Genomic DNA, 55,317 nt, shown 5'->3' on the forward strand with positions numbered 1-55,317 from the left:
GGACCTGGTCGCGCAGCGGTCCGGGGTCGAGCAGGACCGAACCCAACGGCGTGCCGTGGGCGAAGTCGAGACAGGTGTTGACGTACGCGGAGGCGCTCACGAAGTGGAAGGCACCGCCCCGCCGGACGCCGTCGACGTGGTGGATGTCCCCCTCCACGTACTCCTCGCACTCGTAGTCGCGCGGGTCGACGGACGCCAGGGCCCGCTCCAGCCGAGCGGCGTCGGCCGCGCGGACCACGCCGCTGGACGCGGCGCCGGCCCGCGGCTTCAGGATGACGGGCATGCCCACTTCGGCCTCCACCCGGGAGGCGGTGAACGTGTCGTCCAGCTCGCGGAAGCGCGGCACGCGCACGCCCGCGGCGGCGACAAGCTCCTTCATCCAGACCTTGTCCCTGAAGGTCAGCACGAACTCCGGCGCCCAGCCCGCCACGCCCAGCTCGGCCCGCAGTTCGGACGCGGTGTGCAGGTCGAACTCGGACAGACCCACGATGCCGGCGGGCTTCCCGTGGCGCGCGACCAGTCGCCGGGCCACCGGGAGCACCGTGGCCAGGTCCAGGCTCTCCACCACGACGGTGTCGACCGCGCCCGCGGTGTCGAGCACGTCCAGTCCGGCGGCGAGGGTGATGTAGGCGAGGCGGCAGCTGCCGCGGTCGACGAACCGGTGGTACTCGCCGAACTCGTCGTCGTAGCGGTTCAGGACCAGGTACAGCGGTGACATCTGCTCACTCAAAGCGCACCGCCCCGGCCAGGACCGCGCGGCGCTGCTGCGCCTCGGCGACGGAGTCGGCGGTGAAGACCACGTGGCCGAGGCGGCCGCGGAAGTCCTCCAGCGGCGGCACGGCGTCCCCGGGAGCCAGGTAGAGCTCCGCCTCGAGGACGCCCTCGGAGCGCAGCAGGGAGTCCCAGCCCTCGACCCGGGTCAGCGTCGTCAGCTCCGGAGCGGTGAAGAAGTGGATGGCCGCGCACTTCACGGCGGGCGCCACGGCCGCGGCCACCTGCTCGGGGGGCAGGCTGAGGTAGGACGCCAGCATGATCCTCGGCAGGCTGGTGCCGGTGGCGAGGGCGATGAGGTCGCAGATGTGGTCCCCGGCCAGCCGGGCGGCCATCTCGATCAGGACCGGTCGGCCGTCGGGCAGGCGCAGCTCGCCGTGGAAGGGGCCGAAGGTCACCCCCAGGGCGCGGCAGACGTCGGCGACGTAGCTCTCGATCGCCGCCCGGACCTCCGGGTCGAGCTCGGTCCCTACGGTGTGGCCGACCTCGACGAAGCTGGGCTCGGGACCGAGCTCCTTGGCGGTCACAGAGACGATCACCACCTCGTCGTCGACGACATAGCCCTCGACGCTGACCTCGGGCCCCGCCAGGTACTCCTCCAGCAGCACCCGGCCGTCGAGTCCACGTCCCAGATCGGTGCGCGGGTCCTGCCGCATCCAGGCGTAGGCGGCGTGCAGTTCGGCGAGCGAGTTCACCCGGCTGACGTGGACGCTGCCCGCCGAGCGGGTCGGCTTGAGGACGGCGGGGAAGCCGACCAGGCGGGCGGCTGCCTCCAGTTCGGCGCCGTTCCCGGCGCGGGCGTAGCGGGGCACCCGCAGCCCGGCCGCGTCAAGCGCGTCCCGCATCAGGGACTTGTCGCGAAGCCGGCGGGCCGCGTCGACGGCCAGTCCCCGCACGCCGAGGCGGGCGGCCAGGCGCGCGGCGGTGTCGACGTAGAACTCGAAGCCGGGGACGACCGCGGTGACGGGGTGCTCGGCGTGGAGTTCGAGCACCGCGTCCGTGAGCGCCGCCTCGTCGTTCGTGTCGACGCGCAGGAGGTGGTCGGTCCGGTCGCGCAGGGCGGCGGACAGGGTGCGGTCCCCCTGGTCGAAGGTGGCGACCACGACCTCGACCCCCAGCTCGCGGGCGGCGTCGAGCACGGCGAGGCTCGATCCGACCGGCTCGACCACCAGCAGCCGGGCGTCCCGGCGCGGCTCACGCACGGGAGACCGCCCGGACCGCGGTGGCGGCGTGGAGCTCGGCGAAATAGTCGCCGATCAGGTCCACGTAGGTGGCAAGGTCCGCGTAGGCCTGCTCCGCTGTTCCGAAGCGGGCGACCGCGCGGGAGACCGTACGGAACATCAGCTCGTCGTGGTCGTGCGCCTCGTCGAAGTCCAGGTGGGTCTGGGTGCCCCGGACGAACTCGCGGCCGAACTCCTCGGCCGCCTTGTCGGTGATGACCTGGTTGTACCGGTCCGAGTACCACTCCACGAACCAGTCCCACAGGGTGGTGGGCGCGGGGCCCCGGGTGTCCGCCGCGAGGCGCAGGTATCCCATCAGCTTGGCCGTCGAGGGGAACACCGGGGTCGCGTTGAGCGCGTCGATCCCGACGCCGAACCTGGCCAGGTCCCGGGTGAACATGCCCTCGTGGCCGAACTCCTCGGCGAGGTACTGCGCGAGGCGGGCCGCCAGGGTGTCGTCCTGCGACCCGACCTTGAAGAGGGCGTACGTGTCGACCTCGTTGTTGAGCCGGATCCGCAGCACCGTCTCCGTCATGTGCCGTACGTAGTAGTCCCGTTCGATCCACTCACCGGAGTGCAGCTCCCGCATGCGGGGCACCCGCTCGAACTGGCGCTCCATCAACTCGGCAGCCAAGGACTCGAGCCGCGCCCGATCCAATGCCACACCCGACATCGAAACCTCCCTCGTGAACGGACCTCCAGCCTCCCGCCGGTCCCGATCCGCTCACAGAGCCAAACCCGCACCCATGGCCCTGTCCACCGCGCTGCTCCGCGCGGTGCGAGGGCGCCCAGGCTCCGGGCTCGGGGCTCGGGCTCGGGGCCGGCGCGGCCTGCGGGTCAGCGCGGCCGGGGAGCGACGCCGGGCAGTGTGCGGCCGCCGTTGCGGGCGACGTGGGCACGCAGCACCGGATCCTCGCCGACGGCCACCGGGTGGCCGACCGCGCGCAGCAGCTCCAGATCCGAGGCGTGGTCGCCGTAGGCGAAGCAGTCGGCCGCGTCGACGCCGTGCTTCGCGGCCCAGGACGCGACGAGGCGCCCCTTGGCAGCGCCGATCATCGGCTCCACGATCGCGCCGGTCATCCGCCCGTCCTCGACCACGGGCTCGGTGCCGAAGGCCGCGTCCGCGCCGAGGTGCCTGACCACCGGGTCCAGGCAGGCGAAGAAGGAACCGGACACCACCACGGTCCGGTGTCCCTCGGCCCGGTGCCGGTCCAGGGCGGAGACCCCGGGCTCATGGAAGAAGCCCCCCGCGGCCAGCTGCCGCCGGAACCACTCCTCGCCGCACGCCGCCAGGTCGGCCACCGACTCCCCCGCGAACCGGGCGTAGAAGGCCCGGTTCGCCTCCTCACGTCCGCCGCCCCTGACCCCCACCTGCCGGATGTCCGCGACGACGCGCTCGTACTCCCCGGCGGGCCGCCCGGTGGCCGCCAGGTGATGGCGGAGAAAGCTCAGCAGGGTCGTGTGGGCCACCAGCGTCTCGTCGAGGTCGAAGAACGCCGCCCGTCGGACGGCTTCTGCGGCGGCTGTCACGGAGCGCTCCTCACTGGGACGTTCGGCCGTCGGCCGATTCAGCAGCACACCCTAGCCCGCGGCCGGCGCGGACAGGGGGCGGTGCGTTCGGGCGTGCGCCGCCGCCGGGACCTGTCAGGCCGTCTGTGACAAAGCGCCCGGGACCGGGCGACAATCCAGCCATGGATGACGCGTTCACACTTCTGCTACGGGCGGCCGACCTGCTGCCGGAGGACGCTGCGGCAGAGAACGGCCGGACCGTCGAGAATGTCCGCGAGGAGATCGCGTTCCAGGAGTGGGAATTGGCGCTCGACGGGCTCATCGAGATCGCGGATGTCCCTCCCGTGCCGGTCGCCTTCTGGGAGATGCTCGCCGAGGCCGCCGGGCAGATGATGCTCGACCGCAGCCGCCGTTGGTGCGAGTGGCGGGCATGGGAAGTCAGGCACGGCACGGTCCGCGCGACGCTGGCCCTGGTGGGCGCCGACGAGGGCGGCCGCCGGACCGCCTTCGCGGGAGATGGCCGGCTGAGGCCTCTGTGGGACATCGGCAACCGGACCGCGGACGGACGACAGGATCTGAACATCGCCAGGCTGTGGGTGGAGTTCACGCCGCAACTCGGCCCCGGGGAGACTGCCGACATCCGTCTGGCTCCCCTGCAACCCGAGCGGTGGCGGCACCTGAAGCCCGGTGACATGATCACCATGCACGAGGCCCAGCCGGTCGCCGGCCTCGCCGAGATCATCGAGGTTCTGCCGCCTCGCGTCTGAGCGGGCCGGACGGCACAGGCGAGAGGGCCGGCAGTCGTGCAGCCGTCAGTCGCCACCGAGCCGGTCAGGGACGGCCTGCGGAGGGCGTACCTTTCCGGTTGACCATCTGAACACCGGCCATGTCGTCGAGCGCGAGAGGCAGCCTGCATGAACCGCCACGACATCCTGTCGGCCCCGGACGAGCACGTCCGCTTCGCGGTCTACCTCGACAGGCTGCAGCAGGTCGCCGACGCGGACGAGGTCGAGCTGGTCGGCCGCGTGCTCACCGATCCGCACCGGACGATGGCCCAGTCCGCGGTCCTGCGGCACCTTGACCGTCGAGCCGCCGACCTCCTCTCCGATCCTGCGTACGAGGAGTGGGCGCAGGCGATGACCCGGGCCACGATCGACAACCCCTTCCTGGCCCGGCGCCTGCGGGAGTGGGCGCTCTTCCGCGCCGTCACGCTCGAGCTGCCCTGGCGGCCGGACGACCTGCTCGCGTCGTCCGACTGGCTCCAGCTCAAGACCGCCGCCGGGACGAACACCGAGGCCGTCGAGATCCTCGCCGAAGCCGGCCGCACCAAGCGGATCCGCAGCACCGCCAAGTCCGGCATCGGACACCGGGACGGTCGAAGTCGCCTGTCTCTGGTCCGATGACGTCGTTCCGAACCCGTTCCCGATGGACTTCACCTTCGAGCCGGGGGCATCCGAACCCGCCAGCTCGGTGTGAGTCGAGGCCGCCGAGACTGGCTGCCGCCACGCCGGTACCGCCGCACGGATCCGGGTACGCTCGCAGGCATGTCGACCCCTGCACTGTCCTTCGGTTCAGCTGCGCGCCTGTACGACTCGATCCGGCCCACCTACCCGACGCGAGCGGTCGCCTACGCCGTCGGCGCCGAGCCGTTGCGCGTACTGGATCTGGGGGCGGGCACCGGGCTGCTGACCGGTGTCCTGCGCGCCGTCGGTCATGAGGTGATCGCGGTCGAGCCCGACGAGAAGATGCGCGCCGTGGCCGCCGAACGCAACCCCGGCACGCAGGTGCTCGCCGGAAGCGCGGAGGACATCCCGTTGCCGGACGAGTCCGTCGACGCCGTCGTGGTCGGGCAGGCGTACCACTGGTTCACTCCGCAGGACGCGCTGCCGCAGATTCACCGGGTGCTGCGCAAGGACGGCGTCTTCGCGGCGATGTGGAACGTCCGCGACGATCGGACCCCCTGGGTGGCCGCGTTGTCCGGCATCGTCGGGAAGGAGGGATACGGCCTGGAAAGCGCCTGGCAGTACGGGCCGGTGACGCCGTGGTTCACCGAACCCGAACGCGGCCTGATCGAGCACACCGTGACCCTCCCGACGGACCGGCTGATCGACCTGGTGCGGTCCCGCTCCTCCTACCTGACCGCCGGCCTCGCCGAGCGGGCCCGCCTGGACCGGGAGACGGGCGGGTTGGCCGCCACCGACCCGGCCCTGGCCGGCCGCGACAGCGTCGAGATGCCCTACCGGACCTGCGTCTACCGGATGCGGCGGGTCTGACTCCTGGCCCGTCCGGACACTCGGAAGCCGCCGGTGGATCATGATCCCGTCAGGCGACCCACCGCGGCGGCGGCCACCCGTTCGACCAGCGTCACACCGCTCTCCATGCTCTTGTTGCCGTCCGAGAGCACGGCGACCAGGTACCGGTGGCCGTCGCGGTCCACCCGGCCGATGCTGTTGATCACCCACAGTCCGGTGGCCGTCCGAGGAAGCCAGCCGTTCTTGAGCGCGTAGGGGCCGCCCGGATCGGCCGCCGCGCTCACGCCCCAGTCCTGGTCCGTCTCGACCTGACCCATCAGCGAACGCAGGTAGTTTCGGGAGGCCGCGCTCAGCTTCGATGCGGTCGTGGTGCCGAAGATCTGACGCAGTAGCGTCAGTTGGTCCGCGGCGGTGGTCGTGGTCAGGCCCCAGTAGCCGTCGGCGCCCGCCGTGGTGTGTCGCAGCCCGAGGCGCCGGTTCGCCGTGTCCAGTCCGGAAGCGCCGCCGACCTCGGTGAACAGGGTGGACGCGGCGTCGTTGTCGCTCTGCTCGATCATGCGGACGGCCAGCGCCTTCTGCGCGGCGGTGAGCGAGGTGTCCGCGTCCTGGTGCTGGAGCAGCAGCGCGGCAAGGATGTCGACCTTGACGATGCTGGCCGTCACGAAGGCGTGAGAGGCGTCGCCCTCACTCAGCACCGCGCCCGAGTCGAGATCCGTCACGGCCACGGCTGCGTGCCCGGCGGCGCTGGACAATGCGGCGTCCAAGGCGGTGTCCTCCGAGGCGGAAGGGGAAGCGGATGCGGAAGGAGAGGCGGAGGGAGGGATGGAGGGCGCGGGCGTCGGCGTGGCCGGAGCTGCGGCCGAGGCCGTCGGGGAGACGGTGACAGCCGCAGCATAGGCGTGACCGTGCTCGGTCGTGGCATGCGCGAGGGCCAGGCCGCCGACGGCCACCACCAGGACCGTCGCCGAAGTGAGCAGGGAGAACCGGAGGCTGGACATGCTTCGCGACGCTAGGCGCCGAGCGTAGGTGGAGCCTGGGAGTCACCTGGTCGCAGCCTCACAGACGCGGGCGTCGGCCCACTCCCGTGTGAGCCGTCGGCTCAGCTGCCGCCGCCCAGTCGGCGGGCCAGCACCCGGCCACGCTCCTCCTGCACCGCTCCTGCCTTCCCCGCGGCAAAGCGGAGCAGCCCGAACGGTGCGTGCAGCCTCAAGGTGTCGACCACCAGCGAGCCGCTGTCGCCACGCGCCTGCACGGCGAAGCGGTAGTCCATCCGCACACCGCCCGGACTCGTCACCTCGCCGCTGACCGTGGCCTCGTCCGGCAGCCGGCCCTCGTCCGTGCGGAGGCTGACCTGGATGACGTTGTCGTGCCGCACCAGTCCGAGAAATCGGAAGCGCTCGACGGCGACGTAGCGGGTGACATCGGCCTCGCGCCGGACGTCCCGCACGTCGACGAGCAGCGGCGAGAGCCCGATGTAGTTCTGAGGCTCCGACAGATGCGCCGCCACATCGGCGGGCGCCGCCGCGATCTCGTAGCTCCGGCTCAGTTCGGTGCTCGGCACGTTCCACTCCCCCGTTCGGCGTCGGTCCGGTCGTCATCGCGGACCGTCCTCGATCGGTGGATGATCGCATCCCCCGCGACGGTCCGCCAGGCCGGGGCAGGTCGGGGGGCACCACCGTGCGGTCGGGCGGGCGGGTTCGCCGACTGTGTGAGGCAGCCTTCCCGCGTCGCCGTGGCGCTGGAGGCTCGGGAAGGTCGACCATGGAGTCATGACGTCTTCGCCCCGCCCGCCGCACGCCGGAGGCCGACCGGAGCAGACCGGCGGGACCACCGCGCCAGGCGGGGACTCCGCTCCCGGCCGCGGGTACCTGCTGGACAACGCGCGGGTCGAGGCGGGCGAGCGCTTCGCCCAACTGGCGGAGCTGTTCGACCCTGTGACCCGCGGGCACTTCGATCGGCTGGGCGTCGGGGTCGGCTCACGCTGCTGGGAGGTGGGGGCGGGCGGCCCCGGAATCCCCGAGGCGCTCGCGGCGGCCGTGGGTCCGACCGGGTACGTGCTGGCCACGGACATCGACCCGTCGTGGCTGAAGGAAGGCGCCGGGTACGAGGTGCGCCGGCACGACGTCGCCGCCGATCCGCCCCCGGAGCCGGGGACCTTCGACCTGGTGCACGCCCGGCTGGTGCTGGTCCATGTCCCCGACCGGGCTCGCGCGTTGGCCACGATGGCGGCCGCGCTGCGGCCCGGTGGTCGGCTGCTGGTCGAGGACGCCGACACCGCGCTGCAGCCACTCGCATGCCTGGACGAGAGCGGCCCCGCCCAGCAGCGGGCCAACCGGCTGCGGGACGCGTTCCGGGAGCTGCTGGCGCGCCGCGGCGCGGACCTGCGCTACGGCCGGACGTTGCCGCGGGCCCTGCGCGAGGCCGGCCTGGTGGAGGTCGCGGCGGCGGGTTCCTTCCCGGTCGGCGGCCCGGCCTGCAACCGGCTGGAGGCGGCGACCATCCGGCACGTGCGCGGCGAGCTGCTCTCGGCCGGCCTGGCCGACGACGCCGAGATCGACGCGCACCTGGCGGCGATCGAGGCGGGCGAACTCGACCTGACACTCGCGCCGCTGATCTCCGCCTGGGGACGCCGTCCAAGCGAGACACCTCAGTCACTCGGCCGGCCCGGCTCCGGGTGAGGTTCTAGAGCGACTCCGTGATGACGGCCACGACGACGTGCGCGGCGACGGCGAAGGGGCGCAGCGCGCGCCGCCATCGGGGCGCACGTGAGCGCCACGCCTTCTCCGACTCGACGCTGGTCGTCGTGATCCGCCGCGTGTGGCCCGGCCAAGGGCAGCGGACCAGATGCTGGGTGAGCGCCAGGGCTCGCACCTGGCGAGCGCCGATACCGATCTCGGCGGCGGCCTCGGCGTAGCTCCGGCAGTCGTGGGCGTCGTCGGACATGCCGTCATACTCCCGTGCAGCGCTGTGCTGCGTCTGCCGGTCGGGCATGGGAACGCGGAGATCCGCGACGCCGCCGGTGCTCGGCCGCCCGCGTCGACCTCCGCTGATGCCGTCGCTGCCGTCACCGTCGCAGTCCCAGGCGCGGGCGCGCCGCCTAGACGTCGCGCGAGGGCCCGAGGACGAGGTCCTCCTCGGGGACGAGATGGCCCGCCTCGCAGCGGATCTCCACATGAACCGCCTCTCCGCAGCCCGCGTGGGCCATGGGGCTCGGGCCGTACTGCGCGGGCGCGTAACGCCCGCCCCACTCCAGGAGCCCGGTCAGCACCGGGAGCAGCGCGTGGCCGGCCTCGGTGAGCACGTACTCGTGGCGGGTGCGCTGCCCCGGCTCGCGGTACGGCTGCTTGGTGAACACCCCCGCCGCGACCAGTTCCCGCAGCCGCTGCGCGGCCACCGCCTCGGTGACGCCCACCCGCTTGTACAGCGAGTCGAACCTGGTGGCGCCGTGGAACGCCTCCCGGAGCAGCAGCATGGCCGTCCGGTTGCCGATGAGCTGCATGGTGCGGTCGATGCCGCAGCGGTCGCCGAGCGGCGTGTCGCCCCGGCGCGCGAGCCTGCCTTCGAGCTGAACGGTCATGCCATCCACCATACGACCTGGCTTGCCGAATCCATAGCCAGAGGCCTAACCTCTGGCTATGTCCACGCATAGTCAGCCTCGGCGCACCAGGCTCGCGGTCGCGATCCTGACCGGCTCGGCGTTCCTCGCCAGCCTCGACCTCTTCATCGTGAACGTCGCCTTCGGCGAGATCGGACGCGACTTCGGCACCTCCTCGCTCGGCTCGCTGAGCTGGATCCTCAACGCCTACGCGGTCGTCTACGCGGCGCTGCTGGTGCCCATGGGCCGCCTGACCGACCGCTACGGCCGCAAGGGCGGGTTCGTGGCCGGCATGCTCGTCTTCACGCTGGCCAGCCTGGCCTGCGGCTTCGCCCCGGGCGTCTGGTGGCTGGTCGCCTTCCGCGTGCTGCAGGCGGCGGGAGCCGCGCTCATGACGCCGGCCGCGCTCGGCCTGCTCCTCGCCGCCCTCCCGGCCCAGCGCCGCGCGGCCGGAGCGCGGCTGTGGGCGATGACGGGCGCGGTCGCGGCCGCCTTCGGCCCCGCGGTCGGCGGCGGGCTGGTGCAGATCTCGTGGCAGGCGGCCTTCTGGATCAACGTTCCGATCGGACTGGCACTGACCCTCGCCGCGATCAAGCTGGTCCCCGACGTACGCCACAACGCCGACGCCCCGCGTCCCGACCTGCTCGGCGGCGCGGTCATCGCCGTCGCCACGGGCGCGCTGGTGCTCGGCCTCGTCCAGGGCAACGACTGGGGCTGGTCCTCCGGCCCCGAGCTCGCCGCGTGGGCGGTGGCAGCGGTGGGCCTGGGCGTCCTGATCCGGCTGATCACCCACCACGAGGCCCCGGTGATCGATCCCGCCCTGCTGCGGGTCCCGTCCTTCGCCTGGGCGAACATCGCGCAGTTGCTGTTCAACATCGCCTTCGGCATCGGCCTGCTCTCGCGCGTCCTGTGGCTGCAGGAGCACTGGGGCTACTCGGCGGTGCGCACCGGCCTGGCCGTCGCCGTCGGCCCCGCCCTGGTGCCCGTCACCTCCCTGCTGGTCACCCGTCTCGCGCCGCGTGCGGCGGCCGGGCGCCTGGTGGCGCTGGGCTGCCTGCTGTTCGCCGCCGGCGCGGTGTGGCAGGCCGCCGCGACCGGGGACCAGCCCGCGTACGCGACGCAGATGCTCGGCCCGTGGGTGGTCTCCGGCATCGCCGTCGGCCTCGCCCTCCCCCAGCTCACCGCCGCCGGGACCGCGGCCCTGCCGCCCCACCAGGCGTCGACGGGCTCCGGCGTCGTCAACATGGCCCGCCAGCTCGGCCTCGTCGTCGGCACGTCGATCATGGTCGGGCTGTTGGGAACGGGCGTGGCTTCGCTGAACCGCTTCCAGCACGTCTGGGTCTTCATGGCGGCCGCCTCAGCGGCGGCCGCGATCGCCGCCCTGGTCATGGACGCCGTCCGCGGTCCGGCGGCCGGGCCCGCGGACGCTGCGGCGATCACCCCGCAGCGCGGCGCCGACACGGAGACCTCGGCCACCGACCTCACGAATCCCCGGCCCGGCGCTCACACGGCGCTCTGATCCCCGACGCACACCCCGCAGACCCGCCGCCCCGCGCGGACCGCCCGAAGCGACGGCGGCGGGTCTGCGGGGCGGCGCCGACACGAAGCGGACACCAAACCTGCGCAAAAGGATCCGAGCGGGTCGTCAACGTCCGATTTCTGCAGATCAGGCCCATCTTTTCGGACATTGACGTCACCCGATCGGGCAGGAAGTGTCACTCGGCGACCTGAATCTTTCGCTCCGCTTCTATCCAGATGCACCCTTGAGGTGTTCCAATCCTGTCGAAAGGACCTCTTTTCTCCCCTTAACGGAGCCGACAGACATGGGCGACGCCGCCGCACAGCCGGGCACGATCGGTGAGGACTACACCGAGAGGCTGGTGACCCTGGAGAAGGCCGGCCTCAAGCGCTTCCTACCGACCCAGGCCCCCTACCACTGGAACCTCCGGCGGCTCCGGCCGGGCCGCACGCTCGACGTCGGCTGCGGCGTCGGCCGCAACCTCAAGGCCCTGGGGCCCGACAGCATCGGCGTGGACCACAACGCGACCTCGATCGCGACCGCCCGCTCGCGCGGGTTCAACGCCTTCACCGACACCGAGTTCCTCGAGGAGGGCCGCTTCGCGCAGGGGTCCTTCGACTCGATGCTCTGCGCGCATGTGCTCGAACACATGGACGCAGACCTCGCCGGCCAGGTCCTGAAGAGCTACCTGCCCTACATCCGGCACGGCGGCCTGGTCATCCTGATCTGCCCGCAGGAGGCCGGCTACGCCAGCGACGCCACACATGTGCGCTTCGTCGACCCCGACGGGCTCCGCGCCCACGCGGAGGCGCTCGGCGTGACCGAGCGCAAGAGCTATTCGTTTCCGCTGCCGCGTGCCTTCGGCAAGAGCTTCACGTACAACGAGTTCGTCTTCGTCGGCCGGATCAGCTGATCGGTCCGCTCGGACCGGCCCGGGGCCCGTAGGAGGCCCTGGCGCGTCGAGTGTGCACATCGCGCGCAGGTTCGAGAGGGTTGCCGTATGAGCAATCGATTCGACCCGCGCCACGACCGAGTGTTCCACCGCGCCACCGTCTCCCTCCGCGAACCCGTCGACGTGGGGGCCAACACCGAGACCGACCGGCTCGCCAACGCCATGGTCTGCGTCGAGCCGGGGTGGATCGTCGTCGATCAGGAGTACAGCACGACCGGTGCCGGCCTGGTGTTCATTCCCTCGGAGCTCGTGAGGTCCGTCGTGTTCCAAGCACAGGAGTCCGCAGACAGCGAGTGAGCGCGGCTCGCGTCCCCGCGCGCACGATGATCGGCGCGGCCCCGCCCAGCGCCGGATCACACTCCGAGGGGCGGAACTCCCGGCTCCATCGCGACGGGCCGGGTGTCGAGCGGCCAGCGGTGGCCGGCGTCGTGCAGCTTGCTCAACGCTGAGTGATCATTGGCGACCATCACCTGGGCCAGCCGGGCCGCTGCGGCGACCACGGACGGCCAGCCGGGCGAGTCCAGGTACACCTCGTCGCGCGCGGTGCCGCCGACCGAGTCCTGCACGGCACTGTAGGCGGCGCCGAGACGGCCCATCAGCTCGACCTCCTCCTCGCTGCGAAGGCACTGCCCGAGCCAGGGCCGAGGATGGTGCGCGTCGCAGAAGTCGTCGAAGAGCACGTGCACGGTGTGGTCAAGATCCTCGAACTCGTCCGGATCGAGCCACACCTCTCGCTGCCAGGTCGGACTGGCCAGCGCCACGACCGCAGGCACGACATGGAGACGGTAGTGAGGCAGGGCGACGCCGTGATCGATCACGGCCCCAGAGTACGCATCCGGTGAATGACCCCACGGCTGCTACGTGGCAGAGGGCAGGCGCTCGGGCGCGGGCCCGCTGGGGCGGAGGCGACTGTGACGCTTTCGGATGGCCTCCACCTGCTTGCGGTGGCCGGCGTTGGTGGCCAGGCTCTCGGCGGTGGTGATGGCCTCGGCGAAGGGGTAGTGGAGGTTGGCACGGGGTTCGCCAGGTCCAGGTTCCAGGCGATCTCGCAGACGGCGTCGTGGATCCCACCGATGAGCGCGGCGCGGGTGCTCGCCCGTCCGACCAGTCCGCTCACCTTGTCGAACTGTTCGGCGACCGCATGGAGCGCGGCAAGCGTGCGCAGCGCCCCCTGGGTCGGCGCGGACGGGTCGACCGCCGCGGCGACCTTCTCGCACAGGCCGTCGAGGTCGTCGGAGTTCAGGCTGTAGGCGACCAGTGCCTTGCGTGCGCCGTCGGCGGGCGCGAGCCGGCGGTGGCTGCGACCGTGCTCCGGGGAGGCCAGCTCCGCGACGACGGTGCCGAGGATCGGCGTGAGGTCCGTCTGCCGGTGGATGTGGCCGGCCATCCGCATCGCGGCGTGACGGACCGACAGGTCTTCGTCCGCGACGCGGTCGAAGAGCGCGAGCAGGCAGGGCGCGGAAAGCGGCAGGCGCAGGTCGACGCGGTACAGCTCGGAGGGGGCGGCCTGCCGGAGCCGCCCGACGAGGTCGGGGTCGTCCGTGCGGCACGCGTGGACCAGGAGGGCCGCGGTGATGTAGCGGCGGTTCTGCTCGCGCAGGGACATGGGCTCGGTCGGCTCGTTGACGAAGGCCTCAGGGTCGGCGAGCAGGTGCGTCAGGCGGCCGACGTCCTCGGGGGCGATCGCGGACCCGGCGTGCACCGCCTGGTAGACGCCGAGCGCCTGATCGCGCACATAGCGTGCGTTCGGACCTCCGTAGCCCTCGAGCAGCAGCTCTTCGGTGAACACGGGTGCGGGAACCGACACGGAGCTGGTCACCGCCCGACCCTACGGCATGAGCGTGTCGCCCGGTTTCGCGGCGCTGCGAGCCGCGCGGACGCTAGACTCTCCGGGTTTCGAACGGGGGGTTCGGGGATGAGTGGGATGAGTCATGCCCAGCTGCAGCAGCTGGTCGATCAACTGGGGATCCAACTCGCACAGCAGGAGGGTTCCGGTGCGGGGGATCTGCGATTGGCGGTGGCCGAGGCCACCGCACGCGTGAGCGAGTATCTGGAGCTCGCGGAGGAGATCCCGGGCTCGGACCGACTGGCGGCCGCCAGGGTGGTCGCGGAGATCTGGTGGGAGGTCCTGCAGACCGCCGACCGGTGGAGCCACACCGCCAGGCCCGGTTGCGTCCTGGTCGCGTGAGGGACTCGGTGGCCGCCTCCCACACCGGGAGGCGGCCACCTTTCGCGATCGACGCGTCGCGCGCGTCCGCCGCCAGATCACCGTGGCTGGGCGGTCCGCGCCGACGGCCGCCGAACCGGAGCGGGCCGGGCGGATCGAAGTCGGCCGTCCTTGGGCAAGATCCCTCCCGACACGAAGGTCAGTAGAAGGAAGGCCTGCCATGATGCCGACCCTCACCCTGCCTCATCTCAGCCCTGTCCCTCCCTCTCCCCAGCAGCGTCACCTCGCCCGCCTCGCGATGCTCGGCATCGCCCAGCGCCGGGCACCCGATTCCGCGCACTTCGTCTGCGTCACCTGCGAGATCTCCTGGTGCGGAGCGGAGGCCGGCTGCTGGAACTGCGGTCGTCCGGCCACCATCCGCTACGCCGACTCCGACACCCCGCAACGGCTTCTGCTCCACCGCGCACGGATCTCCACCGGCCGGAGGAACCTGCCCTGAAGCAGCACCGCACGGCCCCACCCCGGCACAACCCGGGGTGGGGCTGCGCGTCAGGGCCCGACCGTCACCACCAGGGCGCGGGCGCTGTAGGGGACCTGGCCGAGGCCTGTCCCCGCCCCGGAGTCCGCGCCCAGCCCACCTGTGCCGGCGGCACGCTGGTCGAGTCGGAAGTCGACGCGCCAGTGCTGCCGCCGAGCGGCGCTCTCCAGATCCAGCAGGAACTGGTTGGCGCCGTTGTTGTAGCCGTTGCTGCCGAAGCTGCCCTGGCTGCCGTCGATGCAGTGCCAGAGCTTGCCGCCGACGAGGTCGCGCAGGTGACCCGCGAGGGTCACCACGGCGCCGGTCTTGGTGATCACGCAGGCCGTCTCGAAGCTCGCCGCGACGAAGGTGGCGCCCCCGACCGTCGAGCCCTGGACCGGCTGCTGCCACAGCCGTGCGTGGTTCTCCCGGCCGCTCAGCGACAGCCAGTTGCCACCGAGGCAGCCGTCGAGCCGCCAGGAGGCGTCCTGCGTGACCGGCGTCGAACCCGTGACCTGGCCGGTCTCCGCCGACAGGCAGCCCTTGGGCGTCGTGTCCGGCGTGCCGGTGTCGACCGGCTTCCAGCCCGGCATGGCCGCGAGGATCGTCGAGGCCGGGACGGTGGAGCGGGCGCTGATGATCAGATTGAGCGGTTCGACGCCACCGATGGCGGAACCGGGCGCGGTGTGCACGTCCCAGTCCTGCGGGATGCAGTAGTCCGGCACGCCGCCCGCGGGGCCGCCGACCGGGTCGCAGCCGAGCGGTCCCTGCCGGGCCGTCAGTTCGGCCGAGGTCAGGGCCCCCTCCAACGCGAAGTAGGCGGAACCGCCGGGGGCGAGCCCGCCGGTGAAGTCGACCTCGGCGGAGTCCGGGAGCGACGGGCTGGTCACGAAGGAGGTGCCGGGCCCCTCGTAGCCGGTGGGCCCGTAGGGGCAGGAGGCGGACCCAGCCCAGGCCCCGTACGCGCCGCTGCAGATCCCGTCGCCGTCGAAGCCGGAGAGGTCGGAGCCCGGGCCCGACACGGTCACGGCGGTGACGGGTTTGCCGGAGTTGTTGACGATGCCGACCAGGGTGTCGTCACTGCCGTCGTACGGACCGACCGACGGGTCCCCCTGGACCGAGACGGAGCCGTCGGCATTGACGACCAGCATGATCTCGCAGCCCGGCGCGGCACCGACGGCCGGGCACTGCTGGTACGGCGGAGCGGGTGGTGCGGCCGCCTGCGCAGCCACGACCGGCGATAAGCCCACGATCAGCGCGGACGCCGCGACGAGCGCGGCCCGCTTGGATGCTCTGGACACAAGGTCCCCCCTTCGCTGCCCGTCCCAGGGCATGACGAACAACCGCCGGCCCTGTGACGGGCGGACAGGACCGCGGTCGTCAACAGTGCAGCAGAAGCCACCTGTCCCTGTCAGGCAATCGGGACATACTGGCCCGGAGGCGGCAGCCGACGGCCAATCAGGACGATCAGGACATGACACGGCCCCGCACCGGGGTGCCGACACGGGATCAGGCCCCGGTGACCGCCTGGGCGCCGGCCCTGGCCAGGGTCTGGATCAAGGTGATGCCCGCGCTCTCGGACGGGTCGTGGTCGGAGAGGACCGCGATCAGGAGCAGGTGATCGCGGTGGCGGACGCCACCGATGCTGTTGACGGTCCAGGTGCCGTCCGGCCGGGGAAGCCAGCCGTTCTTGAGGGCGTGGCGCCCGTCGGCGGCGGCGCTGACACCCCAGTCCTGGTCGGCCTCCACCTGGCCCATGAGGCGCTGGATGAAGGAACGGGACGCGGGGGTCAGTGCCGAACGGCTGGTGAAGATCTGCTGCAGGAGCCGCAGTTGGTCGCCGGCGGTGGTGGTGGTCAGCCCCCAGTGCAGGGTGTGCACAGCGGTGCCGGTCAGCCCGAACCTGCGGTTCGCCCGACCGATGCCCCAGGCGCCGCCCGCCTGCCGGAAGAGCCGGTCCGCGCAGGCGTTGTCGCTGGCCTGGATCATGCGTGTGGCCAGGGCCCGCTGACCGGCGTTCAGCCCGGTCGCTCCTGCGTCCTGACGCTCCAGGAGCAGCGCGGCGAGGATGTCGACCTTCGCGATGCTGGCACTGACGAACGCCCTGGCGGATGCGCCGCGGACCAGCGTCCGACCGCCGGCCAGGTCCTCCACGGCGACGGCCACGTGCCCGGGCGCCTGGCCGAGCAGGCGGTCCAGGGACGCGACCGAGACGTCGGAGGAGACGCGCCGTGGCGGCGGCGCCGGGCGTGCGGCGGGGCTCGCGGTGACTGCTGCGGGCGAGCGGGGCGCAGGGGTGATGGTCCGCCAGGGCCGGAAGTGCGCCTCGGCCTCGGTGTGGGAGGAGCAGCCCGCGAGCAGTGCGCAGACCAGAACCGTGCCGGCCGCGCAGCGGGGCAGGCGTCTCCTCCTGCCGCCCCCGGGGCGCGCGCCGGGCGAGGGCGCGCGCACGGTCAGGGCGTTCACCTCTGTCTGCCCGTCACGGCGGCGCCGACGACGCGGATACTCCCGCAGGTGGGGGCTTGGACAGCGGCCGTCCACGGTGGCCGGACATGGGCGCTCTGGTCCATCGCGGTCTCCCTGACGTGCTGTCGGCTGCTGCCGTTCCTGGTTACCCGATGATGAGATCAACATCGCGCAGGCCCGTCGACGGTTCACCGGGACGGCGCACGCCACAGGCCTGCAGGGGGCGCGACCCACCCCTCGGAAAACCCTCGGCGGGGCGACCTGCGGCGTGCCCGTGCCCGTGGCGGGTGCCGGAGCGCCCGGTGACGCCGCGTCGGGATTCGCCGGGTCGTAGGGCCAATGGCTGATGGCGGGACCGGCCCCGATGTGGGAGAACCGTCCCATGCCCCTCACTGATGCCCAGGTAACGGCCTACCTCGACCGGATCCGCGCCCCTCGCCCCGCGGCTGCGGACCCCGACGCGTTGCGGGCGCTGCATCTGGACCATCTGCGCGCCGTCCCGTTCGAGAACCTCAGCATTCACCTCAAGGAGCCGGTCGTGCTGACTCCTGAGGCGCTGTTCGAGAAGGTCGTGGTCCGGCGTCGGGGCGGGTTCTGCTACGAACTCAACGGCCTGTTCGCCGAACTGCTGACCGCTCTGGGCTATCGGTGCGCACTGCTGGCCGCCCGCGTGCACGGCGAGACGGGCTACGGTCCGCTCTTCGACCATCTGGCCCTGGCGGTCACCTGCCAGGACGGCACCGACTGGCTCGTCGACGTCGGCTTCGGACGGCACACCGATCACCCGCTCCGTCTCGACGTCCGCACCGAGCAGAGCGATCCGACCGGGGTCTACCGGATCGCCGAACACCACCAGGCCCACGCCGACGACCTGGTGGTGCTCAAGGGCGACGTGCCGCAGTACCTCCTGGAGACACGACCGCGCACCTTGGGCGACTTCGAGCTCGGATGCTGGTGGAATCAGACCTCGCCGCAGTCCCACTTCACCCGCAACACCGTCTGCACCCTGCGCACCGCGACGGGGAGGGTCACGCTGAGCAGCCGGACCCTGATCGAGACCGACGACGGCGGCGAACGGCGGCAGCACGAGGTGAAGCCCCAGGAGCTGGCCGACACCTACGCCGAACTCTTCGGCTTCGAGCTCGATCCGGCTGCGGTTGCCGCGCTCTGACCTTCGTCCGCCCGTCCGGTCACGGCGCGACGAGCTGGGCCACGCCGTCGCCGAACGACCAGTCGACGCGGTCGTTCGGTCAGCGTCACGGCCACGTCCTGCGGGCGGATCCCCGCGTCGGCCTGGAGGTTCTTCACGATGCGGCGGTAGAGGTCCTGCTTCTTCTCCTCGGTGCGACCGCGGACGAGGGTGAGCTGGATGAACACCACGTCGCGGCGCTCCACCCCGATCCCTGGATCTTCGCAGGGAATCCCGGTCTTTAGGCCAAGGCCATGAAGTTACGGGCTGATCGGCTCTGTCAGCAGGATGTCGATGCTAATGATCGCCTTGTAGGTGCGTCGGTCGACTCGCAGGCCCTTGTACGCGTAGCGAGATAGCGGGCGTTTGACGGCGCGGGGGCTGATGCGCAGGCGGCGGGTGGGCATGAGCCGGTCCAGGACGGCTTGTCCAATCGCGCCGACCAGGTCGATGACGGTGCCGGCGATCACGCCCGCGGCCTGGATGACCTGGTCGCGGGCTGTCTGGAGGGCGACGCTGAAGCTGGCTCGGTCGGGGTCGGTGCCGGGAACGGCCCCGGTGGCGTCGGCGATGGCGATCCTGATCACTTGATAGACCGCCAGGAGGGCGTAGATCTCCTGGGCGACGCCTGGCAGGGTGCGGGCCCGCAGGACACGGCGGCCGAGCATGGTCTTCTTCATCGCGAAGTAGGCGGACTCGATCTCCCACCGCTGATGGTAGAGCTTGAACTCGAAGGCGGGATACCGGCGGCGGTCGAGCAGAGTGGTGGCCAGCCGGTAGACGCCGGCGTGCCGTCCGGCCGTGGTGGCGATGGTGATCTCGCACTCGATGATGCGGACCTCCACCCAGCCGAGCCTGGACAGGAAAGATCCGTCGGGGAAGCGGCCCAGGACGGGGGGCTTGCGGGCGGCGGACAGCCGGGCGAGGAAGGCGGCGCCGGTGTCGGCGACGGTTTCCAGGAGCGGGTTGCCGGACAGGCCTCGGTCCAGCAGCACGATCATGTCAGCGTGCAGGGAGCGGGCGAGGCGCTTGGCATGGGTGCTCTCGCCGTGGGTGCCGGGGCCGAAGACCGCGTCGATGACGGCCCGGGTGCCACAGGCGACCAGCGCGACCAGCAGAATCTGCGGGTAGTCGGCGGTCGTGTACTGGTTGGAGCCCTTGCCCAGGCGGGCACGGGTGGCGGGGGCGTCCGGCACGTCCAGGCTGGTGCCGTCGATCGCGACGACCAGCAGGCCGGCCCAACGGGCGCCGGTGGTGCGGATCGCGCTCGCGGGCCCGCGCAACAGGTTGAACAGGGCCCGCAGTGGACGCACGCCAAGTCGCGTACGGGCGTGCCACAACGCGGTCGCGGTGATCCTCGGTATCGGCACGGCGTCGAGCGCGCCGGTGAGTTTGGACCACACGGCCGGGTATCCGCACTCCTCGAACAGCGCGGCCGCCAGTAGCAGGTAGACCACCACCCGCGCGAGCAATTTCCTCAGACGCTGCTGCACCGCGCCGCACTCGGCAAGGACCTCGTCGACCATCTCGAACGGCACGATCTGCGTCAACTCGCCCAGATGGCCCGGGGCGAAGACACCTTCGGCTACCGCGATCTCGCGGGTGATGACACACTGACCGGACAGCGGAGCTCCCGTGGTAAACGACTCGTCTTGGCGGACAAGCCGTTCTACCGGGGCTCCGCTTCCTGCGTCCGGCAGTCGGCCAGAACCAGGTCCAGACCTTGCCGCCAACCGCGCAGCGCGTCACCGCCATGGGCTGGGCCCGGCCCCGAGCCTTGCATCCCGGCAGCACCGTGGGAGGATCCGGAGCGATCGTTTGTCGCTTGGGGGCGTGATGAATCGGATCCTTGGTGGTGCGTGTGCGGTGGCGGCGCTGGCGGTGGTAACCGCATGCGGTCCGGCCGACGGTGGGAGCCGCGGCGCTGCCACGGTGTCGGGTGCGCCATCGGTGTCATCCGCCGTATCCGCGGCGAGTGCCACACCCGCTCGACACCGGGTCGCGCTGCCGGAACCGGCTCCACCGACGGCCCAATGGATTCTGGATGTCCTGAGGAAACCGCCGACAGTCGTCCCGTCTGAATGCCCCACGCCGGAGCTGTCGAACATGCTTGTGCTCGACTCCGACGGACACGACCGGGCCGATGTGGTCTGGCTGGTGGACGACGTCGATGTCTGCGCCGGGACGATCACGCGTGACGGGGACGGTGACGTGCTGCCATCCGTCCTGCACGGCACACTCGACGGCCTCGCCGCCACACCGCCCGTCCAGTTCGGTGGTGTCCAGGTCGGCCCAGACATGTTCACTGTCTTCCTCGGGGCGGGAGGCGAGGTCACCCTGAAGGGCGACGACGCTCACACCTTCGGCCCGGTGCACCAGCGGACGGTCGTGCTCGGCGGTGGCCGGACCGCCACCTTCGTTGAGTATCGTTTCGCGGTCCCTTTCCAGGGTGCCCCGCTAGGCCAGGACCTGGCGCTGTGCCCCGCGTCGGGTACCAACTGCCGAAAGGCGTACTGACCCGCCGCCGCCAACAGCGCTCCTTGCGGCATCCTGACACCCGCCGCAAAACCTTAACTTCATGGCCTTGGGCTTTAGGCCGGGCGGGAATGCGATCCTTGGCGCGGAGGCGCGAAGCGCCGGAGGTCTCTGCGCTCTGCGGTGACGTTCAGGTGGGCCGCTTCTGGTTCTCGATGTACTCCATGACGATGCTGAGAGGTGCGCCGCCGCAGGAACCGGCGAAGTCCGAGGGTGCCCAGAACACGGACCCCATTGCGATCCGGTTGACGCGTCCGATGTACTCGGCGCGCAGGTAGCGGGAGCTGACGCCCTTGAGGCTGTTGACCAGCTTGGAGACGGACACCTTGGGTGCGTAGTGCGCCAGCAGGTGGATGTGATCGCCTTCGCCGTTGAACTCGCGCAGCTCTCGCACACGTCGCGCATGATCTCCTCGCGGCGGGTCAGCATGTCGTTGTTGAAGACATCGCGCCGGTACGTGGTGACGAATACCAAGTGTGCGTGAAGGTTGTGGACGAATGTGTAGTATCGCCGCATTGACCTTGAGGGGGTGGGCTGGATGATCCGTGCGTACAAGTTCCTCATGAGGCCCACCGCGGGTCAGGAGCAGGCGTTGACCGAGATGCTCCGGGATCACTGCTCGCTGTACAACGGGGCCCTTCAGGAGCGGCGCGACGCCTACCAGCACGCATCGAAGACGAGCGTCAAGTACGGGATGCAGTCGGCGCAGCTCAAGGAGATCCGGGCGTTCGACCCGGAGCGTCAGGGCCGGTGGTCGTTCTCCTCGCAGCAGGCGACGCTTCGCCGGTTGGACAAGGCGTTCGCGGCGTTCTTCCGCCGGGTCAAGTCCGGTGAGACGCCCGGCTACCCGCGCTTCCGGGGCGTGAACTGGTTCGACACGGTGGACTTCCCCAAGGACGGCGACGGCTGCCGCTGGGACTCCACCCCGCACGACCCCGTCACCCGCGTCCGGCTCCAGGGCATCGGGCACGTCAAAGTCAACCAGCACCGGGCCGTGGTCGGCAAGGTCAAGACAATCTCGGTCAAGCGCGAGGGCCGCAAGTGGTTCGTCGTGCTGACCGCCGAGCAGTCGCGGCCCGAACCGCTGCCCGCGACCGGGACCGTGGTCGGCATCGACCTCGGCATAGCCAACTTCCTCGCCGACTCAGGTGGCGGATTCGTCCCCAACCCGCGTCACGGGCGCGGTAACGCCGATCGGCTCGAGGCCGCCCAGCAGGCGCTGGCGAGGTTCCCCCGGGTGCGCCGGGACAAGCGGACCGCGAACCACCGTCGGGCGGTGGAGAGGGTCGCCAAGCTGCACGGAAAGGTCCGTCGTCAGCGGCTCGACCACGCGCACAAGACCGCCCTGACGCTGGTCCGTGAGCACGACTTCATCGCGCACGAGAACCTGACGATCCGCAACATGGTCCGCACCGCCGCACCCAAGCCCGACCCCGATCAGCGGGGGGCGTTCCTGCTCAACGGCGCGGCGGCGAAGGCCGGACTCAACCGCTCGATCCACGATGCCGGATGGGGGGTGTTCCTGACGATCCTCCACGCCAAGGCTGAAAGCGCCGGACGGGAAGTGATCGCCGTTGACCCCCGCAACACCTCCCGCACCTGCCCCGAATGCCTGCACACCAGCGCGGACAACCGGATCACCCAAGCTAAATTCCACTGCGTCACCTGCGGCCACACGGCCCACGCTGACACAGTGGGAGCCATCAACGTTCTACGGGCCGGGCTGGTCCGTCGCGACGCCAACCCGGCGTTACGAGAAGCCCCGGCGTTCACGCAGGGGAGGAGTCACGTAGTGCTCGTCGAAGCCGAATTCGTGGGAGGGGTGGGTGGTGAGGACCTGGAAGCGGTCGTCGACGGGGATGCCGATGGCCTCCACGAGTGCGCGGTGGATGCCGTCGGAGACGGCGCGGAGGACCTCGGGGGTCCTGGCGGAGCTGGCGTCGATGCGAACGAGTGGCACGGTCGCCTCCCGGGTTGGGTGTTCGATGGATTGCGAACATGACACTGTTTGATACCCGTCGAACACATGAACCTCAGGGCCGTGGACCGATTGCCGTGCCGGCCGGGAAGGCCGCGAGCGCCGCACGGGCCGCCGGGTAGAGATCGGCCGGGAAGCGCCGGTCGGAGGAGAGCGACGCTTCGAGCAGCGGCGCGGCGGCCGAGGCCGCGGCTCCGATCTCGGCGATGTACCCGATCGCCGCGCGGCAGGGCTCGTCGGCGTCGCCCGACCGCAACGGTTCCAGCGCCGCCAGCAGCACCGGGACGGCGGGCTCGGGGTCGCCCGTGAGCCGCCACCAGGCGTACGCGGCCTGGACGCGGGTCCAGGGGCCCGGTGACCGCAGCAGGGGCCGGACCGCGGGGGCACATCCGATCGCCTGCGGCCCGAGCTGCGCCAGACGGCCGAGGTCGGCGTACCCCAGGCCCCTGGAGGACTCCCCGTCCAGGAACGCCATAAAGACGGTCGGTTCGCCCGTGATCCGCCAGTGGGCCCATGCGGCGTTCTGCGCGCCGTGCCACCGTCGAACGCCGATCGGCGTCAGCGTGCTGCCGTCGTGGCGTGGTGGTTGCGTGACTCCGCGGACGAACTCGTCGAGGATGCCTGCCGCGGGTGCCGCTGCCGGTCCGATGCTGCCCAAGACGTCGCAGGCCCAGCGGGCGTTGCGGGTGGCGAGCGTCGTCACCAGCTCGGGGACCGCCTGGTCGGCGACCGGCCCCCATTCCGCCAGGGTCACCAGCACGGGACGAAGACTCTCGGCAGCGGCCGAGTCGACGAGCCGACGCCGGATTCCGGGGAACAACTCCTCGGCCCAGCGCGCCAACGGCCGGAGCACCTGCCCGAGCGAAGTCGTGGGGAAGAACGGGATGCGGCCGCCCGGGGACAGCCACAGCCGCACAGTGGCCAGAACCGCCGGATGGCCGATGCGGGCGAGAGCCAGCGTCGCCGGTCCGGCGATCCGTTCGTAGGAAATGCTCGGCGGCCGCGATCAGCGCGGGAACGGCCGGCTCGATGGCTTGCGCGGAGTCCGGTGACGCGAGCCGCGCCAGCGCCATCGCGGCGTCGACCCGGGCGGAGGGGTGGGCGGCCTTCACGCACCGGGTCAGGCCGGCCACCAACTCCGGCCGGGGAGCCCGCCATCGCTGCAGCACGGCGGACGCGAGCGAGATCGCGCCGCTGACCAGTTCGGCGCGCTCGGAGTCGAACGCGCTGACGGCGAGGGCCTCCGCACGGTCCGCGTGCTCGCGCACGTCCAGCCGGAGATCCCCCGGATCCACACGTGCGTCCGCGAGCAGCTTGCACGCCCAGAAGTCGTGCTCCGCCCCAGCCCCAAGCCGCATGGCCCGAAGACTACAGCCGGCGCCCTTCGCTGCGGCCGCGGGCCGGATCGGCCGCCGTGGTCGCCCCCGCTGGCAACATCACCTCGATCACCGCCGCCACCACCGCCGGTCCGCCCACCCGCGACGGCACCGGGGGAAGCCGGCCGGGCGCGTTGCTGTGGGGCGGGACGTGGGCGTGCGCGCCTCAGATCCGGGCCAGCAGCTGGGCCAGGGGGCGCGGCACCCGGTCCAGGGGCACGGCCCCGGCCATCAGCGCCGCGTAGCGTTCCTTGCCGCCCGAGCGTCCGCTCATCAGCCGGCGCAGCTGGTCGTGCAGGCTCCACTCGCGCAACGCGGGCTGCTTCTGCAGCGTACGGAAGGAGCGCAGCTCACCCTCGGCGGCGACGAGGCCTTCCACCGTCTCGGGGCCGACCGCGCGGATGAGCTCGTCCTCCAGGTCGGCGGAGCAGCTGAAGAACCCGCGCGCCTCCAGCCAGGTCCTGTCCGGCTCGGGGGTCGTCCGCTCGCATCCGACCTGCGCGAGGCCGCGGAGCACGAACCGCTCCTCGGCCTCGTCGTAGAGCCCCGCGATGCGCGTCCCCGGGGCGAGGGTGCGGTAGTGGGCGAGGTGGTGCCCGATGTTGGTGATGCCGTGCATGGGCACCACGGCGACCCCGGCGGCGACAAGGTCCCGCCCCCTGCGGCGCGCCAGCACCTCCAGGGCGACCTGGTCGCTGACCCCCTCCACCAGCACGACAGCCTGAGACGTCACGACCTCATCCTGCGCCACCGGCTGGGCCGGCACCACCGAATACCTGGTGCCGCGGGTATCACACCGTCACACCGTCAGGCGACGGATGGAGAAGAAGCCGCCGGCCAGCAACAGCACCACGGCGGCTGCGAGGGCGCCGGTGACCCCGGTGGCCGTGAACGCGGAGAAGAAACGGCCGACGTCGCTCCAGCCGTGCGCCCAGGTCGTGACGACGGCGGCCAGGGCGAGGGCGCCCAGTTGCGCGGCGCCGAAGAGCGAGGTGCCGGGCAGACCGGCGCGGCGGAACACCAGGCCGTACCACATGCCGTAGACGAACAGGAAGGCGAAGACCGTCGACGCGGTGAGCCAGGACAGGTACCAGGGGCCTTCGAGAAGGAAGGGCACGCGGAAGTAGGCCATGTCCATGCCCCAGCCACCGGTGGCACGTTCCAGTACCTGGCCGAGGGCGAGGACGAGCCCGAAGCCCACGGCCAGGGCGGTGGCCAGGGCGGAGGCGCCGAGGAAGTAGGTACGTCGGCTGACGCCGAGGGTGAGGACGAAGGGCAGCGCGCGGGCGACCGACTGCACGCCCACGACGAACATGACCAGGAATGCCGCGGCCAGGCCGCCGACCCAGCGCTGGCCGGTGTGGCCGGCCGGGGTGAGCTGCAGGATCACCACGTCCAGGGCGAAGCCGAACGCCGCCCATGCCCAGGGCAGCACGAGGTAGGTGACGCGGTCGAGCAGCAGGCAGCGGGCGACCTTGACGATCGGGGTGGGGCGCATCAGGGGGCTCCTGCCGGGGTGAGTCCGAGTCGGGCGTCGTGCTCGGCCGCGTAGACGGCGAGTTGCTGCAGCGTGACGGCCTCGAGGCGGAGCCGGAGGTGGTCGGCGACCTCGCGGTCGCGGTCGTCGAGCCGGCCGACCATCACCGTCCTGGCCTGGGAGCCCATCGTGCGTCGGCTGAGCGTCGCGCGGCCGGCGACGAAGCGGTCCACGTCCGCGGCGAGGCCCGAGACGATGGTGGCGGTGCCGCGCACGTCCTCGGCGGGGGCGTCCAGGACGAGGTGGCCGTGGTCCAGGACCAGGACGCGGTCAAGGAGTTCGGCCGCCTCGTCGATGAGGTGGGTGGAGAGCACGATGCACCGCGGGTGGGCCGTGTAGTCGGCGAGCAACTGGTCGTAGAAGAGGGCGCGGGCCACCGCGTCCAGGCCCGCGTACGGCTCGTCGAACAGGGTGATCTCGGCGCGGGCGGCGAGCCCGATGACGATGCCGAGCGCGGTGCGCATGCCGCGTGACAGCTTCTTGATGGGCCGGTTCGGCGGCAGCTCGTAGACGTCGAGGAGGGTGCCGGCGAGCTCGGCGTCCCAGTTGGGGTAGAGCAGCGACGCCGCGGTGACCGCGTGACGCACGCGCAGGTCGGGGTAGATCTGGTCTTCGCGGACCAGGATCGTCCGGCGCAGCACGGCGTCGTTCTCCAGCGGCGCGGCGCCGAACAAGTGGACGCGTCCGGTGGTGGCGAACTCCTGGCCCGCCAGGATGCGCAGCAGGGTGGTCTTTCCGGCTCCGTTGCGGCCAAGCAGTCCGGTGACGGACGGGGTGTCGATGTCGAAGGTGACATCGCTGAGGGCCTGGTGGTCGCGGTAGCGGCAGCCGACTCCGGCGAGCGAGACCAGCGGTGTCATGCCCCGCCTCCCGTCGTCACCTCGACGGAGGCGAGCTCCTCGCGGACCAGGCCGAGCAGTTCGTCGGGGCCGATGCCGAGGCGGGCCGCCTCGACCGCGAGCGGTCGCAGGTACCGGTCGGCGAAGCGACGCCGGCGGGCCAGGACGAGCTTCTCCCGCGCGCCGGCCACGACGAACATGCCGACACCGCGGCGCTTCTCGACCAGGCCGTCGTCGACGAGGGCGGTGAGGCTTCGGGCCGCGGTGGCCGGGTTGACGCGGTAGAACGAGGCGAGTTCGTTGGTCGAGGCGACCCTCTCCCCCTCCGCCACGGTGCCGTCGGCGATCTGGTTCGCCAGTTCGGCGGCGATCTGGGCGAAGATCGGCCCGCCGTCGTCCGGGAGCGACATCATCTCTCCTTCTTTCGGTCATCTGGTTACCTACTCTAGTGGGTAACCAGATGACCAAGCAAGGGAGAATAAGGTGATGGGTCGTCATGGATACGGCAGAGCTGCTTTTTTGATGGGTGGTCGCGGCGCGAGGACTACGGGCGGGGGTCGGACGCCAGCAAGCCGTAGAGAAGGTCGTCCGTCCACTCGTTCTTCAGCCAGGTGGCCTGGCGGCGGCAGCCCTCCCGTGTGAAGCCGACGCGTTCCAGCAACGCGGCCGAGCGGGTGTTGCGGGCGTCGCACTCGGCGGAGACACGGTGCAGGCCGCGGACGTCGAACAGCTCGGCGAGGACGGCCCGCACGGCCTCCGAGGCGTAGCCGCGGCCCTGGTGGCCCGCCGCGAGGGTGAAACCGAGCTCGGCCTGGCGCAGGTTCTGGTGGAGGTCGACGGTGACGTCCCCGATGAGACGCCGCTCCGCGGTCAGTTCCACCGCGTAGGAGAAGGGCCCGGGCGCGTGCGGGGATGCGGCGGCGAAGGCGCGCACCCAGGCCTGCGCGGTCAGCGGGGTGACCGGCGCCTCCCAGCTCTTGAAGCGGGCCACGTCCGGTTCGGAGCGGTACGCGGCGAGCGCCGGGGCGTCCTCGTCGCGGAACCGACGGAGCGTGAGCCGGGGTGTGGTGAGGGGCACGGGATTCTCTTTCGACGTTCGGATGGCTCAGGCACGCCAGAGGGCGGCGTGTCTGTGGCGCCCCGGTTCGGCCTCGAAGTCCGAAGCCGGCCCGAGGCGAAGCAGGCCGAGTTGGTGCCGTGCGACCTGGCGGGCTCGGCGCTCGTCCCTGCGGGCGAGGCCGCCCACGTCCCCTCCGTGCGTGTCACTGCGGGCGAACGAGTAAACGGCGACCGACCGCCGCACCTGCTGCGGCTGCGGGCGTCTGCCGTCCCGCGCGGCGCAGCGCAGACTTTGGGAGCTGTAACGGAGATCGTGCAGGACGACCGCCCGCCAGGGACGCCACGGACGCGAAGGCGCCTCCGGCGACAGGGCGGCCGGACGACGGACATGGTGCGCGGTCCTGGCCATGCCTCCACTCCTACCCCACGGTTCCGCCCGGTCGCGAGAGGTTTTGCGGCGCGGGACGTCGGGTCGGGCGCGCGGACCGGCGAGAGCACTGGCAGGAAGCCCCTAGCCGATGTGCCCCTCACCGGCCCGGGCGTCCCGCTGCTTCTCCTCTTCCAACGATTTCCGCACCTCCCGCGTGTAGGTCTCGACCCAGGGATCCGAACCGACGGTGTTGCGCAGTGCGTTGAGAAGGCGGATGGCCTCGTGGCGGTGTCCGTCCATCCGGCCCAGCTCCCTGGCAGCGCTCAGGCGGCTGGTGCTGTCGAGGGTACGGTCCGCGGCCAGGCGGATCAGGAGCGCGGCGCCGGCCTCGTGGTGTCCGCTCACCTTCGTCAGGTCCTCGGCCGCGTGCACGCGGTCGTGCGGGCTCAGCGAGGTGTCGTCGGCGACGGTGGTCAGGAGTTCGGCACCTGCCTCCCGATGTCCGTCGACCCGGGTCAACGCGTCGGCCGCATGTCGTCGGAGCCGGCCGTCGGCGGTGGCATCGCGGGCGAGACCGGTCAGGAGCGAGACGCCGACCTCGCGGTAGCCGTCCGCCGCCGCGAGAGCCGCGGCCGCCCCGGCCCGCTCCCGGGCGGTGAGGGTGGTGTCGTGGGTGAGGCCCGACAGGAGGGTCGCGCCGAGCACCTGGCAGCGCTCCATCCTGATCAGTGCGCAGGCGGCGTCCAGGCGCACCGAGCTGCGCAGGGTGGTGTCCCGGACGAAGCCGGACACGAGGGCGGCACCGGCTTCCCTGTGGTCGTCCAGTGCGAGCAGTTCCTGGGCGGCCCGCAGGTGCCAGACGTGGTCGCGCAGGGTGGGGTCGGTGGCGAGGCGGGTGAGGAGTTCGGCGCCGACGTCGTGGAAGCCGTCCACTCGGGCGAGGGCACCGGCCGCGTTCACCCTGCTGCTGTCGACGAAGAAGGGGTGATGACCCACCTTGCCTCGCACCGTGAGCCACCACCGCCACGTCCGCTTCGCCCCGGGAGTCCCGGCGAGGCGGACCAGAGCCGCAGCGCCGGCCTCTCGACACCCGTCCAGGGCCGCCAACGCGGTGGCCGCGCTGACGCGGTCGTGGCCGGCGAAGGCGGCGCTGTCGGCGAAGGCGGTCAGCAGGGCGGCGCCGGTCTCGCGGTGCTCCGCCAATCCGGCCAGAGCCTTGGCGGCGGCCACACGATCGTCGACGCCGAAGGAGCTGTTCTCGGCGAGGCGGGTCAGCAACGCGGCACCGGACTCCTGGTGGCCGTCGACGGCGGTCAACGCCTGGGCGGCTCTCACCCGGGCATGACCGTTCTGATCGCTGACGGCCGCACCCCACTTCGGAGGCCGGCGCGGCCTGGGTGCCCGCCACTCGCCGGTGACGTCGTCCGCGAATCGGGTCAGGCGCGCGACACCGTCCTCGCTGTGCCCCGGGAGCCTGGACAGGGCCTCCGCCGCGCTCACGCGGTGGGCGCCGTGGAACGAGGTGTCGTCGGCGAGGCTGATCAGGAGAGCGGCACCGTCCTCCAGGTGTCCGTCCGCGAAGGCCAGGGTCTCGGCGGCGCTCAGGCGCTCGGTGCCCTCGAGGTTGTGGTTCTCGGCCGCCCGGGCCAGGGCGGCGGGGTCGGGCGACGGGGCTCCGCCCCGTGAGTCGGCCGTCAGGTCGTCCATGGTCCTCCCGTGGTCGGGCGTGCGCTGTGGGGGCCGGATGTCCGTACGAACCGGGCGGTCAGCGGGGGGCCAGGACGGCGATGTGCCGGCCGGAACCCACCACCACTCTCCCGTCCGGCGCTCCCGCCAGTTGCCAGATGCCGGCGGGGAAGGCGTACTGGCCGAGCTGCTGCCCGGTGGTGACGTCCCACCACCGCACGGTTCGGTCGTCGCCCCCGGTGGCGGCGACGAGGCGGCCGTCCAGCACCGCCGTCGAGGCGGACCACACCTCGTCGGTGTGTCCCGTCAGGGGCTCCCCGACCGGCTCGCCGGTGGCCAGGTCCCACAGGCGGACCGCGTGCGTGCGACTGGTCGCCAGAAGGAGGTCACGGCCTTCGACCGCCTCCAGGCCGAGGGCTCGGGCACGGTCCTGCTTCGGCTGCACGCCGGTCCATCCGTTCGCAGTCAGGTCCCACACACGGCCCTCCCAGGTCACGCCGACGAAGCCGCCCTCCACCACACCGAAGAAACGGATGCCGGTCAGCGTGTACTCCCTCGTCGTCCGTCCGTGCAGCTCTTCCCGGGTCGCCAGGTCCCAGATCCGCACCGTTCGGTCCACGTCGCGCGTGAGGAGCCTGGGTCGTCCCTCCACCGTCCCCACCGTCAGCAGATCCACGTGGCCCGTGGCGCCCGGCAGCGGGGCTTCGAGCTGTCCTCCGTCGTCGAGGGACCTGATCCGCACGTTCTGGTCCGAGTCGGCCGTGACGAGAACGCAACGACCGTTCACCACGGCCGTGGTGAACGCTCGAACGTGCTCTGCGGGACCGGTCGGCCGGGTTCCCGTTTCCGGGTCGGCGTCGAGGTCCCAGATCCGGACCGATCGGTCGTCGCTGCCGGTGACGGCGAGGTGACGTCCCTTCACCGCCGCCATCGCCGTGCCCCGGACGGTGCGCAGGTGGCCGGTCAGCGGCGGGCACCGGGGCGTGAGGGTGGACAGGTCCAGGACCTGGACGGACCCGGGGCCGCCGAGGAGGACAGTGGGTCGGCCTTGCAGCACCCCCACGGCGGCCGTTTCCGCCGACCTCCCTGGAACCGGCTCCCGGCTCTGCCCGCCCGTGAGCAGGTTCCAGACGTGCACCTCGTAGGCGTTGACACTGACGGCCATCGGGCACTCCGGCGCTGCCGGATCCGTGACCAGGAACTTGGCTTCGGCATTGAGGTTCAGGCTGACGCAGTGCACGCCCGCCCCCTCCTCGTCCTCGTCCTCGCCGGCTGCCGCCGTCCGGCCGGACTGCTGGTCCGCGAAATCGGGAGACCACCGGGAGGGGTCACCCAGGGGACCGACCTCGCGCCCCGTGACGAGGTCCCACAACCGGAGGGTCTCCTCCCCCGTGATCAGGTCCGTCGCCCCGAGTTCCCTGGAATGGCTGGTCACGGCGACCGTGCGGCCGCCGAGCACCGCCGTCGCCAGCGCGCACACGGAGCCGGTGCGGATGGTCAGGGGCTCACCGTGCCGGGTGAGGGCGGCAAGATCCCAGACGAGCAGCACGTCGTCGACGCCGGCGCCGACGACGACCGGGCGGCCCCCGACCAGTCCGGTGGCGAGTGACTTCACCCAGGAGTCGTCGTCCGTGTGGAACGCCCCGAGCGCTTCCCCCGCGACCAGGTCCCACACACGGACCGCCCCTTCGGGGCCGCTGGTCACGGCGACCGGACGGCCCTCCAGCACCGCCGTCGCCAGAGCGCGGACGGCGCCCCTGCGCTCGGTCGCGACCTGACCGAGCCTCCTGCCCGTCACCAGGTCCCACCAGGCCAGCGTGCCGTCCTCGCAGCCGGCGACCGCGAGAGCTCGACCACCCGCGACCACCGTCGCCAGCGCGCTCACCTTGTCCGGTGTGGGCAGCGAGTACCGCAACCGGGAGTCCAGACCGCTGCCGGTCGCCCACTGCACGACCCAGGGCTCATCCGCTTCCTGACCGACCGCCGCTTCGGCGATGCTGCTCGCCAGCTCGCGGTCCCCGTGCCGGGCGGCGTCGACCGCCAGGACCTGCCGCCGCACCGTCGCACCCGCCTCACGGTGCACGTGCCCGGAGGTCCGGTACACGGCGGCCGCCGTCAGCTCCTCCTGCCCGGAGGCGCCGTCCAGCGCCGCCAGCACCTGTTCCGGGTCGCCGGACACCAGCCACCCCGGATCCGACAGCCGCCCGCCCGCCGCCGCGACCTCACGGTCCTGACCACCGCTCTGAAGATCACCAGACATGACCGGCACCGTAGCCGCCCCGCCCGCTCCGCGGCTCGAATCGGAGCAGGTTCAGTGAGGAACTACGTGGTTCCCCGTAGACGCCTCCGGCGCCGGCGTTCTCGACCTAGGGCACGTTCCAGGCCGCGAGGTGAGGCCGGCCGTCCTCCGTGGCCAGAAGACCGAGGCTTCCCGGGTGCGGGTGGCCGAGGAGCCCGGCGGCGGAGGGCTCCAGGCCGAGCCAGCGCACGGCGAGCACGCGCGCCAGATGTCCGTGCGCGACAACGGCGACGTCGCCCGTGGCGAGCAGGGGGCGGATGCGGGCCAGGGCCGCGTCGGTGCGGGCGGCGACCTGGTCGAGGTCTTCGCCTGGATGGTCGGCGTCGCCAGGGACGACGCCGTCGCGCCAGAGGTCCCAGCGCGGCCGGGCGGCCCGGATCTGTTCCGCGGTCAGGCCCTCGTAGCCGCCGTAGTCCCATTCGAGCAGGTCGGGATCGGGCTGGACGCCGGTGAGACCGGCGAGTTCGGCGGTGCGCATGGCACGGCCGAGCGGGCTGCTGACCACGGCGGCGAACGATCGGCCGGCGAGCCTGGGGGCGAGTCGCCTGGCCGCGGCCTCTCCGTCCTCGGTCAGGGGGACGTCGGTGCGGCCGGCATGTTGGCCCGAGAGGCTCCACGCGGTCTGGCCGTGTCTGATCAGTAGCAGTTCACCCATGGCGGGTGACGCTAACCGATCATCCGTCAGGTCACGGTAAGCAACCGACGTCTTGGCTTCAAGCAGTGACTGCACGGGCCTTGACGCTGCCTCAGTTAGTTTGGATTCTATTGTAATTAATTACTGAGCTCGGAGCATGACAAGGGGATGCGACCATGCGCAAGCCATCCGGCGGCTCCACCAGACGTCGCGCGACAGCCCTGGCGTTGAGTGCGTGGGTGCTGGTGGGAGCGGCCTCCGTGCCGGTCGATGCGGCGGCGGCCGCACGTGCCGCCGCCGGGCACCGGGCGGCCTCGGCGGGAACGGTGCAGCTGGGCGGGCGGTGTCTGGACGACGCCGGAGCGGGGACGGGCGACGGCAACGTCGTGCAGATGCTGGGCTGTGACGGGTCCGCGCAGCAGAGCTGGACCTGGAACGGCGACGGGACGCTGTCGACGCTGGGCAAATGCCTTCGGATCACCGGGGGTTCGTCCGCCACCGGGGCCCTGGCCGAGTTGTGGACCTGTGACGCCGCCGAGGCGGACCAGCACGTCGCGCATCTGCCCGACGGCACCGTCTACAGCTCCGACTCCGGCAAGTGCCTCGCGGTCCAGGGGGCGGTCATGGACGGTGCGCGGATCGGGCTCGCCTCCTGCGACCCCTCGCAGAGCGCGCAGGTGTGGGCCGCGGGCTCCGCGCCCGCCGCGGGTTACGTGCTCTCCTCCGGGGCGGCGGTGAACTTCGCCGACCCCGACGACACCCCGGCCGACGTCTACACCGACAGGAACGGCCAGTTCTACTACCAGTCGGCCCACTCGCTCTACGGCGCGAAGGACAGCCGCCAGTGGGACTTCTCCACCGGCAGCGACTTCGACACCGCGACGACGGCGCCCATCAGCAACTCCGGCACGAACAAGGACACCACGGCCCTGTGCGACAACAGCCCCACCGGCGTCGCGGCCACGAACGCGCCCTCGGGCTCCGGCTACGCCGAGCGGAACTACTGCGACCTGAGCGGAGTCTGGGTCGATCCCGACACCGGGAACTGGTACGGGCTGGTCCACAACGAGTTCACCCCGCAGCCCTTCGGCGACGGCCTGCACTACGACGCCGTCGACGACGCCGTCTCCACCGACCAGGGCCGCACCTGGACCATCAAGGGGCACGTCGTCACCTCGCCGTTCAGCACCAGGCGCGGCGACACCGCCCAGTTCCCCGGCGCCACCTACTACTACGGCGACGGCGACCAGCGGCTGTTCGTCGACAACGCGGGGGGCTACTTCTACGCCTTCTACGCCACACGGGTTCTCGACAAGTCCGGCGGCGGCACCGTCTGGCTCCAGCACGTGGCCCGCGCGCCGATCTCCGGCAAGATGGCGAGCGGCTCCTGGCAGAAGTGGTACGACGGCGCCTGGTCGCAGCCGGGGGTCGGCGGCAAGGAGAGCGACATCATCCCCGCCGACGGCGGCGGCAGCGGCTACGTCTCCCCGGCCGGCGACTACGCGCCCGGCAACGCCGGAACGGTGGCCACCCAGGTCGCGGCGGGGACGATGCCCGACAACTCCCAGCTCGCCGTCATGAACGTCGCCTGGGACGCGTACCTCGGCAAGTACATCGGCACGCCGCAGAACAACATCGCGCAGGCCACCGGAACCCTCACCCCACTGCACTTCTACGCCACCGACAGCCTGGCCACGCAGAAGTGGACCGACATGGGCCTGGTCACCGGCGACCCGAACGGCGCCTGGTACCGGTGGATGCTCGACCCGGCCAACCGCACCAGCTCGACCGTGGTCGGCCGGACCTTCCGGTCCTACTGCGCCTACTACTGCTCGACCGACACCGCCGAGTACAGCGACATCACCATCGACCCGGCCAGCTCCGCGAACCTCCCCGCTCCGGTCGCGCCCGGCGTCCGCTACCGGATCGCGGCCGGCAACGGGCAGGTGCTGACCCAGAGCGGGACGGCGCTGCTGGCAGCCCCGGGCGCGGACGGGTCGACCGCGCAGAACTGGTCCTTCCGCCCCACCGGCGACGGTTTCTACGCCGTCGTCGACGCGGCGAGCGGTCAGGCGCTGGGCGTCGACGCGAGCGGCAACGCCGGCCGGGCCTGGGGCGCGCCGGTCACGCCCACCGCGCTCGGCGCGGGCCCGACGGTCGGTCAGCAGTGGTCCCTGCAGAGCACCGGCGGGGCCGTCCGCCTGGTGAACCGCTACAGCGGGCTGGCGCTCAGCCTGGACGCGCAGGCCGCCACCGCCGTGGCGACCGCCCCCCAGCGGTCCTGGGACAACGCCGGCGCCGGCGGCGACACCCGCCCGGCCGCCGCGCAGCTCCTGAGCCTCACGGCGACCGGCGGCAGCGCCGCGAACACGGTCACCGTCTCCTCCCCCGGCCCGCAGAACACGGCGTCGGGAACGACGATCACTCCGCTGCAGCTGGTGGCGACGGACTCCGCTGCCGGGCAGACCCTCCACTACGGCGCGACCGGCCTGCCCACCGGCCTCAGCCTGGATCCGTCATCCGGCCGGATCACCGGCACGCCGACCGGCAACGGCGTCCGGACCGTCGCGGTGACCGCCACCGACGGCACCGGCGCGAGCGGCACAGCGTCCTTCACCTGGACGGTCACCGGAAGCGATCTGGCGCTGGGCCGCGCCACGACGGCGTCCTCGGTGCAGTCCGGCACCGGCGACACCGCCGGTCTGGCCACCGACGGCAACGCCGCGACCCGCTGGTCGAGCGCGTTCGCCGATCCGCAGTGGCTCCAGGTCGACCTGGGCGCCAGTCACCAGGTCGACGAGGTCAGGCTCACCTGGGAGGCGGCGTACGCCACCGCCTTCCAGATCCAGACCTCGGCGGACGGCGTCACCTGGACCACGATCTACTCGACGACCACCGGCACGGGCGGCGTCCAGGACCTGACCGGGCTTTCGGGAACGGGCCGCTATGTGCGGATGTACGGGACGCAGCGGGCCACCGGCTACGGCTACTCGCTGTGGTCCTACGAGGTCTACGGCAGTTGACGAGGCGTCGTGCCCGGTCCAGGCAAGGACCGGGCACGACGCCCGCACTACGGCCCGGGCTGCGGTCGTCTGCCGCCGCTACTCGGTCCGCAGTGCGACCGCCGTGCGGGTCCTGGCCGCCCAGCCGGCCGGGAGCAGTGCGCCGAGGAGGGCGATGACCAGCCCGCCCGCGCCGAGCGCCGGCAGCGGAAGGGCGTGGTAGACGTCCAGCACCGAGGCCGGCAGGCGCAGGCCGGCGCTGCGCCCCATGGCCGGGACCACGATCCGCTGGAGCGCCACCCCGAGCGGCACTCCCACCGCTCCGCCCGCTGCGCCGACGACGGTCACCGAGGCGAGCACCATCGAGACGGTCTGGCGCGGCGTCATGCCCAGGGCCTTGACGACGCCGAGGTCGTGGACGCGCTCGCGGGTGTCCAGCACCACCGCGTTCAGCACACCGAGCCCGGCGACGGCGACCAGCATCAGGGTGAGCGCGGCGGTCAGCGCGTCGAGCATGATCAGGAGCTGGCTGGTCCCGCCGCCGTCACCGATCTGGGCGACGGCGCCGGTGGACCGGAGCGCGGTGTTCAGGGCGCTGGTGTAACCGCTGCGGCTGACACCGGACTTCAGCGCGACGGAGAAGTAGGCGGCGTGCAGGTTCGGCTCGGCGGCGGCCAGGGTCCTGGCGTCGGTGAGCAGGGTCATGCCCTGGTTCCGGGTGACGAAGACCTCTCCGGTGATCTTGACCGGGACCGCGGTGCCGTGGTCGGTGAGCACGACGGTGTCGCCGACCTTGGCGCCGGTCGCCGTCAGGAACGGGGTCGGCGCGACGGCTTCGCCGGGCCGGTGGAACCAGGTGCCGGAGACCATCTGGTAGCCGCTCCACGAGGCCTCGCCGAGGAAGGCGGTGACGTCGACGGAGCCGGTCGTCCCGGTGGCGGTGACCTCGGTCTGCGCCACGCCGAACCAGGCGCGGGTTCCCGACTGCGCCTCGATCGCGCGGGCCATGGCCGCGGTGTCGACCGAGCCGGGCACGGCGGCGGAGGTGGTCGCACCGCCGGTGGTGGCCCCCGCGCCGCTCGGGTCGCCCGGGCCGCCGGCCGCACCTGCGGCTGCTCCCGATGCGGGGGCGGGCACGGGGCCGGTGCCGGAGTGCGGCGGGGCGACGGTGAGGACGGTGACGTCGGCGGTGGACCTCTTGGAGTCCTGGATCCGCTGGAGCGAGCTGCCCAGGCCGAAGGCGAAGGTGACCGCCGTGGCGCCGAAGAGGATGGCGGTGGCCATCGCCAGGGCGCGGGCCGGGCGGGCGAAGGGCTGGGCCAGGCCCAGGGTGACCGCGCGCGGCAGGGGCAGCGCCGCACTGATCCGCGCGGCCCGGCGGCCGCGACCGGACCGCGGTGTGCGGCCCACGGCGAGTGCGTCCACGGTGCGCAGCCGTCCGGCGCGCAGCGCGGTGGCCAGGGCCGTCACCGACACCATGAGCAGCGTCCCGGCGACGACGGCGAGGTCGACGGAGGGGGCGACGGTCAGCGAGGCCGTGCCGTAGATCTGCTCGGTCGCCGCGAGCACCTGCGCGGCGGCGAGGTTGCCGAGGACCGCGCCGAGCACGGTGCCGATGACGGCGGGGATCAGCGCCTGGCCCATGTAGGCGCGCACGACCTGGCCGGGGGTGAAGCCGACGGCCTTGAGGACGCCGATGCGGCGGGTGCCCGAACCGACCGCGCCGGCCACGACATTGCCCACGATCAGCACCGACATCAGGACGCCGAGCAGGCCGAAGGCGGTCAGGAACGGGATGAAGACGCCCGTGCTGCTTGCGTTGCTGTTCTTGACGCTGAGCCAGGTCCGGCTGCCGCTGAAGGATCCGGCGGGGACGGCGGCGGCCACGGCGTCGCGGTCGGCGGTCAGCTGGGCTTCGGTCGTGGCGGCCGCGAAGCGGTAGAGCATCTGCAGGCCGGTGCGGGCGCCCTTCGCGGTCAGCCCGCCGATCTGGGCGGGGACGACCCAGCCGTCGGCGGTGCGGCTGACGGAGCGGGCGACCCCGACGACCTCCAGTTCGGTGACGCCGCCGGAGGCGCTGGGGAAGTCCAGCTTCTGGCCGATCCGGAGCTGGGGTCCCGCGTAGTCGGCCGACACGACCAGCTGGCCCGGGCCAGAGGCCCAGTGACCGGAGGTCAGGGTGAGGTCGTCCACCGCGCCGCCGGCGTCGGCTCGCCCGACCAGCGACATCGGAGGCAGCGTCAGGCCCGCGGGCAGGTCCAGGCCGGGTCCGCCGGTCGGGTCGGCCGAGACGGTCGGGAACGGGCCCGCGCTCGCGGTCGCACCGGCGGCGTGGGCGCTGCCCGCGATCTGGTCCGCCGTCGCCCTGGCGGTGTCGAATCCGACGGTGAGGTGCGCCCCGTGCTGCGCGGCGAAGGCGTGGTCGAAGGGGGCGTCGGACGCCACCAGCAGCGAGCCGCCCAGAACGGAGGCGGTCACGGCCATCGTCGCGGCGAGACCGGTGACGACCGTCTGCACGCGACGCCGCCGCACGCCCGCGCGCATCACTGTGCCGAGAGCGCTCATCGGGTCACCTCGACCGCGGTGCCGTGCCGCCGCGACCCGACCGTGGGCCGGTGGACGGTGTCGGAGGCGATCCGGCCGTCGACGATGCGGACGGTGCGGGTGGCGCAGCTCCGGGCCAGCGCCAGGTCGTGGGTGACCACGACGACGGTCTGCCCGTCGGCGTGCAGATCCCGCAGCAGGGCCTTGACCTCCTCGCCCGAGGCGGAGTCCAGGGCGCCGGTGGGCTCGTCGGCCAGCAGCAGCGCCGGACGGTTCATCAGCGCCCGTGCCACCGCCACGCGCTGACGCTCACCGCCGGAGAGCCGACCGGGGTAGGCGCGGGCGTGCCCGGCGATGCCCAGGACCTCGAGCAGCTCGTTGGCACGCCGACGCGCCTCACCGCGGGCCGTGCCCGTCATCTCGGCCGGGAGCACCACGTTGTCCAGGACGGTGAGGTCGTCCAGCAGGTGGAAGAACTGGAAGACCATGCCGATGCTGTGGCGCCGGTAGCGGGCGGCACCGGCCTCGTCGAGCCGGTCCACCCGGGTGCCCGCGACCGTGACCGTGCCGGAGTCGGGGCGGTCCAGGCCCGCGATCATGTTGAGCAGCGTGGACTTGCCGCTGCCGGAGGGACCGACGACGGCCACGGCCTCACCGGCGCCGACGGTCAGCGAGACGTCCTGGAGCGCCGCAGGTCCGTCCACGAAGTCGCGGCGCACCCCGCTCAGTTCGATCACGGGCTCGATCATCTCTCTTCTCCCCAGCTGGCGTCCTGCTCTTCCCGACGCCCTTGACGCTAGGGTCTGGAGATCATCGGCCACGTCGGCCGGGCGAGCCATTTGCGCTCCCCCGCACGGACGACGGCCGCCGGAGTCATCCCTGCGATGTAGTCGGGAGAGGTACAGGGTGAGCAGCGGACCGAACGCCGCAGGCTGGACCGACCGCGCGGACACGCCCGCGGCATCGGGGCCGACGTCGGAGACCAGCTCCCACGCCGACCGGCTGCGCCGGCGGATCTCCGCACTGGTCCGGCCGACGCCGGATCCCGCCCGGGTGACGGCGCGGCGGCAGCTCGCCGACGCCGCCGTCGCGCTGCTCTTCGGCCTGGCCGCCGTGCGCGCGTCCCTGATCGCCCCCAACACCCCCGCCGCGCCGCTGGGGGCCACCGTGCTCGCGGCACTGACCGCCGTGCCGCTCGCCTTCGGGCGCCGGGCTCCCCTGCTCGCCCTCTGGGCGGAACTGGCGTTGACCACGGCGCAGTTGCTCAGCCGCGCGGAGCCCGACGTGCTCTGGGTGAGCTGTCTGGTCACCATGGTCGCCGTCTACAGCGCGGTCGCCCACTCCCCCTACCGGGGCCTGTCCCTGGCCGGGCTGCCGGTCGCGGGCGCGGTACTGGTGGGCCTGTTCTCCGGTGCGAAGCTGCCGCACTTCCCCAACGGCCTGGTCGGCGGCCTGATGCTCTTCCCGGTGGTGGCCGCGGCCTTCGGCCACCAGGTCTGGTCGCGCCGGGCCGAGGAGAGCCGGGCCCGGCTGACCGTGCTCGAACGGGACCGCATCGAGGAGTTGCGCCGCGCCGTCGAGCACGAGCGCTCCCGGATCGCCCGCGAGCTGCACGACGTGGTGACCCACAACGTCAGCGTGATGGTGATCCAGGCCGGTGCCGGCCGGATGGTCGTCGACGACAATCCGGCTCTGGCGAAGGAGGCGCTGCTGGCGATCGAGACCGGCGGCCGCGCCGCCATGACCGACCTGCGCCAGGTGATGGGCCTGCTGACGATGGACAGCTCCGGCGAGGACCCCGCCGCCCAGGCCGACCTGACCCCCCAGCCGGGCCTGCACGGCCTGGAGGCCCTGGTCGGACGCATCCGGCTCACCGGCATCGGCGTCGAGCTGCGCACCACAGGCGAGCGCCCGCTGCTGCCGCCGGGCGTGGAACTGACGGCCTATCGGGTGGTCCAGGAGGCGCTGACCAACATGGTCAAGCACGCCGTGGGCGCGAACGCCGTGATCCACGTCGGTTACGCGCCACGGGAACTGACCGTCGAGGTCCTCAACACCGAGGGCCGCCGCGGCGAGGCGGCTGCCTCCGGCAGCGGCAGGGGTCTGGTGGGGCTGCGCGAGCGCCTCGGCCTCCACGGCGGCACCCTTGCCACCGGGCCCCGGCTGACCGGCGGTTACCGCGTCAAGGCAACCATTCCCCTGAACCCTCTGGAGAACATGTGACCACCCCGCTGCGTGTCGTGATCGCGGACGACCAGGCCCTGGTCCGGACCGGCTTCCGCATGATCCTCGCCGCCGCGGGGATCGAGGTCGCCGCCGAGGCGGACGACGGCCTGACCGCGGTCGACGCGGTCCGCCGCACCCTGCCCGACGTGGTGCTGATGGACATCCGCATGCCCGAGCTCGACGGACTGGAAGCCACCCGCAGGATCCTCGCGTCCGGCGGCGACCGGGCGCCACGGGTGATCATCCTGACCACCTTCGACCTGGACCAGTACGTCTACGCCGCGCTGAACGCGGGCGCCAGCGGCTTCCTGCTCAAGGACGTGAGCCCCGAGCACCTCATCTCCGCGGTCCGCATGGTCCGGTCCGGAGACGCGCTGCTCGCCCCGGCGATCACCCGGCGGCTGGTCTCCCGGTTCGCGCGCGGCGACGTCAACGCCCTTCCCGGCGGCCCGGACCGGGCCGCCCAGCACCAGGGACTCGGCACGCTGACGGCCCGCGAGTCCGAGGTGCTGCGCCTGATCGCCCGTGGCCTCAGCAACGCCGAACTCGCGGCGCACCTGCACCTGTCCGAGGCGACGGTGAAGACGCACGTCGCCCGCATCCTGGCCAAGCTCGGGCTCCGCGACCGGGTCCAGGCCGTCGTCCTCGCCTACGAGACCGGCCTGGTCTCCCCCGGCGAGGACGGGACCGGCCAGGGCTGAGCCGACGGGCCCGCGCGAACCCCCACAGACCGGAACCATCGCCAACTGGCTTTTTGAGCGGGCGAATTCGCATCCTTGATCAGCTCTTGTCCGACTCCTGTCATGCTGTTTCCGTCCGCAGTACCGGACCGGGCGTCCGGGAAGTCCACGGAGGGGATTACGCATGGCTGACGTTACGGTCGTCCTCAACCAGAAGGGCGGCATAGGCAAGTCCACGATCAGCGTGAACCTGTCTGCCACCATCGCCGAGGTCGTCGGGCGCGCCGAAGGGGAGCTCGCACCCGTCGCCGCGGTGTCGGTGGACCCGCAGGGGTCGGCCGTGTGGTGGGCCGAACGGGTGGGCGACGACCTGCCGTTCGTCTTCATCGACGCCTACGACGACCTCGACGGCATCCAGCGCCTGCGTGAGGTCACCTCGGTACGGCACGCCATCATCGACACCCCCGGCTGGATGACCCCCGACGCCCGCAAGGCCGGCGCCGACCCGCTCGGCAAGGGGCCGATCGCCGACGCGGTCCGTGCCGCGCTGGACGCGGCCGATTTCGTGATCGTGCCGCTGGAGCCCGAGCCGATGGGCTTCGAGCCCACCCAGAACACGATCGAGCGGATCATCAAGCCGCGTGGCATTCCCTACCTCGTCGTCATCTCGAACTGGGACCCGCGCGACGGCACGGTCGACCTGGAGGACACCAAGGCCTTCGTCCGGGCCCAGGGCTGGCCGCTGGCCCGCACCGTGATCCGCCACTACAAGCTCCACTCCCGCGCCGCCGCCGACCGTCAGGTCGTCACCCGGTACCCCAAGTCGCGCGTCTCCCAGGAGGCCCAGAAGGACTTCCTCAACCTGGCCCTGGAGCACCAGATGACGCTCGCGGACGCCAGGAAGGCGGTCACCGCCTGATGGCCCGCCGTCAGTCCCTGGCCACCCTGCTCAGCCCGGGAGAGCCCACCGTCGCAGCCGCGCGGCAGGAGGACTCCCCGGCCGCCGTGCTGCTGCCCGTCGCCCGGCTCGCCCCCAACCCGCAGAACCCGCGCGAGGACCTCGGGGACCTCTCCGACCTCAAGGACATCGTCGGCATCCAGTTGCAGAGCCTGCTCGCCGTCACCCGCGGCGCGTACCTGCGGCTGTGGCCCGAGTACGCCGAGGAGCTGCGCGGCGTCGACCACGTGATCGTCAACGGCTGCCGCCGCCACGCCGCCGCCGTCGCGTACGGGCGCGCCGAACTGATCACCGTCGTCAACGACGACGTCGCGGCGAGCCGGGCTCGGCTGCGCCGCGCCTCCCTGGACGAGAACGCCAACCGCAAGGACTTCGACCCGATCGAGGAGGCCCGGGCGGTCAAGGCGCTGGTCGAGGAGTACGACTCGGCGGCGGCCGCGGCCCGCGCCGAGGGCTGGAGCCCCGCCTGGGTCTCGCAGCGCACCCGGCTGCTGCTGCTCGCCCCTGAGGTGCAGTCCAGCATCCGCGCCCGCGCCGGGGGCGGGGAGGGCATGGCGCTGCGCGACGCGCGCTGGCTGGCGGGCCGCCCCAACCTGGCCGAGCTGAGCGCGGAGCAGCAGTTCGACGCGGTGGCCGGGATGCGGGACGCCGCCGTGGCGGAGCGGAAGGCGGTGGTGACGGCGTCGTCCTCGGCGGCGGCGACCGTCGAGGCTCCTGCTCCTGCTCCTGCTCCTGCTCCTGAAGCGAGCGGGACGGAGGTGGAACGGGTCGGAGATCCCGCACCGGCGGGCGTGCCCGTCGCGGCCCCCGGGGACGTGAGACCTGCTCCCGTCCCGACTGCCACGCCTGCCGTGGTTCCCGTGCCGGAACCGGAATCTGTCGGGGCGCCGGACCCGATGAACAGCAACAGCATCGGACGCGGGGACGCCAGGATGCCGCTGCGAGAGCCGGGGCCCGCCGTGAGCGGAGCGCGTGCGGCGACATCCCCGGCCCCCGCTCCGAACGGGGCGTCCGCACTCGCTCCCGCCGCGGCTGCGGCGCACGGCCGAGTGAGCGTGGACTGGACCGATCTCGCGGCCGTCGCCGACCTGTTGCACGAGAACCTCGGGCCGGCCCGGCTCGCCGCGCTCACGCGGCTGCTCAACGACCGCCTGGCCGGCTCCGCGCCGGAGTAGCCGCGCCGTGGGTGGGACCGGGACGCCCCTGGCCCCACCCGGGGGTGATCGCGAAGGGGCCCCTCGTGCGAAGCTGACTCCGTGTCCGATCCACTGGCGGAAGCCCCCCGGTCCGCGGCCCTGCGTCTGCCGCCCGAGCTCGAGGCGTTCTTCGCCCGCACCGAGCCGAGTGGCAGCGCCTCCTCCCGCGAGCGCCACACCTGGACCAGACGCGAGGTGGCCGTCGCGCGGACCCTCCCGGAGTTCCCGCCGGTCCGCACCGTTGCGGAGTTGTTCACGACCTCCACGCTGGCGCTGCTGTGGGAGCTCGGCTGTACGGACCGGCTGCGCAGCAGGACCGCACGGCGCAGCCGGCGCGAGGGCCCGCAGTCGGTCAACACCCGGCTGGCGCGCTGGAGTTCACTCAACCGTCTGCTGGAGGCCTCCGGCTGCGCGGCCGAACTCCCGCCCCGACCCCAGCCCGCCCCCCGCGTCGTGCCGATCGATCCCGACGAGGGCGTGCGCGTCGCCGACGAGATAGAGCCCCGGCGGCAGCGCCGTTTCGGGGAACGCGACCTGAAGATGGTGCGGCTGCTGGCCGTCGTCGGCCTCATCCTGGACACCGGCGCCCGCACCGCCGAGCTGCACGCGCTGCGCTGGGACGACTTCGGCCCGGAGCTGAGCACGGTCACGCTGGTGCGCTACGGCCCCGGCGCGAACGTCGAAGTGCCGCCGCTGCGCGAGGTCTACGCCCTCTCGCGGCGCACCCGGGAGGCTCTCGAGGACTGGCGTACGGAGCGCGACGCCCTCGCGGCGGGCATCCAGGGCGCGGACGAGGGCAAGGTCTGGGTGACCCTCTCCGCCTCCCGCAGCGGACCGCCTGGGCGAAGCCTCGCGCTGGGAGGGCTGGCCCGCACGTACAACACCGTGATCGACCTCCTGGAGGCCTGGACCGGGACCTCCCTGCCTCCTCATCTCAAGGATCTCTCCCTGGCACGTGCGGAGTGCGTCACGCCTCTGAGTTCACAACCGCTGAGTTGACGGCGCCCGCGCGAAGCGTGGGCGAGGCGCTGCAGGGCGGGCCGCGAAGCGGCCTGGAAGCCCTGGGGCCGCCCGCGGAGCGGGCGGCAGGGGCGAAGCCCCTACTGCCGGGGCGCGAAGCGCCCCGGATACCCGCTCCGCGGGGGGGGAAGACTCAAGCCCGCAGTGCTTCTTATCTCTAGATCGTCTCCTACCCGGCACCCCCACCGTAGAGGGCAGTCGCCAGGGCGTCGCCGCAGGTGGCCGCCTCCTCGACGGTGTCGGCGACCCAACAGACGTAGCCGTCCGGGCGGACGAGCACCGCGGCGGCGCCCACGTCCTGCCGGTCGGCGCACCGGGCGCGCACGAGGTCGACGCCGGGCGGCAGCCGCACGTCCGCCGGCACGACCCCGGCCAGGTCGAGCAGGACCGCCTGTCCGGCGCGGAACAGCGCAGAGAGCCGGACGCGGCCCGACTCCGCCGTCACCTCAGGGTCCGGCAGGCGCTGCCCGACGAGCGGATGCGTGCCCGGCAGCTCGTAGCGCAGCGACAGGCCGGAGATCAGTCCGGCCATGTGACGGTTGGCGTCGGGCAGCCGCAGCAGGTCGATGACGATGTCGCGCAGCGCGGCGACGTCCTCACTGGGCTTCGGGTCCGCCAGGACCCGCTGCGCCGAGGTGTGGTGGAGGACCTGGGCGCCCACCGGATGCCGTTCGGCGTGATAGGAGTCCAACAGCGTGTCCCCCGCCCGGCCGCGGAGCACCGCCGCCAGCTTCCAGCCCAGGTTGAACGCGTCCTGGACGCCGAGATTGAGGCCCTGACCGCCCAGCGGCGGGTGGATGTGCGCGGCGTCGCCGGCGAACAGCACCCGCCCCACCCGGTAGTGCTCCAGCTGCCGTGTGGCGTCGGTGAACCGTGAGGCGTTCTGCACGGATCCGAGGACCACCTCGGGCCCGTAGAGGGCCTTCAGCGCCGTTGAGATCTCCTCCGGCGTGACGGCGCTGTCGTCGTCGCCGTCCGTCTGCTCGGCGCGGCCGAAGGTGAAGCGGTAGCGGTCGTCGCCGAGCGGGGCCGTCATGGCCCAGTAACCGCCGGCCTGCCGCATCAGGCTGCTCATGTGGCCCAACCGGCCGGGCACCAGGGGTGAGACCTCGGCCAGGCGGATGTCGGCGAGGACCGCTCGGTGCGTCCCCGGCCGGCCGGGGAACGGCAGACCCAGCAGTTTGCGCACCGCGCTGTGCCCACCGTCGCAGGCCACCAGGTAGCGGGCCCGCACCCGCGTCGCGTCCGCGCTCACGAGCACGCCCGCCTCGTCCTGCTCGACCCCGGAGACGGCGGCGCCGCGCACGACCCGGACCCCGGCGGCCACCGCTCGCGCCTCCAGCACCTCCTCGAGCTCCCACTGGGCGACGGCGATCGGGTGGGGGTGCCTGGTGCGCCAGGGTGTGCAGTCCAGTGGCACGGGCAGGGCGCCGAAGTGGCCGCCCACCGGGTCGCCGGGGACGACCCGTGCCAGCAGCGGCTCCAGCAGCCCTCGGGATTCCAGCAGTTCGGCGGTCCGTGGCTGGATGCCCCCGCCCTTCACCTGTTCGATCCGCTGCGGCAGCTTCTCCAGCACCAGGGTCTCCACGCCCGCGAGTGCCAGTTCGTACGCCAGTGCCAGCCCGGTCGGGCCTGCGCCGACGACCACCACTTCGGTCGCGTCCTCTGTCGTCATCACCATCGGTCCTCTCGTTTCTTGCCCGAGAGCAAACATACACCGGGTGCAGAAATGTACCGAGGGCAGCTTCCTGCTAGCATGGATGCCGTGGACGCAAAGCCAGGGTTGAGGGAACGCAAGAAGCAGCGCACCCACACGGCCATCTCCGACGCCGCGATCACGCTGTTCCTGGAGCACGGGTTCAACCAGGTCTCGGTGGCGCAGGTCGCCGACGCGGCGGAGGTGTCGAAGCGCACGCTCTTCACCTACTTCCCCACCAAGGAAGACCTGGTCGTGCACCGCCTCGCCGACCACGAGACCGAGCTGGCCCGCGTCGTGCGAGCCCGCCCGGCCGGCACCGGGCCGCTCACCGCCGTGCGCGAGCACTTTCTCCAGGGGCTGCGGGATCGTGATCCGATCACCGGCCTCAACGACCATCCCCAGGTCAAGCGCGTCCGACGGATGATCCTTGACGCCCCCTCGCTGGTGGCCCGGATGGACCGGTTCAGGACGGGCGCCGAACGCGCCCTCGCCGAGGCCCTCCAGGAGACGTCGGACACAGCGGAACTGACGGCACGTCTGGCCGCGGTCCAGATCGTGGGCGTCCGCTGGACCCTCGCCGAGGACAACGCCGCCCGGCTCGAACGCGGGGAGACGGCGGACGCCCGCTACGCGGGCGCGGTGGCCGACGCGAACCACGGGTTCGCCCTGCTGGAGCGAGGGCTGCGGGACCTGACCGGCTCCGGGGGGTCGCGATGATCGGGGCCGGAGGTCAGCCCTGCGGCTGCACCAGGACCTGCTCGCCCTCCCCCTGCGGCTCCTCGAAGCCGGTCAGATAGCGGTCGAACAGGCCGGGCGTGACGGTCACCGCGTTGGCACCCGGCCGGCGGCTGCGGATGTCGAGCCGCCGTTCCAGCGTCGCCCGGTCGGCCTTGAGGTGGACGAGCTCCCACCGGCAGCCGTGGCTCTCGACCAGCGCCTTGTAGTCGTCCCTGGCGGCGCGGCTCCAGAAGCTGTAGTCGACCACGACGTCGTGCCCGGCCCGCATCAGTTCGACCAGTTCCTGCCGCTGCTCGCGGCGGATCTCCTCCTTGAGCCGGTCGAACGCCTCCTCGGTCAGCACCACGCCGGCGTCGCGTCGGCCGATCCGCTGCCAGACCTCCTCGTCGATGGAGAGCCGGGCGTAACCGCGTCGCACCAGCCCGAGGGCATAGGTGGTCTTGCCCGCCCCCGGCAGACCGCACATCAGCACGACCGTGCTCGTTCGCCCCGTCATCCGTCCAGCTTAGGTCCGATCCCCCGGGCCGCAGCGGTCGTTCGAACGCATTCGGCAGGCGGCTGACGCCGGTTCGCGCTCGACGCCGTGATCGCGCACCGGCGGAAATCGGGGTGCGTCGCCGGGCACGCCTGCTCATACTGCAGCGGTGGATTCAGACTTCACCGCTGACGACGAAGCCGCGCTCTACGACCTCCTCAATCCCTGGGAGCCGACCGAGGACCCCTCCGCCCGCTTCTACACCGATCTGGTGATGGCCGCCGGATCGGCTCTCGATGTCGGTTGCGGCACCGGGCAGTTGCTCCATCTCGCGCGGTCGCGGGGGCATCAGGGGCGCCTTGCGGGCATCGACCCCGATGCCGCCTCGCTGAGACGGGCCCGGGCCCGCGAATCGCGCGTCGAGTGGGTCGACGGAACCGCCGCCGACGCGCATCCGCGATGGGCGGCCGAGTTCGAGCTGGCCACCATGTCCAGCTGCGCGTTCCAGTGCCTGGTGACCGACGAGGAGGTCCGTTCCTCACTCGCCGCGGTGTGCGGGGCACTGCGGCCCGGTGGACGCTTCGTGTTCGAGACCAGGCACCCGGGCGCACGGGCCTGGGAGAGCTGGACGTCGACCGGCGCGGACGACGTCACCGACGCCAGAGGTCGTCGCCTCTACGTCAGCAACGGCGTGGAAGCGGTGACGGACGATCAGGCCGGAGGGTGGCTCGTCACCTGTACGGAGACGACCGCCGGAGCCGACGGCGCCGTACTCCATCTCGGCCGGGCCACCCTGCGCTTCTTCACCCCGGAGGCCCTCGACGCGTTCCTGACCGAAGCGGGGTTCGTCGTCGAGGCACGCCACGGCGACTTCGACGGCGGCGCGTTCACGTCCGCGAGCAGGGGGATCGTCACCGTCGCCCGGCGCGTCTAGAGGGATTGAGCTGGAACGGAGGCCCCCACCTGGGCCGCGCCTGCTCAGCACCGCCTTTCCCGAGGATCATCGCAGGATCGTTTCGCTCCGCCCCGGTCAGAGCCGGATTCAGGCAGCCTCGTCACGTCTCCACCAGGCCACGTTGACTCCGCTCCAGGCGAATGCTTCCGTGACGACGTGACCTACTACGGTTGGAGCGGGCGAGCGCGAGGCGGCCTCGCTGCGCTCTGCATCGCGACGCCCGCTGCGCTGTTCGTCGGAACGGCCACCGGGTGGACCCGGTCATGGCTTCACCTGCCGCTCCCGGCATCCTGGGCACTCGCCGTCCTGGCTGCCTCGGTGGGGCTTCCGCTGGCCTGGTGCTGCACTCCGTCAGGCCTGCGCAACGGACAGAACATCATGCTGCGCTCCTACCGGCGTGTGGGACTGGCCGAGACGGAACGTGTTCTGCTGGGGTGGGTGCCTCCACAGCGGGCCGGCGGCCAACTGTACAACCTCGGGCTGCTCCTGGAGCGGGAGGGAGACCTCGACGGTGCCGAAGCCGTGTACCGGCGCTCGGCGGAGGTCGGCTTCCCGGCCGGGATGTGGAATCTCGGGCACCTCCTGAGGCGGCGCGGCGAGGATCCAGCGGGGCGTGAACTCCTCGACCGTGCGCTCGCCATGGGCTTCGACCCGAACCGACTCCAGCGGACCAGGTAAGCAGACCCCGCCGGGACCGACACGGGCCATCGCCGACGGCGAACATCAGTGCAGGTCATCCCGGTCGTCGTGCGGCCGGGCCCAGTTGGCGTGCGCAGGCGTCCCACGCTGGGGCGGAGAGCAGGTCGCGGGCCTCGGTGAAGAGGCGGTGCAGGGCGGGGCCGTAGTGGGTGGCGAGGTCGGGGTTGTGGGACAGGACGTCGAGTTCGTTGGCGACGGTGATCTCGACGAAGGCGCGGAGGTCGGGCTCCGTGGGGGTGTGCTCGCAGCCGTTGAAGCGGTCACGGAAGACGACCGGCCGGTCGTTCGCCAGCCGGCGGTGGACGACGCCGCGGTCGCAGCTCGCGTAGAGGTGGACCAGTGCCTCGGCCCGGGCACCCACCACCTGGGCCAGCAGGGGGCGTTCGTGGATGCCCATCAGGGCGTGGTCGAATCCGTCGGTGCCGTACATCGCGTGACAGAGCCCGGCCAGCTGCACATCGGGGTCGGCGCCCCAGTCGGCGAGCAGGCGGGCGACGCGGTGCAGGTGGTCAAGGAGCGTGCCGCCGGGGTGCGGCGTCTCGGCGGCGCCTCGTTCGCGCAGCAGACCTTCCGCGGCGGGCTCGGCCGCCGAGCGTGCGTCGGACCGCATCAGCTCTCCACCTCCAGGGTCGCGTTCTTCGCGTGGCGGGTCGACACCCGCCGGTCGTGCACGACCGGCGGGTTGTCGCCCTGGGCCCTGCAGCCATCATTGAGCGTCCGTCAGATCCAAGTCAATCAACGGATTCACTCGCAGTGCCCCAAGCGATAGCTTGGGTCGCCGTGACTCTCGACGATCTCCGCGTCTTCGCCGCGGTCTGCCGGGCCGGCTCGCTGAGCGGGGCGGCCCGCGAGCTCGGCTGCACACAGTCCGCCGTGAGCCAGCACGTGAAGAGGCTGGAGCGGGAGCTCGGCCTGAGCCTGCTGGAGCGGCACACGCGCGGGGTGGTTCCGACCTCGGCCGGGCAGTTGCTGCACGCGGGGGTCGCCGAGGGCCTGGGCAGCATCGACCATGCGCTGCGCCGGCTCGGCGAGGCCGCACGGGCCGAGAGCGGATCGGTGCGGGTCACCACGGGCGCCACGACCGTCCGGCACTTCATGGCGGCGGCCGTCGTCGACTTCCGGCGGCGGTTTCCGCGGGCCAGTCTGGAGTTCCAGACCGAGACCTCCAGCCGCGGCTGCTTCGACGCGCTCGCCGCCGGTGGCGTGGACCTCGCCTGGATCACGCTGGGGCCGACGGATCGCGCCGTCGAGCAGCGTCCCGTGGTCGAGGTCCCCTGGGCACTGGCCGTCTCGGTGACGAACCCGCTCTCCGCCAGGGACCGTGTCGAACCGGCCGACCTCCAGGACGTCCGGCTCATCGGGCTGCCGCAGAACTCCACGTCGCGCCTGCAGCTCGTCGCCCGGCTCGCGGAAGCCGACGTCCGGCCGGTGTTCGACACCAGCGTCGTCGACTGGGACACCGCGATCCTGCTGTCCGAGCTCGGGCTGGGCGTGGCCGTCGTCCCCACCCTTCCCGCCTGGACCGGCCCCGGTCATCCGGACCTCCGCCTGATCCCCCTCCCTGCGCTCCCCCCGCTCAGCATGGGCTGGGCGGTCCGGAGCTGGGACGCCCTCTCCCCGCTGGCGCGCGCGTTCACCGAAACCGTCGCCGACCACTGCGCTCGGCAGACCGCGGACGGATAGCGACGCGTACGGAGCCGCCCGCCGTCGCCCCCGCGGTGCCGGGACCCGAGCGGGGTTCCCGTCGGCCGGACGGACCGGCCGACGGGAGCCACGCCGGCTGTCACCTCGTCACGCGGCGGGGAACCGCATCAGGGCGATCGGGGCCGAGGTCGGGTGGAGCGAGCCTCCGGCCGGTTCGACCGTGATGCCCATGCCCGCGGCGTTCCCGACCTGGCCGGCGAGCAGGACCGTCTGGTCCGGGGCGGCCGGGGTGACCAGGCCGGCCGGTCGCATCGTGCCTGCGTCGTCGTACCAGAGCTGGTAGACCTTGCCGTCCGCCAACGCGGGAAGCCCGGAGGTGTGGAAGACCGCGCGGCCGACGCTCGGGGACTCGACCACGCTGGCGGTGACGCCGCCGGCCAGGGTGCCGCTGACGGTCTTGGCGTCGGGCGCGGACAGAACGGCGGCGATCTGCCGCGCCTGGGCCTCGGCCTGCTGCGCCTGCTGGGCCTGCCGGTGCGCGTCCTCCGCCCGTTGGTACTGCCAGACCGCTACGCCTCCCAGTGAGAGCCCGATCGCCACACTCGCCGCGAGGGCGAAGCGCGAGGCGCGGCTCAGCGAGCTGCCGCGCGTCCGGCGCTGCCCGGGCAGCGTCTCGACCCGGGGCGGCTCCTGCCGGGTCTGGGCGACCCGGCCGAGCACCCGCTGCCGGAGCTCCGGAGGCGGGGTCACCTCGACGGCCAGGGCGAGTCTGGCGCTGGTGGCCAGGAATTCGCGGACCTCGGTGGAGCAGGCCTCGCACTGGGCGAGGTGCTGCTCGAACGCGTCGCGTTCGGAGGCGTCCAGTGCGCCGAGGGCGTAGGCGCCCGCGAGCATGTGCAGGTCGGCGGCGGTCATGCGGTCACCCCCAGGCAGTCGCGCAGCCGGATCAGGCCGTCGCGCATCCGCGCCTTCACCGTGCCGAGCGGCACGGCCAGGAGTTCGGCGACCTCCCGGTAGGTGAGTCCGCGGTAGTAGGCGAGGACGACCGACTCCCGCTGCGTCTCGGTGAGCGCGCGCAGGCAGCGGCGCACGAGTTCGCGTTCGAGCCGGTGGTCGACCTCGTCGCTGACCTGGTCGTAGGCGGGGGTGCGGTCCAGCAGGGCGGCCTTGTGCTCGCGGTCGGTGGCCGCCTGGGCGCTGCGGACCCGGTCGACGGCGCGGCGGTGGGCGATGGTGAGCACCCAGCTCATGGCGCTGCCGCGGTCCGGCCGGAACCTCGCGGCGGTCCGCCAGACCTCGACCAGGACCTCCTGGGCGACCTCCTCGGACTGCGCGGGATCGCGGACCACGCTGCGGACGATGCCGAGTACCGGGCCCGCGATCCGGTCGTAGAGCTGGGCGAAGGCGTCCTGTTCGCCTCTGGCGGTCAGCACCAGCAGGTCGTCCGGCTGGGGGGCGGCGGGCCCCGGTGTGCCGAGGAAGACGGGTTCGTCGTCCCTCCGGCCTCCGCGGGCCTCTCCCCTGGGTTGCTCCACGGCACGCTCCGTCATTCGGGTGTCTCGGGCGGTGCACGGCACGCGGCCGTGCTCCGGCGGTGAGTGAGGTCGTCAGTGATTCGGCGCCGGTGGGGCGGTGGATGGGTGCCGCTGGAAAGAATCTTCCTCCTTCTCCGCCGACGTCGTCGCGGCCCTCACCCGGTCGGCGTCCGCCGTGTGGTGCACCCGTCGCAGCGTGCGCAGCCTGGAGGGAAGGTCTGCGGAGGGCCCGGAAGGTGGGTGAGTGCGGTGTTGACGGCGAGGAGCGTGTTCCAGGAGATCCTGGACGACGACGAGGCGTTCCGGCTCTTCTGCTCGATCGCCGCGAGCGGCGAGTCGCAGGGCGGGTGGGAGAACGGCCGCATCGCGGCGCTGATGCCCCCGGAGCTCGGCTATCTCGCGCCGCGGGTCACCCGGCACGGCGCGGACGAGGACAAGCACGGACGGATCTTCAACGCGCTGCTGCACAAGCGTGGCCTGACCCCGGTGCCGGTCCCGCCGGAGACCGACTACACGGCGCTGCTGGAACAGGGCGGCATCGGTCTGTCGCACCGGACCCTGCGCGGCGACCGGCCGCTGACCTCCGACGAGGTGGTGACCTACCTCGCCCACAGCCGCGTCACCGAGCAGCGGGCCTCGGAGCAGATGAGACTGCTGGCGCGCTACTTCGGCGACGACCCGGACATCGGCCGCGCGGTCCGGATGATCTGCCACGACGAGGACAACCACCTCGCGTACTGCCACGAGGAGCTGCTCCGCCTGGCCGCGGCGGGCCTTGGCCGCCGGATCAAGGACCTGCTGGACGCGAGCGCGGCGGCGGAGATCCGGGTGTACCGGGACGTCAGCCGCGCGGTGATGCGGCGGATGGCGGAGCTGCTGCGCTGGCCGAGGGCCAAGTCGGCGGTGATCCTCACCGGGATCGACGGCGTCTACGCCTTCGAGCGGCTGGGCGGCTGGCGGCGCATGGTCAGCCTCCGTCAGCCGGCCGTCCTCGGTGCGCTCGACGGGCCGGCCCCGCACCCGGCGACGGACTTCGCCTGACCTGCGAGCCGAGGCGGAGCCGGGTGAGGGCCGGTGGGGGTCAGGCGTCGGCTTCGACGGTGATGGCGGCGTGGAGGCGGCGGGTGTGGTCCACGTGGCGGACCGGGCCGGTGAGGGTGAGGGGGGCGGTCAGGCGCGGGTCGGTGCTGGAGGCGGCGAGGCGGAGTTCCAGCGTGCCGGGTTCGACGATCCTGCGGCCGTCGCGGCCGGTGAAGGAGGCCAGGTCCGCGGGGACGGCGATCCGCAGGCGCGCCGTTTCGCCGACGGCGAGCGGGACGCGGCGGTAGCCGACCAGGCGCTGGACCGGCTGGACGACCGAGGCGACCGGGTCGTGCAGGTAGAGCTGCACGACCTCGGTGCCCGGCCGCTCGCCCACGTTGCGCACGGTGAAGGCGAGGTGGAACTCGCCGTCCGTGTCCGTCTCGGCGCGGTCGATCCGCAGGTCGGTCCAGTCGAAGCGGGTGTAGGTGAGGCCGTGGCCGAAGGCGTAGGCCGCGGTGGGGTCGGTGCTGGAGACGTCGGTCGCCTGGCCGAGCCTGGCGGCGAGGTAGGTGGAGGGCTGGACGCCGGGGCGGCCGGGGACGCTCACGGGCAGTCGGCCGCTGGGGTCGACGCGTCCGCTGAGCACGCCGGCCAGGGCGCGCGAGCCGGCCTCGCCGGGGAAGAAGGACTGGAGGATCGCGGCGGCCTCCGCCGTCGCGCGGCCGAGCGCGTAGGGGCGGCCCGCGGTGAGGGAGAGCACCAGCGGGGTGTCGGTCCCGTCGAGTGCGTCGAGCAGGGTGTCGAGCAGTCGCTGCTGCACGCCTGGCAGTGCCAGTGATTCCACGTCGCACCCCTCGCCGCTGGTGCCGCGCCCGAACAGGCCGGCGCGGTCGCCGAGGGCCAGGACGACCACGTCCGCGCCGCGGGCCGCCCGGACCGCCTCGGCGAAGCCGGAGGTGTCGGAGCCGTCGACCGCAGAACCGGCGGCGGTGACGACCTCGGCGTCGGGGAACTCGCGGCGGATCTCCTCCAGCAGCGTCGGCAGTTCGATGCCGAGCGGCACGTCGGGGTGCTGCCCGCCGACGTGGACGGGGAAGGCGTAGCAGCCCAGCAGCGCGTGCGCGGTGTCCGCGTTGGGGCCGATGACGGCGATGCGGCCCGGGCGCGAGGGGCCGAGCGGCAGGACGCCCTCGTTGCGCAGCAGGACGACGGACTCCTCGGCGATCCGCTCGGCCAGGGCGCGGTTGGCCGGGGGGTCCAGGTCGATGCGGCCGCGCAGGTCGGCCGCGGCCGGGACGTCGGCGAGCGCGGCGGGCAGCGGGGTCCAGTCGGGGTCGAGCAGGCCGAGCTCGGCCTTCTGGACGAGCACCCGGCGCAGGGCCCGGTCCACCAGCTCCTCGGGGACGGTTCCCGCCTCGACGGCGTCCTGCAGCGGTTGTCCGAAGGTCCGCACGGTGGGCAGTTCGACGTCGACGCCGCTGGCGAGGGCGGTTCCGGCGGCGTCGGACCAGTCCGCGGCGACGCCGTGGAGCAGTTTGAGGAAGGCGACGCCGAAGTAGTCGGAGACGACCGTGCCGGTGAAGCCCCACTCCTGGCGCAGCAGTCCGGTCAGCAGGGCCTCGTCGGCGGCGGAGGGGATGCCGTCCGTGTCGGTGTAGGCGTGCATGACCGAGCGCGGCCGGCCTTCGCGCAGCGCCATCTCGAACGGGGCCAGGATGACGTCGGCGCGCTCGCGGGCGCCCATCCCGACGGGGGCGTGGTTGCGCCCGGCGCGGGATGCGGAGTAGCCGGCGAAGTGCTTGAGCGTGGCGACGACGCCTGCGGACTCCAGGCCCTGGACGTAGGCGGTGGCGACGGTGCCGACGAGGTAGGGGTCCTCGCCGATGGTCTCCTCGACGCGTCCCCAGCGGGCGTCGCGCACGACGTCGAGGACCGGGGCGAGGCCCTGGTGGACGCCGACCGCGCGCAGGTCCGCGCCGATCGCCCGGGCCATGGTGCTGACCAGGTCCGGATCGAAGGAGGCGCCCCAGGAGAGCGGGACCGGGTAGGCGGTTGCGCCCCAGGCGGCGAACCCGGCCAGGCACTCCTCGTGGGCGAGCGCCGGGATGCCGAAACGGTTGGCGCCGGCGATGCGGCGCTGGGTGCGGGCCAGCGAGAGCGCGCCGAGGGCGGGGTCGACGGGAGCGGTGCCGAAGGGCCTGGTCAGCTGGCCGAGGCCGTGCGGCAGCAGGTCGTCCAGGTCGACGGGCTCCTCCAGCTCGTGCTGGTGCGGCGCGACCTCCCCACCCTCGGCGGAGGCGCCGACCCAGACGCCGACGAGCTGGGCGAGCTTCTCGCGCAGGGTCATCGCCTCGATCAGGGCCTGGGCGCGCGTGGCCGGGTCGAGTCCGGTGTCCTGCCACCGCGGCAGCGTGGTGACCTCGGCGTCCCCGCGGGTGGGGGCGGGCTCCGTG

54 protein-coding genes and 2 pseudogenes (1 of these 56 running past the window's edge) are annotated in these 55,317 nt (G+C 72.5%); 23 read left to right on the forward strand and 33 right to left on the reverse strand.

Going from position 1 to position 55,317, the window contains the following annotated elements; genetic code table 11:
* The 4 genes from BS83_RS09260 to BS83_RS09275 form a co-directional block, all read right to left on the reverse strand.
* A protein-coding gene (locus BS83_RS09260; RefSeq protein ID WP_051942870.1) for an ATP-grasp domain-containing protein crosses the window boundary here: on the reverse strand, window positions 1–718 show its 5' portion. It extends 563 nt beyond the left edge of the window; the window shows 718 of its 1,281 coding nt (coding positions 1–718); it begins with the start codon at window positions 716–718; the stop codon falls past the left edge of the window.
* A 4-nt stretch (window positions 719–722) separates the two neighbouring features.
* Complete coding sequence (locus BS83_RS41610) at window positions 723–1,973, reverse strand: ATP-grasp domain-containing protein (protein WP_051942871.1); 1,251 nt, start codon at window positions 1,971–1,973, stop codon at window positions 723–725.
* Entirely contained in the window at window positions 1,966–2,625 is a 660-nt protein-coding gene (locus tag BS83_RS09270) for an iron-containing redox enzyme family protein (RefSeq protein ID WP_198035193.1), read from the reverse strand. The genes BS83_RS41610 and BS83_RS09270 overlap by 8 nt, the downstream gene beginning before the upstream one ends.
* Window positions 2,626–2,828: 203 nt before the next feature.
* Window positions 2,829–3,521, reverse strand: coding sequence for an HAD family hydrolase (locus tag BS83_RS09275; RefSeq protein WP_037603372.1), 693 nt, complete (start codon window positions 3,519–3,521; stop codon window positions 2,829–2,831).
* Window positions 3,522–3,682: 161 nt separating this feature from the next.
* On the opposite strand from BS83_RS09275, the gene BS83_RS09280 reads away from it, so the two are divergent.
* The 3 genes from BS83_RS09280 (at window position 3,683) to BS83_RS09290 (ending at window position 5,773) form a co-directional block, all read left to right on the forward strand.
* Window positions 3,683–4,267, forward strand: a complete 585-nt coding sequence (locus tag BS83_RS09280; RefSeq protein WP_037603373.1) for a hypothetical protein — start codon at window positions 3,683–3,685, stop codon at window positions 4,265–4,267.
* A 147-nt stretch (window positions 4,268–4,414) separates the two neighbouring features.
* Window positions 4,415–4,903, forward strand: coding sequence for a hypothetical protein (locus BS83_RS09285; RefSeq protein WP_051942872.1), 489 nt, complete (start codon window positions 4,415–4,417; stop codon window positions 4,901–4,903).
* Window positions 4,904–5,044: 141 nt separating this feature from the next.
* Window positions 5,045–5,773 carry a class I SAM-dependent methyltransferase gene (locus BS83_RS09290; protein ID WP_037603374.1) on the forward strand — a complete coding sequence of 243 codons (729 nt, stop codon included), beginning with the start codon at window positions 5,045–5,047 and terminating at the stop codon, window positions 5,771–5,773.
* A gap of 38 nt (window positions 5,774–5,811) precedes the next feature.
* Here the strand turns inward: BS83_RS09290 and BS83_RS09295 are convergent, their stop codons facing one another.
* The gene (locus BS83_RS09295) at window positions 5,812–6,750 is read right to left on the reverse strand and encodes a serine hydrolase (protein ID WP_063774140.1); all 939 of its coding nucleotides are present in this window, start codon (window positions 6,748–6,750) and stop codon (window positions 5,812–5,814) included.
* Window positions 6,751–6,851: 101 nt separating this feature from the next.
* Window positions 6,852–7,313, reverse strand: a complete 462-nt coding sequence (locus BS83_RS09300) for a hypothetical protein (protein ID WP_037603375.1) — start codon at window positions 7,311–7,313, stop codon at window positions 6,852–6,854.
* A 208-nt stretch (window positions 7,314–7,521) separates the two neighbouring features.
* Between BS83_RS09300 and BS83_RS09305 the strand changes: the two genes are divergently transcribed.
* Window positions 7,522–8,430, forward strand: a complete 909-nt coding sequence (locus BS83_RS09305; protein ID WP_084713273.1) for a methyltransferase domain-containing protein — start codon at window positions 7,522–7,524, stop codon at window positions 8,428–8,430.
* Between the two features lie 4 nt (window positions 8,431–8,434).
* Here BS83_RS09305 and BS83_RS09310 read toward each other — a convergent pair whose 3' ends face one another.
* Both BS83_RS09310 and BS83_RS09315 read right to left on the reverse strand, forming a co-directional pair.
* Complete coding sequence (locus tag BS83_RS09310) at window positions 8,435–8,695, reverse strand: hypothetical protein (protein WP_037603376.1); 261 nt, start codon at window positions 8,693–8,695, stop codon at window positions 8,435–8,437.
* A 154-nt stretch (window positions 8,696–8,849) separates the two neighbouring features.
* Window positions 8,850–9,329, reverse strand: coding sequence for a winged helix-turn-helix transcriptional regulator (locus BS83_RS09315; RefSeq protein ID WP_037603377.1), 480 nt, complete (start codon window positions 9,327–9,329; stop codon window positions 8,850–8,852).
* A gap of 58 nt (window positions 9,330–9,387) precedes the next feature.
* Here BS83_RS09315 and BS83_RS09320 point away from each other — a divergent pair, with 58 nt between their 5' ends.
* The 3 genes from BS83_RS09320 (at window position 9,388) to BS83_RS09330 (ending at window position 12,115) form a co-directional block, all read left to right on the forward strand.
* Window positions 9,388–10,866 carry an MFS transporter gene (locus tag BS83_RS09320; RefSeq protein ID WP_084713274.1) on the forward strand — a complete coding sequence of 493 codons (1,479 nt, stop codon included), beginning with the start codon at window positions 9,388–9,390 and terminating at the stop codon, window positions 10,864–10,866.
* Between the two features lie 304 nt (window positions 10,867–11,170).
* A complete protein-coding gene (locus BS83_RS09325) occupies window positions 11,171–11,779 on the forward strand; it encodes a class I SAM-dependent methyltransferase (protein ID WP_037603378.1) in 609 nt (202 codons plus the stop codon).
* Window positions 11,780–11,866: 87 nt separating this feature from the next.
* Window positions 11,867–12,115: a hypothetical protein gene (locus BS83_RS09330; RefSeq protein WP_157597094.1), complete on the forward strand. Its 249-nt coding sequence runs from the start codon at window positions 11,867–11,869 to the stop codon at window positions 12,113–12,115.
* Window positions 12,116–12,171: 56 nt separating this feature from the next.
* On the opposite strand, the gene BS83_RS09335 is transcribed toward BS83_RS09330, so the two are convergent.
* Both BS83_RS09335 and BS83_RS09340 read right to left on the reverse strand, forming a co-directional pair.
* Window positions 12,172–12,636, reverse strand: a complete 465-nt coding sequence (locus BS83_RS09335) for an SCO4402 family protein (RefSeq protein WP_232248187.1) — start codon at window positions 12,634–12,636, stop codon at window positions 12,172–12,174.
* Entirely contained in the window at window positions 12,633–13,637 is a 1,005-nt protein-coding gene (locus tag BS83_RS09340; RefSeq protein WP_157597095.1) for a hypothetical protein, read from the reverse strand. The genes BS83_RS09335 and BS83_RS09340 overlap by 4 nt, the downstream gene beginning before the upstream one ends.
* 105 nt (window positions 13,638–13,742) lie before the next feature.
* On the opposite strand from BS83_RS09340, the gene BS83_RS09345 reads away from it, so the two are divergent.
* Window positions 13,743–14,006: a hypothetical protein gene (locus tag BS83_RS09345; RefSeq protein ID WP_037603381.1), complete on the forward strand. Its 264-nt coding sequence runs from the start codon at window positions 13,743–13,745 to the stop codon at window positions 14,004–14,006.
* A 199-nt stretch (window positions 14,007–14,205) separates the two neighbouring features.
* Window positions 14,206–14,484 carry a hypothetical protein gene (locus BS83_RS09350; protein ID WP_037603382.1) on the forward strand — a complete coding sequence of 93 codons (279 nt, stop codon included), beginning with the start codon at window positions 14,206–14,208 and terminating at the stop codon, window positions 14,482–14,484.
* A gap of 50 nt (window positions 14,485–14,534) precedes the next feature.
* Here the strand turns inward: BS83_RS09350 and BS83_RS09355 are convergent, their stop codons facing one another.
* Window positions 14,535–15,803: a hypothetical protein gene (locus BS83_RS09355; protein ID WP_037603383.1), complete on the reverse strand. Its 1,269-nt coding sequence runs from the start codon at window positions 15,801–15,803 to the stop codon at window positions 14,535–14,537.
* Between the two features lie 208 nt (window positions 15,804–16,011).
* Window positions 16,012–16,968, reverse strand: a complete 957-nt coding sequence (locus BS83_RS09360) for a serine hydrolase (protein ID WP_198035194.1) — start codon at window positions 16,966–16,968, stop codon at window positions 16,012–16,014.
* A gap of 382 nt (window positions 16,969–17,350) precedes the next feature.
* On the opposite strand from BS83_RS09360, the gene BS83_RS09365 reads away from it, so the two are divergent.
* The gene (locus BS83_RS09365) at window positions 17,351–18,139 is read left to right on the forward strand and encodes an arylamine N-acetyltransferase family protein (RefSeq protein WP_037608545.1); all 789 of its coding nucleotides are present in this window, start codon (window positions 17,351–17,353) and stop codon (window positions 18,137–18,139) included.
* Here BS83_RS09365 and BS83_RS48845 read toward each other — a convergent pair.
* The gene (locus BS83_RS48845) at window positions 18,085–18,390 is read right to left on the reverse strand and encodes a tautomerase family protein (RefSeq protein ID WP_084713276.1); all 306 of its coding nucleotides are present in this window, start codon (window positions 18,388–18,390) and stop codon (window positions 18,085–18,087) included. The two genes, BS83_RS09365 and BS83_RS48845, sit on opposite strands and share 55 nt — an antisense overlap.
* 27 nt (window positions 18,391–18,417) lie before the next feature.
* Window positions 18,418–19,782 (reverse strand): IS4 family transposase, encoded by a 1,365-nt coding sequence (locus tag BS83_RS09370; RefSeq protein ID WP_332262394.1) that lies wholly within the window; start codon window positions 19,780–19,782, stop codon window positions 18,418–18,420.
* Between the two features lie 487 nt (window positions 19,783–20,269).
* On the opposite strand from BS83_RS09370, the gene BS83_RS09375 reads away from it, so the two are divergent.
* Window positions 20,270–20,674: a hypothetical protein gene (locus BS83_RS09375; RefSeq protein ID WP_157597096.1), complete on the forward strand. Its 405-nt coding sequence runs from the start codon at window positions 20,270–20,272 to the stop codon at window positions 20,672–20,674.
* Between the two features lie 148 nt (window positions 20,675–20,822).
* On the opposite strand, the pseudogene tnpA reads toward BS83_RS09375, so the two are convergent.
* Window positions 20,823–21,208 (reverse strand): annotated as a pseudogene (tnpA, locus tag BS83_RS09380) (IS200/IS605 family transposase).
* Window positions 21,209–21,230: 22 nt separating this feature from the next.
* Between tnpA and BS83_RS09385 the strand changes: the two are divergent.
* Window positions 21,231–22,430 (forward strand): annotated as a pseudogene (locus BS83_RS09385) (RNA-guided endonuclease InsQ/TnpB family protein); the annotation flags it as partial.
* 12 nt (window positions 22,431–22,442) lie between these two features.
* Here the strand turns inward: BS83_RS09385 and BS83_RS48550 are convergent.
* From BS83_RS48550 to BS83_RS09430, 10 genes are all read right to left on the reverse strand, one after another.
* Window positions 22,443–22,778 (reverse strand): tautomerase family protein, encoded by a 336-nt coding sequence (locus tag BS83_RS48550; RefSeq protein ID WP_332262395.1) that lies wholly within the window; start codon window positions 22,776–22,778, stop codon window positions 22,443–22,445.
* Window positions 22,726–23,523: a hypothetical protein gene (locus tag BS83_RS45285; RefSeq protein ID WP_157597097.1), complete on the reverse strand. Its 798-nt coding sequence runs from the start codon at window positions 23,521–23,523 to the stop codon at window positions 22,726–22,728. Before BS83_RS45285 ends, BS83_RS48550 begins: the two co-directional genes overlap by 53 nt.
* Window positions 23,524–24,212: 689 nt before the next feature.
* The gene (locus BS83_RS09395) at window positions 24,213–24,779 is read right to left on the reverse strand and encodes a TOPRIM nucleotidyl transferase/hydrolase domain-containing protein (protein ID WP_037608548.1); all 567 of its coding nucleotides are present in this window, start codon (window positions 24,777–24,779) and stop codon (window positions 24,213–24,215) included.
* 66 nt (window positions 24,780–24,845) lie between these two features.
* Window positions 24,846–25,544 (reverse strand): hypothetical protein, encoded by a 699-nt coding sequence (locus BS83_RS09400; RefSeq protein ID WP_037603386.1) that lies wholly within the window; start codon window positions 25,542–25,544, stop codon window positions 24,846–24,848.
* The gene (locus BS83_RS09405; RefSeq protein ID WP_037603387.1) at window positions 25,544–26,443 is read right to left on the reverse strand and encodes an ATP-binding cassette domain-containing protein; all 900 of its coding nucleotides are present in this window, start codon (window positions 26,441–26,443) and stop codon (window positions 25,544–25,546) included. Before BS83_RS09405 ends, BS83_RS09400 begins: the two co-directional genes overlap by 1 nt.
* The gene (locus BS83_RS09410; protein ID WP_198035196.1) at window positions 26,440–26,835 is read right to left on the reverse strand and encodes a GntR family transcriptional regulator; all 396 of its coding nucleotides are present in this window, start codon (window positions 26,833–26,835) and stop codon (window positions 26,440–26,442) included. Before BS83_RS09410 ends, BS83_RS09405 begins: the two co-directional genes overlap by 4 nt.
* 131 nt (window positions 26,836–26,966) lie before the next feature.
* Window positions 26,967–27,500 carry a GNAT family N-acetyltransferase gene (locus BS83_RS09415; RefSeq protein WP_037603389.1) on the reverse strand — a complete coding sequence of 178 codons (534 nt, stop codon included), beginning with the start codon at window positions 27,498–27,500 and terminating at the stop codon, window positions 26,967–26,969.
* 492 nt (window positions 27,501–27,992) lie between these two features.
* A complete protein-coding gene (locus tag BS83_RS09420; RefSeq protein WP_037603390.1) occupies window positions 27,993–29,558 on the reverse strand; it encodes a hypothetical protein in 1,566 nt (521 codons plus the stop codon).
* 58 nt (window positions 29,559–29,616) lie between these two features.
* Window positions 29,617–31,797 carry a WD40 repeat domain-containing protein gene (locus BS83_RS09425; protein ID WP_157597099.1) on the reverse strand — a complete coding sequence of 727 codons (2,181 nt, stop codon included), beginning with the start codon at window positions 31,795–31,797 and terminating at the stop codon, window positions 29,617–29,619.
* Window positions 31,798–31,903: 106 nt separating this feature from the next.
* Window positions 31,904–32,491 (reverse strand): histidine phosphatase family protein, encoded by a 588-nt coding sequence (locus BS83_RS09430; protein ID WP_037603392.1) that lies wholly within the window; start codon window positions 32,489–32,491, stop codon window positions 31,904–31,906.
* Window positions 32,492–32,646: 155 nt separating this feature from the next.
* Between BS83_RS09430 and BS83_RS09435 the strand changes: the two genes are divergently transcribed.
* Entirely contained in the window at window positions 32,647–35,493 is a 2,847-nt protein-coding gene (locus BS83_RS09435; protein WP_084713277.1) for a discoidin domain-containing protein, read from the forward strand.
* A 78-nt stretch (window positions 35,494–35,571) separates the two neighbouring features.
* On the opposite strand, the gene BS83_RS09440 is transcribed toward BS83_RS09435, so the two are convergent.
* Both BS83_RS09440 and BS83_RS09445 read right to left on the reverse strand, forming a co-directional pair.
* Complete coding sequence (locus BS83_RS09440; protein ID WP_198035197.1) at window positions 35,572–38,037, reverse strand: ABC transporter permease; 2,466 nt, start codon at window positions 38,035–38,037, stop codon at window positions 35,572–35,574.
* Window positions 38,034–38,765: an ABC transporter ATP-binding protein gene (locus BS83_RS09445; RefSeq protein ID WP_051942874.1), complete on the reverse strand. Its 732-nt coding sequence runs from the start codon at window positions 38,763–38,765 to the stop codon at window positions 38,034–38,036. Before BS83_RS09445 ends, BS83_RS09440 begins: the two co-directional genes overlap by 4 nt.
* A gap of 157 nt (window positions 38,766–38,922) precedes the next feature.
* On the opposite strand from BS83_RS09445, the gene BS83_RS09450 reads away from it, so the two are divergent.
* From BS83_RS09450 to BS83_RS09470, 5 genes are all read left to right on the forward strand, one after another.
* On the forward strand, window positions 38,923–40,239 hold the full coding sequence (locus BS83_RS09450; protein WP_051942875.1) for a sensor histidine kinase: 1,317 nt from the start codon (window positions 38,923–38,925) through the stop codon (window positions 40,237–40,239).
* Window positions 40,236–40,943, forward strand: a complete 708-nt coding sequence (locus BS83_RS09455) for a response regulator (protein ID WP_037603393.1) — start codon at window positions 40,236–40,238, stop codon at window positions 40,941–40,943. Before BS83_RS09450 ends, BS83_RS09455 begins: the two co-directional genes overlap by 4 nt.
* 163 nt (window positions 40,944–41,106) lie before the next feature.
* Entirely contained in the window at window positions 41,107–41,841 is a 735-nt protein-coding gene (locus tag BS83_RS09460) for a ParA family protein (RefSeq protein WP_037603394.1), read from the forward strand.
* Complete coding sequence (locus tag BS83_RS41615) at window positions 41,841–43,055, forward strand: ParB/RepB/Spo0J family partition protein (protein WP_051942876.1); 1,215 nt, start codon at window positions 41,841–41,843, stop codon at window positions 43,053–43,055. The genes BS83_RS09460 and BS83_RS41615 overlap by 1 nt, the downstream gene beginning before the upstream one ends.
* A gap of 81 nt (window positions 43,056–43,136) precedes the next feature.
* Complete coding sequence (locus BS83_RS09470; RefSeq protein ID WP_037603395.1) at window positions 43,137–44,075, forward strand: site-specific integrase; 939 nt, start codon at window positions 43,137–43,139, stop codon at window positions 44,073–44,075.
* 190 nt (window positions 44,076–44,265) lie between these two features.
* On the opposite strand, the gene BS83_RS09475 is transcribed toward BS83_RS09470, so the two are convergent.
* Window positions 44,266–45,771, reverse strand: a complete 1,506-nt coding sequence (locus tag BS83_RS09475; RefSeq protein ID WP_037608554.1) for an FAD-dependent monooxygenase — start codon at window positions 45,769–45,771, stop codon at window positions 44,266–44,268.
* An 81-nt stretch (window positions 45,772–45,852) separates the two neighbouring features.
* Here BS83_RS09475 and BS83_RS09480 point away from each other — a divergent pair, with 81 nt between their 5' ends.
* On the forward strand, window positions 45,853–46,512 hold the full coding sequence (locus BS83_RS09480) for a TetR/AcrR family transcriptional regulator (RefSeq protein ID WP_037603396.1): 660 nt from the start codon (window positions 45,853–45,855) through the stop codon (window positions 46,510–46,512).
* A gap of 13 nt (window positions 46,513–46,525) precedes the next feature.
* Here the strand turns inward: BS83_RS09480 and BS83_RS09485 are convergent, their stop codons facing one another.
* Window positions 46,526–47,029 (reverse strand): AAA family ATPase, encoded by a 504-nt coding sequence (locus BS83_RS09485; RefSeq protein ID WP_037603397.1) that lies wholly within the window; start codon window positions 47,027–47,029, stop codon window positions 46,526–46,528.
* Between the two features lie 148 nt (window positions 47,030–47,177).
* Between BS83_RS09485 and BS83_RS09490 the strand changes: the two genes are divergently transcribed.
* Window positions 47,178–47,942, forward strand: coding sequence for a class I SAM-dependent methyltransferase (locus BS83_RS09490; RefSeq protein ID WP_037603398.1), 765 nt, complete (start codon window positions 47,178–47,180; stop codon window positions 47,940–47,942).
* A gap of 177 nt (window positions 47,943–48,119) precedes the next feature.
* The gene (locus BS83_RS45290; protein ID WP_157597100.1) at window positions 48,120–48,641 is read left to right on the forward strand and encodes a hypothetical protein; all 522 of its coding nucleotides are present in this window, start codon (window positions 48,120–48,122) and stop codon (window positions 48,639–48,641) included.
* Between the two features lie 55 nt (window positions 48,642–48,696).
* Here the strand turns inward: BS83_RS45290 and BS83_RS09500 are convergent, their stop codons facing one another.
* Window positions 48,697–49,272, reverse strand: coding sequence for a DUF6817 domain-containing protein (locus BS83_RS09500; protein WP_037603400.1), 576 nt, complete (start codon window positions 49,270–49,272; stop codon window positions 48,697–48,699).
* A 170-nt stretch (window positions 49,273–49,442) separates the two neighbouring features.
* On the opposite strand from BS83_RS09500, the gene BS83_RS09505 reads away from it, so the two are divergent.
* Window positions 49,443–50,345, forward strand: coding sequence for a LysR family transcriptional regulator (locus BS83_RS09505; RefSeq protein ID WP_037603401.1), 903 nt, complete (start codon window positions 49,443–49,445; stop codon window positions 50,343–50,345).
* Between the two features lie 108 nt (window positions 50,346–50,453).
* Here BS83_RS09505 and BS83_RS09510 read toward each other — a convergent pair whose 3' ends face one another.
* A complete protein-coding gene (locus BS83_RS09510) occupies window positions 50,454–51,221 on the reverse strand; it encodes an anti-sigma factor (RefSeq protein WP_037603402.1) in 768 nt (255 codons plus the stop codon).
* Window positions 51,218–51,841 carry a sigma-70 family RNA polymerase sigma factor gene (locus tag BS83_RS09515; protein ID WP_269664845.1) on the reverse strand — a complete coding sequence of 208 codons (624 nt, stop codon included), beginning with the start codon at window positions 51,839–51,841 and terminating at the stop codon, window positions 51,218–51,220. Before BS83_RS09515 ends, BS83_RS09510 begins: the two co-directional genes overlap by 4 nt.
* A 249-nt stretch (window positions 51,842–52,090) precedes the next feature.
* Between BS83_RS09515 and BS83_RS09520 the strand changes: the two genes are divergently transcribed.
* Window positions 52,091–52,882 (forward strand): ferritin-like domain-containing protein, encoded by a 792-nt coding sequence (locus BS83_RS09520; protein ID WP_037603403.1) that lies wholly within the window; start codon window positions 52,091–52,093, stop codon window positions 52,880–52,882.
* A 40-nt stretch (window positions 52,883–52,922) separates the two neighbouring features.
* Here BS83_RS09520 and BS83_RS09525 read toward each other — a convergent pair whose 3' ends face one another.
* Window positions 52,923–55,211 (reverse strand): beta-xylosidase/alpha-l-arabinosidase, encoded by a 2,289-nt coding sequence (locus BS83_RS09525; RefSeq protein WP_232248677.1) that lies wholly within the window; start codon window positions 55,209–55,211, stop codon window positions 52,923–52,925.
* Window positions 55,212–55,317: the final 106 nt, after the last annotated feature.

The sequence above is a fragment of the Streptacidiphilus rugosus AM-16 genome (assembly GCF_000744655.1).
Classification (GTDB): Bacteria; Actinomycetota; Actinomycetes; order Streptomycetales; family Streptomycetaceae; genus Streptacidiphilus; species Streptacidiphilus rugosus.

What these genes read in the sequence shown, in the direction of transcription:
- BS83_RS09280 (WP_037603373.1), top strand. Translation starts at nt 3,683, where the DNA reads ATGGATGACGCGTTCACACTTCTGCTACGGGCGGCCGACCTGCTGCCG.
- BS83_RS09285 (WP_051942872.1), top strand. Translation starts at nt 4,415, where the DNA reads ATGAACCGCCACGACATCCTGTCGGCCCCGGACGAGCACGTCCGCTTC.
- BS83_RS09290 (WP_037603374.1), top strand. Translation starts at nt 5,045, where the DNA reads ATGTCGACCCCTGCACTGTCCTTCGGTTCAGCTGCGCGCCTGTACGAC.
- BS83_RS09295 (WP_063774140.1), bottom strand. Translation starts at nt 6,750, where the DNA reads ATGTCCAGCCTCCGGTTCTCCCTGCTCACTTCGGCGACGGTCCTGGTG.
- BS83_RS09305 (WP_084713273.1), top strand. Translation starts at nt 7,522, where the DNA reads ATGACGTCTTCGCCCCGCCCGCCGCACGCCGGAGGCCGACCGGAGCAG.
- BS83_RS09310 (WP_037603376.1), bottom strand. Translation starts at nt 8,695, where the DNA reads ATGTCCGACGACGCCCACGACTGCCGGAGCTACGCCGAGGCCGCCGCC.
- BS83_RS09315 (WP_037603377.1), bottom strand. Translation starts at nt 9,329, where the DNA reads ATGACCGTTCAGCTCGAAGGCAGGCTCGCGCGCCGGGGCGACACGCCG.
- BS83_RS09320 (WP_084713274.1), top strand. Translation starts at nt 9,388, where the DNA reads ATGTCCACGCATAGTCAGCCTCGGCGCACCAGGCTCGCGGTCGCGATC.
- BS83_RS09325 (WP_037603378.1), top strand. Translation starts at nt 11,171, where the DNA reads ATGGGCGACGCCGCCGCACAGCCGGGCACGATCGGTGAGGACTACACC.
- BS83_RS09330 (WP_157597094.1), top strand. Translation starts at nt 11,867, where the DNA reads ATGAGCAATCGATTCGACCCGCGCCACGACCGAGTGTTCCACCGCGCC.
- BS83_RS09345 (WP_037603381.1), top strand. Translation starts at nt 13,743, where the DNA reads ATGAGTCATGCCCAGCTGCAGCAGCTGGTCGATCAACTGGGGATCCAA.
- BS83_RS09350 (WP_037603382.1), top strand. Translation starts at nt 14,206, where the DNA reads ATGATGCCGACCCTCACCCTGCCTCATCTCAGCCCTGTCCCTCCCTCT.
- BS83_RS09365 (WP_037608545.1), top strand. Translation starts at nt 17,351, where the DNA reads ATGCCCCTCACTGATGCCCAGGTAACGGCCTACCTCGACCGGATCCGC.
- BS83_RS09400 (WP_037603386.1), bottom strand. Translation starts at nt 25,544, where the DNA reads ATGCGCCCCACCCCGATCGTCAAGGTCGCCCGCTGCCTGCTGCTCGAC.
- BS83_RS09405 (WP_037603387.1), bottom strand. Translation starts at nt 26,443, where the DNA reads ATGACACCGCTGGTCTCGCTCGCCGGAGTCGGCTGCCGCTACCGCGAC.
- BS83_RS09410 (WP_198035196.1), bottom strand. Translation starts at nt 26,835, where the DNA reads ATGATGTCGCTCCCGGACGACGGCGGGCCGATCTTCGCCCAGATCGCC.
- BS83_RS09420 (WP_037603390.1), bottom strand. Translation starts at nt 29,558, where the DNA reads ATGGACGACCTGACGGCCGACTCACGGGGCGGAGCCCCGTCGCCCGAC.
- BS83_RS09425 (WP_157597099.1), bottom strand. Translation starts at nt 31,797, where the DNA reads ATGTCTGGTGATCTTCAGAGCGGTGGTCAGGACCGTGAGGTCGCGGCG.
- BS83_RS09430 (WP_037603392.1), bottom strand. Translation starts at nt 32,491, where the DNA reads ATGGGTGAACTGCTACTGATCAGACACGGCCAGACCGCGTGGAGCCTC.
- BS83_RS09435 (WP_084713277.1), top strand. Translation starts at nt 32,647, where the DNA reads ATGCGCAAGCCATCCGGCGGCTCCACCAGACGTCGCGCGACAGCCCTG.
- BS83_RS09440 (WP_198035197.1), bottom strand. Translation starts at nt 38,037, where the DNA reads ATGAGCGCTCTCGGCACAGTGATGCGCGCGGGCGTGCGGCGGCGTCGC.
- BS83_RS09445 (WP_051942874.1), bottom strand. Translation starts at nt 38,765, where the DNA reads ATGATCGAGCCCGTGATCGAACTGAGCGGGGTGCGCCGCGACTTCGTG.
- BS83_RS09460 (WP_037603394.1), top strand. Translation starts at nt 41,107, where the DNA reads ATGGCTGACGTTACGGTCGTCCTCAACCAGAAGGGCGGCATAGGCAAG.
- BS83_RS41615 (WP_051942876.1), top strand. Translation starts at nt 41,841, where the DNA reads ATGGCCCGCCGTCAGTCCCTGGCCACCCTGCTCAGCCCGGGAGAGCCC.
- BS83_RS09475 (WP_037608554.1), bottom strand. Translation starts at nt 45,771, where the DNA reads ATGACGACAGAGGACGCGACCGAAGTGGTGGTCGTCGGCGCAGGCCCG.
- BS83_RS09480 (WP_037603396.1), top strand. Translation starts at nt 45,853, where the DNA reads ATGGATGCCGTGGACGCAAAGCCAGGGTTGAGGGAACGCAAGAAGCAG.
- BS83_RS09485 (WP_037603397.1), bottom strand. Translation starts at nt 47,029, where the DNA reads ATGACGGGGCGAACGAGCACGGTCGTGCTGATGTGCGGTCTGCCGGGG.
- BS83_RS09500 (WP_037603400.1), bottom strand. Translation starts at nt 49,272, where the DNA reads ATGCGGTCCGACGCACGCTCGGCGGCCGAGCCCGCCGCGGAAGGTCTG.
- BS83_RS09510 (WP_037603402.1), bottom strand. Translation starts at nt 51,221, where the DNA reads ATGACCGCCGCCGACCTGCACATGCTCGCGGGCGCCTACGCCCTCGGC.
- BS83_RS09525 (WP_232248677.1), bottom strand. Translation starts at nt 55,211, where the DNA reads ATGACCCTGCGCGAGAAGCTCGCCCAGCTCGTCGGCGTCTGGGTCGGC.